The following is a 56,932-nucleotide window of genomic DNA, read 5'->3' on the forward strand; positions in this document are numbered from 1 at the left end:
AGCCCACCGAACTCGACCTGCGCGAGTTCAACGGCCGGCACCCGGTCGAACTGATCGGCGGCGTGCGATTCCCGGCCATCGGCGAACTGCCGTACCTGCTGACCCTCGCCGGTCACGGCTTCTACTGGTTCAGGTTGCGCCCCGCGGTCGGGCCCGGCACCACGAGGCGATCGTGACTCCGTGCCCCTCGACAGCCCGCCCGCCTCTGAAAGGACGTGTCGTCATGGCGAACACCGCTCTGCAGCGTCCGAGCGGCCTCGACACCGCTCCGCTGCTGACCTCACTGGCCGAGCTGCTGCGCGCCTGGCTGCCACGGCAGCGCTGGTTCGCGGGCAAGGGCAGGCCCGTGACGGATCTGACGCTGCTCTCGACGACCGAGCTGTACCCGGGGTGTCTGCATCTGCTGGTCCGCACCGAGCACCTCGGCCCGCCCGCCCACGCCGGAACCGGCACTCCCGCGGCCGAGGACTGCTACCAACTGCTCCTCGGTGTACGGGAGGTCCTGCCGCCGCGGCTCGCCCACGCCTTCATCGGCCGGGCGAGCGCCGGCCCGCTGGCCGAGCTGACCGTGTACGACGCCTTTCACGACCCCAAGGCGGCGGGACTCCTGCTGGAGCGGCTGCGCCGTTCGGGCAAGGCGGGACCGCTGCGTTTCGAGCGTGATCCGCGCTTCGCGGTGCCGCCCGGTCTCGCGCCGCGGCTCCTCGACGCCGAGCAGTCCAACTCCTCCTTGGTGTACGGCGACGCGTTCATACTGAAGGTCTTCCGGCGCGTACAGCCCGGCATCAACCCTGACCTGGAGGTGCCGCGCGCGCTGGCCCGGCAGGGCTGCACCCGCGTCCCCGCGCCGGCCGCGTGGTTCCACACCTCGGAGCCGCAGGAAGCGACCCTCGGCGTCCTTCAGCCGTATCTGCGGGACGCCGCCGACGGCTGGACCCTGGCACTCGAATCCCTGGCCTCGCACAAGGACTTCACCGGCGAGGCGTACGAACTGGGCCGGGCCACCGCCGAGGTGCATCTGGCCCTGGCCACGGCCTTCCCCGTGGACGCGCCGAGTCCGTACCGGAACAAGCGGCTCGCGGACGCGATGAACGACCGTCTCGACGCCGCCGTCCGTTCAGTCCCCGAACTCCGCCCGCACGCGGCCGGGTTGCGGTCGGCCTTCGACGCGCTCGCCGCCCTGGACTCGGCGGTCCGCCCCGCCCAGCGCATCCACGGCGATCTCCACCTCGGCCAGGTCCTGCGGGCCGGGCAGCGGTGGTCGGTGATCGATTTCGAGGGTGAACCGGCCCGCCCGATCAGCGAACGTCGGCGTGTCCAGTCGCCCGTACGCGATGTCGCGGGCATGCTGCGTTCCTTCGACTACGCGGCCCGCTCCCGGCAGCCCTGGCGTCCGGAGTGGGCGGAGCGCTGCCGCGAGGCCTTCTGCGCGGGCTACGCGGTCGCGGCGGCCTGGGACCCGCGCGAGGAACCCGAACTGCTGCGCGCGTACGAGACGGACCGCGCCGTGTACGAAGTGCTCTACGAGGCACGGCACCGTCCCGACTGGCTGCCCGTGCCCATGGCGGCGGTCGGACGACTCGCCGACCATCCCTGACCACCGACCACTTCCCTCCGCCCCACCAACCACTCCCCATCACCCCCACCGACCACTCCCCACCACTCCCACCGACCACCCTCAACACCCCCACTTCGAGAGGCCCAAGCCGTGACCCGCACCGCATCCACCCGCGTACGACGGGCCAAGCCCGCCGCCCCGTCGGCGCAGCACACCGCGCTGGACCCCACGGATCGGGGGCGCCTGCTGTCCGGCGCCCATCACGATCCGCACGCGTTGCTGGGTGCCCATCCGGTGCCGGGCGGGGTCGTGTTCCGGGCGCTGCGGCCGTACGCCCAGGGTGTGGCGGTGATGGTGGACGGGCAGCGTACCGAGCTGGACGACCTGGGCGACGGGCTCTTCGGGGCCGTCCTGCCGCTCGACGCGATTCCCGCGTACACACTCCTGGTCACCTATGACGGCACCGAGTCCGAGACGCAGGACCCGTACCGCTTCCTTCCCGCGCTCGGCGAGCTGGACCTGCATCTGATCGGTGAGGGCCGGCACGAGGAGCTGTGGCGGGCGCTCGGCGCGGAACCGATGACCCACGAGGATGTCGTGGGAACGCGCTTCACGGTGTGGGCCCCGAACGCCCAAGGGGTACGGGTCTGCGGGGACTTCTGCCACTGGGACGGCGCCGCCGGATATCCGATGCGCTCGCTCGGATCGTCCGGCGTGTGGGAGGTGTTCCTGCCCGGCTTCGGTGAGGGAACGCGCTACAAGTTCGACATCACGCGCCCCGACGGTTCCCGCACCCTGCGCGCTGACCCGATGGCCCGCGGCGCCGAGGTACCTCCGGCGACCGCCTCGGTCGTGACGCGGTCGTCCCACACGTGGAAGGACTCCGCGTGGATGAAGCAGCGGGCGAAGCGCCGTCCGCTGCACGAGGCGCCGTTCTCGGTGTACGAAGTGCATCTGCCGTCCTGGCGACCGGGTCTGACCTATCGTCAGCTCGCCGACCAGCTCCCCGCCTACGTCACCGACCTCGGCTTCACCCACGTCCAGTTGATGCCCGTCGCCGAACACCCCTTCGGCGGCTCCTGGGGCTACCAGATCACCGGCTTCTACGCCCCCACCGCACGCCTGGGCACCCCCGACGACTTCAAGCACCTCGTCGACGCCCTCCACCGCGCCGGCATCGGCGTCCTCATGGACTGGGTCCCCGCCCACTTCCCCCGCGACGACTGGGCCCTCGCCCAGTTCGACGGACGCCCCCTCTACGAACACGCCGACCCCCAGCGCGCCGACCACCCCGACTGGGGCACCCTCGAATTCGACTACGGCCGCCGCGAGGTCCGCAACTTCCTCGTCGCCAACGCCACCTACTGGTGCGAGGAGTTCCACATCGACGGCCTGCGCGTCGACGCCGTCGCCTCCATGCTCTACCTCGACTACTCCCGCGAACCCGGCCAGTGGACCCCCAACGAACACGGCGGCCGGGACAACCCCGACGCCGTCGCATTCCTCCAGGAGATGAACGCCACCCTCTACCGCCGCAACCCCGGCATCGTCACCATGGCGGAGGAATCGACCGCCTGGGACGGGGTCACGCGCCCGACCTCCGAGGGCGGGCTCGGCTTCGGGCTGAAGTGGAACATGGGCTGGATGCACGACTCGCTCGAGTACATCCAGCACGAGCCGATCCACCGGAAATACCACCACAACGAGATGACGTTCTCGATGGTGTACGCGTACAGCGAGAACTACGTCCTGCCGATCTCCCACGACGAGGTCGTGCACGGCAAGCAGTCACTCGTCTCCAAGATGCCCGGCGACTGGTGGCAGCAACGCGCCAACCTGCGTGCCTACCTCGCCTTCATGTGGGCCCACCCCGGCAAGCAACTCCTCTTCATGGGACAGGAGTTCGCCCAGGGCGGCGAATGGAAGGAAGCCCATGGTCCCGACTGGTGGCTCCTCGACCCCGCCTACGGCGCCGAAGCCGATCACCGCGGTGTCCAGGACCTGGTCCGCGACCTGAACACCCTCTACCGCGCCGAAGCCGCGCTGTGGGAACGCGACACCGATCCTTCCGGCTTCACCTGGGTCGCCGGGGACGCCGCCGACGACAACGTGTTCGCCTTCCTGCGCCACGCCACCGACGGCACCCCGCTCCTGGCCGTCTCCCACTTCTCCCCCGCCGTCCGCCACAACTACCGCCTCGGCGTCCCCGAGGACATCCCCGCCTGGCGCGAAGTCCTCAACACCGACACCCTCCGCTACGGCGGCAGCGACATCACCAACCCCGAGCCGGTGAAGGCCGAGGCGATCGGTATGCACGGCCGTCCGACGAGCATCGAGCTGACGCTGCCGCCGCTCGCGACGGTGTGGCTGCGGCCGGCCTGAGCCGACCCGCAGCCACACCGGGCAAGCCCGCCTCAGGGAGAGGCGGGCTTGCCCGCCGTGAAGAGCCAGGTGTGGAAGAGGCCGGAGAGGTCCTTGCCTGACTCCCGCTCGGAGAGCTGGATGAACTGGGCCGTCGTGCCGTGCCCGCCACGGTGGCCGGCGGTCCAGGAACGCAGGACGCGGAAGAAAGCGGGATCGCCGACGGCCGTGCGCAGCTTGTGCAGGACCATGGCCCCGCGGGCGTAGACCGGCGTCTCGAAGATGTGCTCGCCGCTGCCGGGATCACCGGGCGGGAACGCCCAGAGGTCCTTGCCGGCGGGGGTGGCGTACAGCGCGTCGAAGGTCTTCTGCGCGCTCTTGCCGCCGTGCTGCTCGGTGTAGAGCCACTCGGCATACGTGGCGAAGCCCTCGTTGAGCCAGATGTCCTTCCATCTGGTGAGGGTGACGGAGTCGCCGAACCACTGGTGGGCGCTTTCGTGCACGAGGGTGCCCAGGTCGGGCGCGGAGTCGTACACGGGCCGGGTCTGGGTCTCCAGGGCGTAGCCGACCTGCGGGGCCCGGTCGACGATGGCTCCGGCCGCCCGGAAGGGGTAGGGGCCGAAGATCTTGCTCTCCCAGGCCAGCACGGAAGGCAGCTTCTTCACGACCGGCGCCGCGGCGGCCGCTTCGCGCGGGTCGATCGCGTTGTAGACCTTGAGGCCGTCGCGGGTGGTGTACTGCTCGACCTTGAACGTGCCGACGGTCGCCGTGGCGAGGTAGGCGGCCATCGGCTCGGACTGCCGCCAGCGGAAGGTGGTCCGGCCGTCGGCGGTCCGCTGCCCGAGCAGGACACCGTTCGCGACGGCGGTGCGCCCCTTGGGGACGGTCAGCGTGAAGTCGTAGGACGCCTTGTCCGTGGGGTGGCTGTTGGCGGGGAACCACGTCATCGCGCCCTGGGGCTCACCGGCCACGAACGCGCCGTCGTCGGTGGGAATCCATCCGTCGAGGGAACCGTCGGGGTCGGTGACGGGCTTCGGAGTGCCGGAGTAGGTGACGGTGACGCGGAACTCCTGGCCCTTGCCCAGAGCCTTGTGCGGGGTGACGACGAGTTCCTGGCCGTCGCGACGGAAGGCCGCCTTGGCGTGGTCGACGGTGACGCCGGTGACCTTCAGCCCGCTGAGGTCGAGGTCGAAGCGGGTCAGCCGCTGGGTGGCTCTGGCGGTGATGACCGCCTTGCCGTCGACGTGGCGGCTGTGCGGGTCGTAGCCGAGCGTCAGATCGTAGTGGTGGACGTCGTAGCCGCCGTTGCCCGAGAGAGGGAAGTACGGGTCTCCCGCGCCGGCGGAGCCCACGGTCCCGGCCGCCGTGGCCGGTCCGGCCGCGGTGAGAAGCGCGGCAAGCGCGACGGGGACGGCCGCGACAACAGCTTCGCGGCGAAGGACAGTCGTGCGTCGTGCGGCCTCTTGCGGGCGTGGTGTCACGTTCGCTCCTCCGGTTCGACGGTGATCACTCGCGCACAGCCTATGAGTCACCTCGCCCGCAAACCCTCACGATCAGGTCAAGTTGCGCCCGTGCGGGCCCGAGTGGCGCTCCGTCAGCGGGGAGCCGGTTCGAGGACGGGTCCGGGTTCGCCCGGCCACTGTGCCCGGACCCGTCCTGGTCCGTGCGTCCGGGCCCGTACCGGCGGGTGGACGTGTGGCACTCACACCCAGGGCGGCGGTCCGTCGGGGATGAGCTGGTGGACGTCGAGGAGGACGGCGGATTCGACCCCGAGCGCCGCTCCGCCCATGCCGGCCGCCCAGGTGAGGAACGGCCGCGGTTCGAAGGCGCCCGCGCCCAGGGCCTTGGTGTACTCGGCGTGCGCCTCCAGCGAGGCGATGCCGCGTTCCAGGGGTTCGCCGGTGACGTCGACGCCGTGGGTGGGCTGTTCCGGTCCGGCGAAGCACACCATCCGGATGCCGCCCCAGGGCTCCAGACCCTCGTCGGCGAGTTCGGGGAAGATCCAGCGGTTTCCCGCGTCGCGGGCCGCGTCGAGGGCGGCCAGGCCCACCGCCCGGTGGTCCGCCTGGTTGGTGATGCCACCGATCATCCGCACGCTGAACGCGCCGGACACCACGACCTCGGGCCGGTGGCGCCGCAACGCGCGCACGATCTCCCGGCGCAGCCCGAGCCCGTACTCGACGACGCCGTCGCGGTGGTCGAGGAACTCGACGGTCTCGACACCGACCTGCCGGGCACCGGCCCGCTCCTCGGCCTCGCGCAGCGGTGCCGCCCGGTCCGGGTGCAGGCCGTCGATACCGGCCTCTCCCCTGGTCACCAGCAGATAGCTCACCCGCTTGCCCTGTGCCGTCCAGCGCGCGACGGCGCAGGCGGTGCCGTACTCGATGTCGTCCGGGTGAGCGGCCACGGCGAGACATCGCTCCCAGTCCTCCGGCAGCGCGGGCAGACCCGAACCGCCCGCGAAGACTGCTTTGTCCTGTGTGGGATCCATGCTCCGCATGATGGCCCGTGGCAGGTCGGGACCGACAGAGGCGCGCGTTCCGAGTTCGTACGCCGGATTCCCGCGCTGCCCGTACGCCCGACTGCCGCTCCCCGTGTGCCCGGCGGGCGGGGAGGCACACCCAGGAGATCCACCGGCTGGCCGAACACCGGGACGCCGTGGTGAAGTCTGTCCACACGTCCGAAGATCCGACGCCCGGTCGCCGCCCCCCTCCCCCTCGTCGGCCCCGCCGCCGGGGCGACGGCGCGTCAGGCCCCGTACACCACAGAGGAGATGCCCGTGACCAGCACCTCGCCCACCTGGACTCACGCCCCCGTCAGGGTGGGGCTCGTCGGCGCGGGGCCCTGGGCGCGGGCCGTGCACGCCCGGGTGCTCGCCGCCGGACCCGAGACGCTGCTGACGTCGGTTTGGGCGCGCCGTCCGGAGGCCGCCCGCGAAACGGCGGCGCCGCACGGCTCCGCCGTCGCCGCGACGTTCGAGGAACTGCTCGACGACTGCGAGGCGGTCGCCTTCTCGGTGCCGCCCGCCGTGCAGGCGGAACTCGCCGTTCGGGCAGCCGAGGCGGGCAAGGCCCTGCTCCTGGAGAAGCCGCTCGCGCTCGATCTGCCCTCGGCGCGGCGGCTCGTGGACGCCATCGACGCCTCGGGCGTTGTCTCCCAGCTCGTGCTGACGAACCGTTATCACCCGGCCACCCGGCAGTTCCTCGTCGAGGCACGGGCCCTGGACGTCTCGGGGGCGCGCTCCTGCTGTCTCGGCGGAGCCTTCCTGGGCGGCGACTTCGCGACCCCGTGGCGTCTTGAGCACGGGGCGCTGCTGGACCTCGGGCCGCACCTTCTCGATCTGCTGGACGCGGCTCTGGGGCCGATCGTCCGGGTGCGCGGCGCCGGGGACCCGCGCCGCTGGCTCGAACTCACCTGTGAACACGAGAGTGGCGCCGTGAGCCAGGCCTCCCTGTCGGGCTCGGTCGACGTCGAGCGCGGTATCACCCGCATCGAGCTGTTCGGCCGCCATCCCGAGCTGGTCTTCGACGGCGGAGCCCTCGACCACGAGGAGTCCTGGCCCGTACTGCGCCGCGAGTTCGCCACGGCCGTCCGGTCGGGCCGTTCCGGAGAGCTCGACGCCCACCGCGGACTGCACCTGCAGACACTCATCGCCCAGGCCCTAGGACCTGTCTGACCTGCACGGCGCGGCCGATCAGGGGAAACAGGCTTCGGTGAAGCGTGTGCGGGCGGCGGCGGGTCGACACAACAGCTGTGAACCTGCCGAACCTGCCGCTGATCGCGCCCATGCTCGCGACCCCCGGAACCCTGCCGGCCTCCGGGCAGGACATGCGCTGGGCGTACGAGACGAAACAGGACGGTCAGCGGGCCGTGGTCTATCTACCCGGGGACGGCAGCGTGCTGCTGCGGGCCCGTTCGGGCGAGGACATCACCGCCGCGTACCCGGAACTGGGGGCCCTCGGCGGCGTTCTCGGTACCACCGCGGCGGTCCTGGACGGCGAGGTGCTGGTTCTGGACGACCAGGGCCGGGGCGACTTCCAGCTGCTGCAGTCCCGGATGGGCCTCGCCCGGTCGCCGGGCAGGGCCGCCCGGCGCGCGGACGAAGCACCCGCTCATCTCGTCCTGTTCGACGTGATGCGTCTGGGGGGCGATCTCACGGGCCAGCACTATGCGCGGCGGCGGCAGACGTTGGAGAGTCTCGCCCTCGACGGCCCGTTCTGGTCGACGCCGGCGGCACTCGTGGGCCACGGAGAAGCGGCACTGCGGGCGACGCGGGAGAGCGGTCTCGAGGGGCTGGTCTGCAAACGGCTGGACTCGGTGTACGAGCCCGGCGTGCGCTCACGGTCCTGGATCAAGATCCGCAACATGAGGACCGCGGACGTCCTCGTCGGCGGCTGGGTCCCTGGGAAGGGGCGCCTGTCGGGACTGCCCGGCGCCGTGCTCCTGGGCCAGCGCGAGGCCGGGAGGCTGCGCTATGTCGGAAGCGTGGGCACCGGCTGGAGCGAGGCCGAGCGCGCCGAACTCGCCGGGCTGCTGCGGGCCGCCGAGACCGGCCGCTGCCCTTTCGACAGTCTTCCGCGTGCGGCCGAGGCGCGTTGGGTGCTGCCCCGGCTGGTGGGCGAGGTCCGCTACAGCACCCGTACCCGGGCCGGACTGCTGCGCCAGCCGTCATGGCTGCGGCTGCGTCCCGACCTCGCTCCCGAGGACTCGGCGGCCGATCTCCCGGAAGCGTGACGTGAGGCCCGGCCCGCGTGTGCCCTGCTGCGTCAGGAACAGGCTTCCTGCACGTGCGTCAGGAACAGGCTTCCTGCACGCCGTGCGCAGAGCGCCGGCCTCCCGTGTGACCTTTGCAGGGCGCTGACCTGCCATGAGTCATCCGCAGGGCGTCGGCCTCCCCCGTGCCGTCCGCAGGGCGCCGACCTTCCGTGCGGAACGTGAAGGAGCCGGCCGCTCGCGGCGGTCGGCTCCTTCGCGTCCCGGTCAGGTTCTGCCGGGTCCGCCGCTGCCGAAGGACCCGCTGGATCCCGGTTGCCAGCGCTTGCGATGCTGGTCGTCGGCGTGTTTGGTGCTCGCGGAGTGCATGTTGTACGGCATCAGCCGCTCGCTCTCGTCCGCGGCGTGCGGAACCTCGTCGGGTTCCCGCATCTCCCGTTCCTCGTGCACCGCCCCGCCGTCGGGCAGCCTGGGCTGCTCTTCGGGAGTGGGCGGGCGCGATTCCAGGTTCCGCACCCTGATGCCCATCCGGACGGCCCAGACGAGCGCACCGGCGATGATGAGGCCGCCGATGAAGGCGGCGCCCGCGTTCAGCGTCGAACTTGCTGCGATCAGATCGTGGCTCGCGGTGTACATGGTGTTCGCGTACCCCCAATACCAGGGGAAATCTGCGTACTAGTCCGTCAGCGACGGCCATTCCATTGTATTCCGGATCATTCGGAACGGTACGCCGCGAACCCGAACAGGATCATTCCGGGCGGTGCGCCACGGCTCCGAACATCGTCACGGACATGTGCAGGCCGCCCTGTCGCGCGGCCTCCGTGAGTTCCTCGTACAGGCGGTCGCGCTGCGTCTCGCCGATGAGTCCACGGCGCAGCGCCGAATCGCCCAGCATGCGGATGAGCGGCCAGGCGACCGATCTGTGATCCTGGAGCAGGGCCTGCGATCCACGGTCGTCGACCACCATCCCGGCGGCCGTCAGCCGTCCCACCAGCTTGCGTCCGGAGTACGGGTCGGCGGCCGCGGACAGCGCGCCGGTGGTGAGCGCGGCGATCGTCTCGGGGTCACCGGGGTGCAGGATCGTGGTCGCCCAGTCGGTGTCCAGCAGGGCGACCCGCCCGCCGGGGCGCAGCACGCGCGCTATCTCGAAGACGGCCTTCTCCGGCTCGACGAGGTGCTGGAGCACCCGCTCGCACCACACCACGTCGACGGTGGCGTCGGGCAGCGGCAGGGCGAGGGCGTCACCGTCGGCGAAGCGGGCGGCACTGCGCTCCTCGGTCCCGCGCTGTTCCGCCATGGCGCGCAGGCCGGGGTTCGGTTCGATGCCGAGCACCCTGCCCCGGGGACCCACGGCGGCCGCGAGACGCCGGGTCTGCGAGCCGGTGCCCGCGCCGATGTCGAGCGCCCGCTCTCCGGGCCGTACGGCCAGTGCCGCGTGTGCCCAGGAACGCAGGCGTTGTACGCCGTCGTTGACGTCCTGAGCATCCAGGGCGCCCACCAGACGGGCGGTGCTGTCCGCGCTGATGTTCTGCGCGTGGAATTCCGAGGTAGGTCGCGTGTCCCCCATGGCGGTCACTTTAGAACCACCAAGGTCCATTCCGCTTCAGATGACCATTCAGATTGTGTAACGCCTCAGGGCCGGTGTGACAAAAGCGAGCGCAAGCACCGCGACGACCACCAGAAGTCCGCCGGCGGCGACCGCGGCGGGTGCTCCGAACGCCGAGCCGGCCGTGCCGTGCAGGACGTCGGCGACTCGCGGGCCGCCCACGACGACGACCGTGAACACACCCTGGAGCCGCCCGCGCATCTCGTCGGTGGCGGCGGACAGCAGGATCGCGCCGCGGAAGACCATGGAGACCATGTCGGCGACGCCGGCCACGGCCAGGAAGGCCACGGCGACCCACAGGCTGTCGCTGAGCCCGAACCCGGTGATGGCCGCGCCCCAGGCCGCGACGGAGACGATGACCATCAGGCCGTGCCGGCGGGCGCGGGAGAAGGTGCCCGACATCAGTCCGCCGACGACCGCGCCGACGGGGATCGCCGCGAACAGCAGTCCGAGCGCGAGTCCCTCTCCGTACGGGGCGTACGTCTCGGCGGCGAGCTGCGGGAACAGGGCGCGCGGCATGCCGAAGACCATGGCGATGATGTCGGCGAGGAAGGACAGCAGCAGCACCTTGTGCAGGGCGATGTAGCGGAAGCCGGCCACCACTTCGCGCAGGCCCGCCCGCCGGGAGGCCGCTCCCGCGAGGGGTGGCAGCGCGGGAAGCCGCAGGACGGCCCACACGGTGACGCACAGGGCGAGGGCGTCGATCAGATAGAGCTCGGGCAGCCCGATGAGGGGAATGAGCGCACCGGCGAGCATCGGCCCGGCCACGGAGCCGGTCTGCATGACGGTCGCGCCGAGCGCGTTGGCCGCGGGCAGCTCGTCCGCCGGGACGAGCCGGGCGATGGACGCACTGCGGGCCGGGGAGTTGAGGCCGAAGAACGCCTGCTGGACGGCGAGCAGGACCATCAGGACGAGCACCGAATCCAGTCCGGTGGCGGCCTGGACCCAGAAGAGCAGCGAGGTGACGGCTATGCCGGTGTTGGTGACGAGCAGCAGCTTGCGGCGGTCCATGCTGTCGGCGATCGCGCCGCCCCACAGGGCGAAGACCACCAGGGGCAGCAGGCCGGCGAGGCTCGCGTAGCCGACCCAGGCCGAGGAGCCGGTGATGTCGTAGATCTGCTTGGGCACGGCGACTGCGGTGAGCTGGCTGCCCACGGACGTGACGGCGGTCGACGACCACAGCCGACGGTAGGCGGGACGGCGCAGCGGCCGGGTGTCCATGGCCCAGCGGCGCCATCCCGAACGGTCGGGCCGCTCGGCTGCCGCGCTCCCGTCGGGCGCCGCCGCGGTGCCGCTGTCCGTACTGCTCTTGCTCGTGTCCACGCTCACCCTGGTTGCTCGATACATCTTTCGATTCGAGGATCACTATGGCCGAGCGTGAGCGGCTCCGGTCCCCCGGGGGACCGGATTGGTACGCCGGACGTCCCGCGCCGAGCGCTCGCGGGCCGGCCGGACGTACGACCCGGGCATGGCGGCGCGGGGCGGTGTACGGCGGCTCAGGCGCCGGCGATCAGCGTGGCGCCCATCGCGATCATCGTCGTGGCCACCAGGCCGTCCAGCACGCGCCAGGACGCCGGCCGGGCCAGGAGGCGGCCGAGCAGCCGGGCACCGAACCCGAGAGCCGCGAACCAGCACAGACTGGCGAGCGCCGCGCCGAGCCCGAACGTCCAGCGCAGCGATCCGCGGTCGGCCGCGAGCGAGCCGAGCAGGAACACGGTGTCGAGGTAGACGTGCGGGTTGAGCCACGTAAGGGCGAGGCAGGTGAGGACGGCGCGGCGCCAGGAGCCGGGGGACACGGTCGCCGCCCGGAGAGCCGAGGGCTTCAGCACCCGCCGGGCGGCGAGGACCCCGTAGACGACGAGGAAACAGCCGCCGACCAGCCCGACCGCGGTGAGCGCGGCGGGCCAGGCCACCACCACCGCGCCGACCCCGCCGACCCCGAGCGCGATGAGCAGCGCGTCGGACAGGGCGCAGATGCCCACCACGGCGAGGACGGCGTCCCGGCGGATGCCCTGGCGCAGCACGAAGGCGTTCTGGGCGCCGATGGCGACGATGAGGGAGAGGCCGGTGCCGAATCCGGCGACCGCGGTGGTGAGGGCGTCTGTCATGGCTTCGACGCTAGAAAGCGGATCGCCAGGAGTACAGCTAAAGATTCTTACGTAACATTAGCGCTCGTGATGGCGGAACTTCCCCTCGACCAGGTGCGCACCCTGCTCGCCGTGGTCGACGAGGGCACCTTCGACGCGGCGGCCACGGCGCTCCATGTGACGCCGTCGGCGGTGAGCCAGCGGGTCAAGTCACTCGAACAGCGCACCGGCCGGGTCCTGCTGAGGCGGACGAAGCCGGTGCGGGCGACCGAGTCCGGCGAGATCGTGGTGCGTTTCGCGCGCCGGCTCGCCCGGCTGGAGCGGGACGCGCACGCCGAACTCGGCATGTCCGGATCCGGGGAGCCCACTCGGCTGTCGATCGCGGTGAACGCCGACTCGCTGGCGACCTGGTTCCTGCCGGCTCTCGCCCGCGTCCCGCCAGAACTGCGGCTCTGTTTCGAACTGCGCCGCGAGGACGAGGACCACACCGCCGCCCTGCTGCGCGAGGGAACGGTGATGGCGGCGGTGACGTCGTCGCCCGACCCGGTGGCCGGCTGCTCCGTCCGCGCCCTCGGGCGGATGCGCTATCTGCCGGTGGCGAGCCCCGGCTGCGCCGAACAGTGGCTCGGCACCACGACCGGCACACCCCTGCACGAGGTGATCGGCTCCGCCCCGGTGGTGGACTTCGACCGCAACGACGACTTCCAGGACGATTTCGTCCGCGCCCTCGCCGGCGGTCCGGGAGCGAGCGCGCTGCGCCACTTCGTCCCGACGTCGGAAGGGTTCGTCGATGCCGTGGTGGCCGGAATGGGCTGGGGCATGGTGCCCGAGGTCCAGGCCGAACCGCTGCTGCGCGCCGGACGGCTGGTCCACCTCGGACCGGGCCGTGAGGTCGATGTTCCGCTGTTCTGGCAGCAGTGGAAGCTCGACTTCCCCGCGCTCGGCGCGATGACCGAGGCCGTGGTGGCCGTCGCCGCCGAGACGCTGGTGCCTGGACCGGCTTCCTGAATCGCTCGCTTCCGGACAGCTCCCGAACCACGCCCGAGCCGGTATGTTCACGCTGGGCACATCCCGGCGCGGCCGGGAAGAATGGCCTCACGTCCTGGTGCCGCGGAGGACGTCGAGGTGCGGTCAGCGACCTGAGAGGCGCATTCTTGCTGTGTTACCCCCTTGGCGGCGGGCGGACGAGGGCAGACCGATGACAGGGAGCGCCGAGCGTGAGGGCCAGGCGCTGGACAGCCTGGCCGTCCTGCTCAGTGACGCGGTGACGGACGCGATCCGGGCCGCCCGCGGCTTCGCGGGAGGTGTGTATCTGCGTTCCGGCACGCCCGGTCTGCTGCGTCTCGCGGTGCTCGCGGGGCTACCGGGACCCCTCTTCCGTCCCTGGTGGCGCATGCACATGGACAGGCCGTTTCCGGCCGCGGACGCCCATCGGCTCGGGGTGGAGGTGCTGCTCGCCGATCCGGCGGAGACGATGCGCCGCTATCCGCAGCTCGCGGCCGGGCTGCCGTTCCAGTTCGGTTCGCTCTACGTGCCGGTCGTGGGCGACTCCACCTCGTACGGCGTCCTCACCGTGCTGCGTCCGCCGGCCTCGGACGCCACCGAGGTCCTGCCGGACCGCGACCGGATGACGGCGGTGGCGGAGGAACTCGGAGCCGCCCTGGCGTTGCTGGAGAAGGACGGGTCCTCGGTCCTGTGGGACAGCGAACCGCTGGGAACGCGCCCGCCCGCCGACGGCCCGTCCACCCGCTGCGTCGGGGGCTTCACCTGGGATCCGGGCGACAACACGCTGATCGCGGACGACGCCCTGTGGGCCCTGCTCGGGATCCCTCAGGAGGACTTCGAGGGCACCCCCGAGGCCTTCGCGGACGCGCTGGCCCACGACGAACCCCGGCTGCTGCTCGCCGCCCTGCGCGAGACCGCCGCCGGCCGCCCGCCGCCGCATCCGATGCCGGTACGCACCGGCGGTGGCGGGCTGCGGCTCCTTGAGCTGTGGACCGCGGGAGGAGCGGGCGAACCCCCGTACCGGGTCAGCGGCGCGCTCGTCGACCCGGGGTCGGGGCCGGCGGCGGACGGAGCGGCCGACCAGCTCCCGGAGGGCGTCTTCGCGATCGACCGGCTCGGGCAGATCACCTACGCCAATCCCCGCGCCGCCGCACTGCTCGGCCGGCCGCGCGGCGAGCTGCTGGGACGCCTGCTGTGGGATGTGGTGCCCTGGATGGACCACCCGGCGTACGAGGATCATCTGCGCAGTGCGCTGCTCTCGCCGGACCCGGTGCACTTCCGGGCCCGGAGCCCGCTGGGGAGCGGAACCGAGGCGTCTCCGGGAAACGGGACGGGAACCTGGCTGAGTTTCTCCGTCTATCCCGGTCCCAGGGGGGTGACCTGCAAGATCATGCCGCTGGGCCGGGCCGCGGACGCCACCGGGAACTCTCCGTTCGAAGCCGAGACGACGCAGGCCGTACGGGCCGACCTCGAGGAACCCGACACCGGTGTCACGGGCACGGCACCGCAGTACCGGCCCATCGTCCTCGCGATCGCGCTGACCGAGGCCGTGACGGCGCGGCAGGTGTCCGAGGTGGTGATGCGCGAGCTGCTGCCCGCGTTCGGCAGCCGCCGCCTCGCCATCTATCTGCTCCAGGACCGCCGGCTCTATCTGGCCTGGGAGACCGGCTTCCCGCAGGGATTCCTCGCCCCTTTCGACGGCGTGGGCCTGGACGCCAAACTGCCCGGGGTCGAGACGCTCACCAGCGGCCGGCCGCTCTTCTTCGAGTCGATGCAACAACTGGCCGCCGCCTATCCGGGCATCGACCTGGACGCCACGGTCGGGGCCCGCGCCTTCCTTCCGCTGATCGCCTCCGGGCGCCCGGTCGGCTCCTGCATCCTCGGGTTCGACCGGCCCCGCACCTTCACCACCGAGGAACGTACGGTCCTCACCGCGCTCGCCGGCCTGATCGCGCAGTCCCTGGAACGGGCGCGGCGCTACGACAACGAGTCCGCGCTCGCCCGCGGGCTCCAGGAGGCCCTGCTGCCGCACCGCCTGTCGGCGCACCCTCTGGTGCAGACGGCGGGCCGCTATCTGCCGGGCACCGTCGGCATGGACGTGGGCGGCGACTGGTACGACGTCGTCGAGGCCGGCGACGGACTCGCCCTCGTCATCGGCGACGTACAGGGGCACGGTGTCCAGGCCGCCGCCACCATGGGGCAACTGCGCAGCGCGGTCCGGGCGTTCGCTCTCGGGGATCATCCTCCGGACGAGGTGATGAGCGGCACCAACCGGCTGCTCATCGACCTCGACCCGGGCCAGTTCGCGAGCTGCTGCTATGTCCGGCTGGACCCGCTGACCGGTGTCGCGCAGGCCGCGCGGGCCGGCCATCCGCAGCCGCTGCTGCGCCATCCCGACGGCCGTGCGGAGGTCCTGGACCTGCCCGGCGGCGTGGTGCTCGGTGTGGACCCGCAGGCCGACTATCCCGTGACGGACCTGATGCTGGAGCCCGGGGCCGTGCTGGCCCTCTACACCGACGGACTGGTCGAGCGGCCCGGCACGGACATCGACGAGGGGGTCGAGGCACTGCGCGCGACGCTGGCCGAGGCCGGTCCCTCACGGCGCCTCAGATCGGGCGGACCCTCCTTGTCCCGCGCGGCCGATCTGCTCACCGCGGAGGCACGGCAGGCCAACGAGCGCCCCGACGACATCGCCCTGCTGCTCACCACCCGCCGGACGCCCCGTGGCGGTGAACACCAGTAGCGGGTGTCGTCCGGATCGCCCGCGGGCCGTGCCGGCTCGAAGGATGTCAGTGGGCCGCGTCCAGGCGGGCCCGCTGGTCCGGGGTCAGTTCCAGGTCCACCGCCGCCAGGTTCTCCTCCAACTGGGCCACCGAGGAGGCACCGGCCAGCGGGATCACCGGCAGCTCGCCGCCGATCTGCCACGCCAGCACGACCTGGTTGAGGGTCGCCCCCGCCTCCTTCGCCACCTCCTGGAGCACGGAGAGGCGGGCGGCGTTTCCCGCGTGGTCGTAGTCGGACGGCAGCGGCCTGTCGCGCCGTCCGTACCCGCCGCCCAGCAGCGGCGAGTAGGCGACCAGGGTCAGGCCGGGCTCGGCCCCCAGGTAACTGACGAGTTCCCCGGTCGCCGCGCCGAGACCGCCCTCCGGGAAGAGGCCGCTCGGGATGTCGGAGCGGGGGCGCAGAAGGCTGTGGTGGTACTGGAGGACCTCGTAGCCGGGCAGTCCGGCCGCGGCGGCCAGGGCGCGGGCCCGCTCCACGCGCCAGACGGCGTGGTTGCTCACCCCGAGCAGTCCGACGACGCCTTCCGCAACGAGTTCGGCGAACGCCCCGACGGTCTCGCCGGGGGCGACGGTGCGGTCCTCGATGTGCGCGTACAGAAGATCGATCTTGCCCACGCCGAGGCGTTCCCGGCTCCGCTCGGACGCCTCGCGGATCACCTTGGCGGACAGGCCCTCGGGGTTGTCGACGTAGTCGGTGCCGGGGGCCAGCGGCCGTGCGCCGAGTTTGGTGGCGAGGACGATCTCGTCGCCGATGCCCCGGCTGCGCCGCCAGCGTCCGAGCAGTTCCTCGCTCTGGCCGCCCTGGCCGCCGTCGGTCCAGAAGGCGTAGTTGTCGGACGTGTCGATGAAGTTGCCGCCGGCCTCGACATAGCGGTCGAGTACGGCGAAGGAGGTCTTCTCGTCGGTCAGTGAGCCGAACCGCATCGCGCCGAGCGCGAGCACGCTCACCTCACGGCGGGTCCCCGGGTCCGTGCCGATCATGCGGTAGCGCATGGTGTCCCTCCCGTTCGGGCCCGAAGTCCCCGGGCCTGAACGGGAGTCTGGAACCTGAAGTGCTCTCCAAGTCAAGCCTTCTTGAACGGGCCCTCCAGAGCGGCCCACTGCAACAGCATGATGGTCTTGGCGTCGGCGATCTCCCCGGTGCGCACCATCGCCAGGGCGTCGCGGAAGGGCAGTTCGACCATTTCGATGTCCTCGCCCTCCTCGTCGAGTCCGCCGCCCTCATGGGTGCGGGTGGACGGGCCGTACGAGGCGGCGTAGAAGCTCACCCGCTCGGTGACCGAACCCGGACTCATGTAGACGTCGAAGACGTGCTCGACCGCGCCGACGGTGTGCCCGGTCTCTTCGATCACCTCACGCCGTACGGCGACCTCGGGGTGCTCGTCCGCCTCGTCGAGAAGGCCGCCCGGTGTCTCGATCAGCATGCCGTCCGGGTGCCCGTTGACGTACACGGGATAGCGGAACTGCCTGGTCAGCAGGACGGTTTCGCGCTCGGCGTCGTACAGCAGGAGCGTCGCTCCGTTGCCGCGGTCATGGGTCTCGCGCTCCTGCGTGCTCCAGGATCCGTCGGCGAGCTGAAGGTCGAAGGTGGTGGTGCGCTCCACATACCAGTGGCAGGACAGGAGTTGGACGTCGCGGATCTTGACCCGTGGGTTGCCGGTGAGGTCACGGCCCACCTGATCGAGTCCGGTGCGGCCACGGCGGTCGGGGGTGTCGATGCCAGCGGTCATCGCTCGGCGGCCCGGCGGGCGCGGGAGATGTCGTTCATGGGCACTGTCTACCATCCCGAGACCAAGATCCCGGTCACAGCGGGGCTTCGCCCGTTTAGGCTCACGGCATGGAACAGACGGAGATCATCCTGCGCGCCATCGGCGTGCTCACCGAGACCAACGCCATGGTGCGCAGGATCGCCCAGGACGAGGAGGACGGGGTCGAGTCGGCCGAGAACAACCTGGGCGCGCTCGTCACCGAGGTGTTCCCGCGCGTCGAGGTGCCCGGCGACGCCGGCCCGGCGGAGGCCGGGCAGGCGGTCGCGGACGCCTATCTGCCCGCCGCCATCTCGCTGGTGGGCGCCTTCGCGTTCCTCTTCTCCGAACTCGCCGACCTCCACGACTCCGGACGGACCGACGTCACGACGGCCGATCTCCTCCAGGACCTCGCCCTGCGGATGTCCCGGGCCGACAACACGTAGGCGCCAGGTCGGGCCCGGGTGAGGGAGTACCCGACTGCCCGCGCCCGGCCTCGACGCCGGGCGTGCCTTCGGGGATCGAAGACGGCCGGCAGCGAACCGGCCGCGTTCCGACGGGCCTTCAGGAGTGCGGAACCACCGCCACCGGGCAGGGCGCGTGGTGCATCACCGCGTGGGCCACCGAACCGATCCGCGCGCCCACCGCGGATCGGGATGCCCGGCGCCCGACGACCATCAGCTGGGCCCGGTCGGACAGTGACAGCAGCACCTGGCCCGCGCTGCCCATCTCGATGTGCTGGGTGACGGGCACCTCGGGAAAGCGTTCGCGCCACGGCTGGAGCGCCTCGGCCAGCGCCTTCCTCTCGTACGGCTCCAGGCCGCCGACCTCGTCCAGCATCTTCAGCGAGCCGGGGCTGTAGGCGAACACCGGCGGCAGACTCCAGGCCCGTACGGCCCGCACCGCCGCGCCACGGGCCGCCGCGGTCTCGAACGCGAAGCGGAGCGTGGCCTCACCGTCCTCAGGACCGCCCTGGTGGCCCACGACGATCTCCCGGCCGCCCGCTTCCCCTTCGGGACGGTCCTCCGAACGCACCAGCACGACCGGACAGGGCGCCTCGGAGATCACCCGCTGTCCCACGGAACCGAGCAGGAAGCCGACGAACGCGCCGTATCCGCGCGAGCCGAGGACCAGTGTCCCGGTCTCGGCGGCGACGCCCAGCAGCGCCTCGACCACGTCGCCTCCCACGGAGTCGATCACTTCGACCGTCACCGGCAGGTCGCTGTGCCGGTCGACGACCGTGCGCGCCGCGTCCTCGATCATGCCGCGCACCCAGCGTGCCTGGTCCTCCCGGTCACCACCGCCGACCATGTCGTGCGGCGGCCAGTGCCAGGCGTACACCACCCGCAGGGGCACACCCCGGCGGACGGCCTCCCGGCCCGCCCAGCCCAGCGCCGCCCTGCTCTCGGGTGATCCGTCCACGCCCACGGCGATCGGGTGGGTCATGCGCCTGCCTTCCGTCGCCGGCCCGTCCGTCCGGCCGGGTGCTCGTCCATCCTGACCGGTCCAGTGTCCGCCACCGGCACCGGTGAACCCGCAGACCGGAGGGCGCGTGGTGCGCGGAGGCACGCGCCGCCGCCCCGGCCGGGGGCGGGGCCGGGCAACGCGGTCCGACGGCAGCGGGTCGTGGCGAACGGGCGGCACCCGGCTACGCCGACGCTCGCACCACGAGTTCCGGGTCGAAGATCAGCGACGTGGGTTCGGTGCGTACGCCCCGGATGTGCTCGTCGAGGAGAGCGGCCATCGCCGCGGCCATCTCCTCCACCGGCTGCCGCACGGTGGTCAGCGGAGGCCGGCACGTGACCGCCACACTGGAGTCGTCGAAGCCGACGACCGCGACATCGTCCGGCACCTGTCTGCCCCGCTCCCGCAGCACCTGGCACACGCCCTGGGCCATCAGGTCGTTGGCGGCGAACACCCCGTCCACGTCCGGGTGTTCGGACAGCAGACCCGACATCGCCGCCATACCGCTGTCCAGCGTGAACCCGCCCTCGGCCACAGGGACGTACGGATGTCCCCTGCGGGCCATGGTGTCGCGGAACCCGGCGAGCCGGTCCTGGCTCGCGGCCACGCCGAGCGGCCCGGTGACGGTGACGATCCGCCGGCACCCCCGGTCCAGCAGGTGCTCGGCCGCCAGTCGCGCCCCCTCACGGTGGGCGAGATCGACGTAGCTGAGCCGCACGGGACGGGAGGGCCGGGCGAAGAGGACGGCGGGCAGACCCGCGTCGGCGAGCAGCGCGGGCAGTGGGTCGTCGGCATGGGTGGAGACGACCAGCGCGCCGTCCGCGCTGCCCTGCCGGAGGTCCGCCAACACCTGGCTGCGGGTCTCCGCGGACTCGGCGAACATCAGGAGCGGATGCATCGAGCGCGGACGCAGGTACCCCACCACGCCGCTGACGACCCGTCCGAAGAAGGGGTCCGCGAACACCCTCGCGGCGAAGGCGTTCTGCTCCTCCCCCGGGGAGTCGCCCGCGCCGGAGACGATGAGCGCCACGGTCTGGCTGCGCCGGGTCACCAGCGATCTGGCGGCCCGGTTGGGCGCGTATCCGGTCCGCTCGATGGCCTGGCGCACCACCTCCCGAATCCCGGGGTCGACGTTGCGGACACCGTTGACGACCCGGGACACGGTCGCGCGGGAGACTCCGGCCACCCGCGCGACATCCTCCAGCGTGGGGGCCTGTCTGCTCATGGCGGCACCCTAACGGCACGGCACCGCCTCGGGATAGAGCGCTCTCCCCGGCCACCCCGGCACTCATCCGGGGCCCGGACCAGCACGGTGGCCGTCAGCGGCAGAGCGCCCGCGGAGCGGCCGGAGAGCACGCGGTAGGGGCCGGGCTGTGTACGCCACGCGTGCTCGTCCTGTGCCCGGTGGCGCAGCGCGCGGTCCGGTATCCGCACCGACGCCGCTGCCCGCTCGCCCGGTTCGGCGTTCACCGCGGTGTATCCGGCGAGCCGTCGTTCCGAACGCTCCAGGGGCCGGGAGGCCCGGCGAGATACACCTGGACGACCTCGCGTCTGCGTCGCGGGCCGCCCGCACACATCCTGCCTCATTCCTGGGAGAGCGCTCTCTCCCGGCTTCGCGATTCAGTTGTAGAGCCCGAACTCGTACAGCGAGTAACCCCATCCGGTTCCTCGGACCGTGCCGTTGACCCGTACGTAGCGGCCGGTGCCCGACACGTCGAGGTCGTCGACGCCGCCGTTGCCGTCGGTGACCGTGCGGACGGTGGTCCAGTTCTGCCCGTCGTCCGAGGTCTGCAGCGTGTAGGCCTTGGCGTACGAGGTCTCCCAGACCAGTTGCGCATGCCGGAACGAGGTGCGGGTGCCGAGGTCGACCCGCAGCCACTGGGGATCGCTCCAGTCGCTGGCCCAGCGGGTGGTGAGGTTGCCGTCGACGGCGCCCGCCGCGGTGCAGGGGCAGTCGCCGCCGCCCGCCTGGGACGAGGAGGCGGTGGCCGGCTTGCCGAGGGCGACGTTCGTGCCGCTCGGGGTGGGCGGCACCACCCGCACGGAGCGGGTCTCGACACCGACGTTGCCCTTGCCGTCCTTGACCTTGACATAGAACTTCCAGACACCGGGCCGGTCCGGCGCGGTCACCCGGAGCCGGCCGCCGCCGAGGTCGGTGAAGGGCAGCGAGTTCAGCTGTTTGCCCTGGTCGATGTACATGCTGTTGTCCAGCACCTCGTACGTGATCGGATCGCCTTCGGGGTCCGTGGCCTTGACGGCGAGCGTGAGGTCACGTCCGGCGGGCACCTTGCCCGCGTCCCCCTCTACGGCCAGGTCGGTGATGACCGGCGGGGTGTTGTCCCGGGAGGTGTCCGCGCCGTAGGCCTTCTTCACCGCGTAGTACGACAGCCGCTTCTCCCCGGCGGGCAGCAGGTTGAACCAGATGCCGCCGAAGTCGTACTCGGTCCCGTAGTGGAACATCGTCGCGCCGAGCGCGACACCCTTGTGCCCGGTGACGCAGTTCCACGCCCGGGTGTAGCCGTCGGCCTTCGCCCGGTCGGTGGGTTCGGCGGGCACGCCGTTGGCGTCGTCCGGGACCTCCCACTCACCCGCGGGCCCGGTTTCGGTGACGATGTAGGGCTTGGTGTAACCACCTTGCTCCCAGGCCGACTTGACGTCGCAGACGGCGTTGTAGGCGTTCACCGCGTACAGGTCAAGGTCGGGCGCGTTCCGCTTGTAGTAGGGCCAGGCGCCGGTCCACGCGTCGGTGGAGGTGACGGGGTGGTTGGGGTCGACGGCGTGGATCTTCTTGGCGATGTCGTTGACGAGCGTGGTGTAGGCGTCGCGCTGGCGCTCCAACTCGGCGCCGCTGTAGCAGTTCTGGAGTCCGAGCACGGACTCGTTACCGACATTCCACATCAGGACACCGGGGTTGTCCTTGTAGGTGGCGGCCCATTGGGGGAACTCGGTGAGCACCTGGTTCTTGTAGGCGGTGTCCGTCAGGTAGTTCACACAGCCGCCGCTGCCGGGACCGCCGCCGGGTTGCAGCCAGAAACCGCCGATCACTCTGAGGCCCTGGGCCGCCGCCGCGTCGAAGAGGGGTTTGCTGGAGGCGTCGGTGCCCCAGGTGCGGACGGTGTTGACGCCCATCGACTTCAGGTCGGGCATAAAGCGCGCGGCGTCGGCGACGGCAGGCCCCCAGGTGAGGCCCTTGATCTGGTACGGGCTTCCGTCGACGGTCAGTTGCCAGTTGCCCTGCGAGCCGGTGACCTTGACGACGCCGCCGGCCGCCTGCGCGGGCTGGGACGGCAGGACGAGCGCTCCCGCGGCGAGCAGGCCCGCGGTGAGGGGCGCCGCGATACGGCGCCGGGTGGTACGGGATCCGGTCATGAGTGTCCGTCCGGTGTACGGGTGAGGGGTGCGGGTGGGGGGTGCAGGTGAGGGGTGAGGTGTGCGGTGGGGGGGGACGGGCGGTCCCGCCGGCCCGGGGGTGCGCACCGGGCCGGCGGAACTCCTCCTCGTCAGGGAAGCCGGTAGTTCTCGTCCAGTGCCGCGCCCGCTTCGGGGTGCGTCTGGTCGTAACCGCGGGCGTCGCACTGGAGTCCGCCGACGACGCAGTGGTCGACGAGCGCCTTGAGTGTCGGCGGGTCCCACACGTTGAAGAAGTCGTAGTGGAAGGAGTAGCCCGCGCCGCTCGAAAGCCTGACCTGGGACATGTCGCCGTTGACCGGGAAGGCCATCTTGAACTCGATCATCGGCAGGGCGACCGGGTGGTCGTCCGGGCAGATGTTGTTGTTGGTGCCGGGATTGACCACCGGATACGCCATGTGACTCTGGTGGTTGGGTGTGTCCAGGTACTTGCCGTCCCAGCAACTGGGCGCCTGGAAGCGGATGTTGAGCTGCACGTCGGCGGTGTTCGGGCACTGCTGCGGGAAGTCCACGTTGAAGTAGCTGTTGCCGCACTCCCATCCCTCCACGAACCCCCGGTGGTTGCGGAAGTCGGCGGCGGACTGCATGGGGCTGCCGACGACGAACCGCAGCCCCTTCGGGAAGGGCCGGACGCTGGTGTAGTCGGTGACGCCGGCCTTGTAGTAGATGACCTGCGGGCCCACCGGCAGGACGGGCGCACTGCCCTTGAGCAGGGTCGGCATCCAGTACGCCGACTTGTCGCCGGGGGCCTTGCAGCTGGTCGAACCGGCGTCGAGCGAGGCGGTGGTGCTGGCCGCCTCGGTGGTGGTGTTGCCCAGGAAGGTGTGGTCGTGGGACTTGCCCGGCTGACCGGGGTAGACGATCGGGTCGTCCGGCCTGGTGCGGGTCACCGAGCAGTTCGCCTGGAACTCGTGGAAGTAGCGGTGCGTCGGATCCGCCTTGGACGGGACGACCCCGGTCACCTGCGGATTCGCCGGGATGTAGCCGTCGCCGTCCGGGTCCTCGGGCGAGGCGAGCGTCGAGGCGGCCATCGCGTGAGCCGCGTGGACGGCCGTCGAACCGGATACGGACGACGCCGGACCGGACGCGGGGCCGGCGCTCATCGCCACTCCGGTCAGGCCGAGCGAGGTCAGCACCAGCGCGCTGGACATCAGTAATCCTGAGACGATCTTCGATCTCCGTGCCATGGAGACCTCCTGCCACGTCGATGGGGACGGTGGGGGTCGGGCGACCACGGGCGGCGATGAGCACAGTGCCGCCGGGGCCGCCCGCGTGACGGTCCATCACATGTGCCGAGGGAACGGGAGAGCGCTCTCCCGTCGAGGAGTGTTGTGGCGGTTGCGCGGGAGTGTCAAGGGAGTTGACTAAGGATCACGACGTCGGCGATGTGCGCACCTCTTGAACACAATCCCAGAGCCCTCGCCGATCTCCGTTTGAGCCCATAGAGACCTGAACTGCCGCAAATCCATGCCGAGTTGACGCCCCACCGGGCAACAACATCCGGGACTCCGGTCACAACTCTTGACGTGTCGTTCACCTGGATGAAGCATGCAACGGCGAGAGAGCGCTCCCCCATACCTCCCATCGTTCACTTCCTGAACCAGGAGAGTCGCCCCCCATGTCTCGAACCCCCACAGACGTCCCGGAGCCCGGCCGTTCCACCGTCGCGCGACGCACCCTCCTCGGTGCGATGGCGGCCGGCGCGGCGGCGCCCGGACTGCTCGCGCTGTCCTCACCGGCGTCCGCCTCGCCCGCAGTTCCCGCCGTATCCGCCCTGCCCGCCCAGCAGCCGTCGGCCCTTCCCGGCGGCGGTGATCTCGGCCCGAACGTCATCGTCTTCGACCCTTCGACTCCGGGCATCCAGGCCAGGCTCGACCAGGTCTTCCACCAGCAGGAGTCGGCGCAGTTCGGCACGGGCCGCTACGCGTTCCTGTTCAAGCCGGGTACGTACAGCGGCCTCAACGCCCAGCTCGGCTTCTACACCTCGATCGCGGGCCTCGGTCTGTCACCGGACGACACGGCGATCAACGGTGACGTGACCGTCGACGCCGGCTGGTTCAACGGCAACGCCACCCAGAACTTCTGGCGTTCGGCGGAGAACCTCGCCCTCACTCCGGTCAGCGGCACCAACCGGTGGGCGGTCGCCCAGGCAGCCCCGTTCCGTCGTATGCACATCAAGGGCGGCCTCAACCTCGCCCCCGACGGCTACGGCTGGGCCAGTGGCGGCTACATCGCCGACAGCCGGATCGACGGCTCGGTCGGACCGTACTCGCAGCAGCAGTGGTACACCCGCGACAGTTCGGTGGGCGGCTGGGTCAACGCCGTCTGGAACATGGTGTTCTCCGGCGTCCAGGGCGCACCCGCGCAGTCCTTCCCCAACCCGCCGTACACCACGCTCGACACCACACCGGTCTCCCGCGAGAAGCCGTTCCTGTACCTCAACGGCAGCGAGTACCGGGTGTTCCTGCCGGAGAAGCGCACCAACGCGCGCGGCGTCACCTGGGGCAACGGCACCCCGCGCGGCACGTCGCTGCCGCTCAGCCAGTTCTACGTGGCCAAGCCAGGTGTCACCGCCGCCACCCTGAACGCCGCGCTCACCCAGGGCCTCCACCTGTTGCTGACACCGGGGATCTACCACCTCGACCAGCCGATCCAGGTGAACCGCGCGGGCACCGTGGTCCTCGGTCTCGGCTATGCCACGCTGATCCCGGACAACGGCGTCACCGTGCTCAGGACGGCCGACGTCGACGGGGTCCGGCTCGCCGGCTTCCTGATCGACGCCGGGCCCGTCAACTCCACGACCCTCCTGGAGGTCGGTCCGGCCGGGGCCTCGGCGGACCACTCGGCCAATCCGACCACCGTGCAGGACGTCTTCGTCCGCATCGGCGGAGCCGGCGCCGGCAAGGCGACGACCAGCATGGTCATCAACAGCCGGCACACGATCGTCGACCACACCTGGGTCTGGCGGGCCGACCACGGCACCGGCGTCGGCTGGGAGACCAACCGGGCCGACTACGGCATCCGCGTCAACGGCGACGACGTCCTGGCCACGGGGCTGTTCGTCGAGCACTTCAACAAGTACGACGTGCAGTGGTACGGCCAGCGGGGCCGCACCATCTTCTTCCAGAACGAGAAGGCGTACGACGCGCCGAACCAGGCCGCCATCCAGAACGGGAGCGTCAAGGGGTACGCGGCCTACAAGGTCGCCGACTCCGTGACCACCCACGAGGGTTGGGGCCTGGGCAGCTACTGCTACTACAACGTCGACCCGACGATCGTCCAGCACAGCGGATTCGCGGCGCCGAACAAACCGGGCGTGAAGTTCCACGATCTGCTGGTCGTCTCGCTGGGCGGCCAGGGTCAGTACGAGCGGGTCATCAACGACACGGGCACACCCACCTCGGGCACCTCGACGGTGCCGTCCACCGTGGTCTCGTACCCCTGACCGCCCCGCGCGGAGCCTGACGTCAGCAGGACGCCAGGCTCTCGAGGTCCACCGCGTCAGCCATCGCCTGCATCCCCTTGTCGTTGGGGTGCAGGTGATCGCCGCCGTCGAAGAACGGCAGGATCAGCTGCGGGTCGTACGGATTGCGCGTGATCCTGTCGAAATCCGTCACGGCGTCGAGCGCGCCGCTGTTCCTGATCCAGTCGTTGACGCCCTGGCGCACGGCCTCGGAGGCGGCGTCGTACTCGGACCAGCCCTTGAACGGCATGACGGTCGCGCCGACGACGCATTTGCCCGCCGCGTGGGCCCGGTCGATGATCTGCCGATAGCCGGCGATCATGTCGTCCACCGTGACACCGGAATGGGCCTTGATGTCGTTGATGCCTTCGAAGAGGAAGACCGTGCGGACCCCGGGCTGGGAGAGGACGTCACGCCGGAGTCTGTTCAGGGCGGCCTGCCCGGCGCCGTCCGCGAGGACCTTGTTGCCCGAGATCCCCTCGTTCGCCACTCCCTTCACGGTGAGCCCGGACGCGGCCTGGAGCCGCCGCGACAGATAGTCGGGCCAGCGGCGGTTCTCGTCCGTGGTCGAGGCCCATCCGTCGGTGATGGAGTCGCCGAGGGTCACCACCGAGCCGACCGCCGCGGACGTCTCCACGTCGACGGCGTCAAGCCAGTACCAGGAGCCCATCGGATCGGTCCAGTCGGCCGCGCCTTCTTCGGCCGCGTGGTCGCCCGCGGCCGCGTAGTTGGTCTGCATGGCCATGCCGTGGCCGGTCGTCGGTCCCTGGGCGCCGGTCACGTACAGGCTGATGACCAGGTCGCTCCGGTCGGCCAGCTTTCCGGGCAGCGGATCGCTGAGCACGGTCTCGCCTGCCGGGACGGTGACGGACTCGGCCCCTCCGAACGACAGCTGCCGGTTGGAGCCATGGACCAGTTCCGCACCCTGCTTCCGCCGCCCGGCGTACGCGCTCGCGAAGGTCACCGGGTGCTCGCCGAAGGCGTTGGACAGCCGGATCCGCATGTTCGTGCCGCCGACGCTGGTACGCACGATCAGCCGGTAGCTGCGGTCGGCGGGTCCCGCGCCCTGCCGGTCGGCGCTGGCGCCCCAGGTGACCACGGAGTGCTTCGCCCGTGACGCGTCGGCGGGCGTCACCGGCGTGCCCGACGAAGCCTGCGGCTGCGCCGCCGCCGAGGCGGTCGGGGGGCCGCAGACCGCGAGGAGCAGCGCCGATACGACGCCCACGGCGCGGCGGCGGAACCGGGCGCCGCTCATCCGAGGCCCCTCAGGGTGACGGATTCACCGGGCTTGAGGCTGACCTCGCGCGAGGCGCCACCCGCGACGACGGTCGTCTCGCGGCCGCCGACGCTCTTCAGCGTGGCCCGGGTCACCTTGCCGTTCTTCCAGCCGATGTCGGCGACGAAGCCGCCGCGGACACCCACGCCGGATATCGAGCCGGATGCCGCCCAGGCGGCGGGCAGGGCGGGCAGCAGCTCGATGTGTCCGGGCCGTGAGTAGACCAGCATCTCGACGATCGCCGCGGGGGTGCCGAAGTTCGCCTCGATCTGGAAGATTCCGCGGCCCGTCTCCACCTCGTAGATGTCGAAGAGGTTCATCGCGCTGCCGTTGCTGCCGTTGACCGACGGCTTCAGGTTGTTGACGACCAGTTGGTAGGCGTTCTCCGCGTTCTTCAGCCGCGCCCAGCACAGGCTGCGCCAGGCGTTGGCCCAGCCGAAGCTGTGCATGCCGCGCGCGGTGAGCAGGGCGGTCGCGCCGTCGAGGATGTCCTTCGGCGTGGAGTCGTCGGGTCGGATCCGGTCGCCGGGGAACAGGCCGATGAGCGGGGAGAGGTGCCGGTGGGTGGTCTCGCCGAGGTTGTCGGGCGACATCCATTCCTCGAGCCAGCCGGTCTTGGGGCTGACGACGGGCAGGTACAGGCGTCCCCGCAGGCCGTCGACGGTCTTGCGGTAGGCGGCGTCCTTGGCGAGCACCTCGGTCGCGGTGCGGTAGTTGCCGAAGAGGTTCCACACCAGTTCCTGGGCGTACGTGATGCCCTTGGCGTCGAGCGGGCCCTGCTCGGGCGACCAGTCGCTGTCGGCGATCAGGACCTCGCGCTCGGTCCCCGACGCGTCGGTGACCGTCGTGGTGATGAGGCGGGCCTCCCAGAACTGCACGGCGCCCTTGAGGAGGGGGTAGATCTTCTTGAGGTAGGCGCGGTCCTGCGTGTACTCGTAGTGCTCGAACAGGCTCTGGCAGATCCAGGCGTTGCCGGCCGGGTGCCACCACCAGCCGCCCCCGCCATAGGGGTTGGTGGAGATCGCCACGGTCCAGCCGGCGATCTTTCCGCTGGAGTTGCGGTACCGGTTGGTGGACTCGTTGAACAGCCGCTGGGTGACCTCCGTCCAGTCGGGCAGCTGGACGAGGCAGTAGTCGGTGAAGGCGTCGAAGCAGTCGGACAGGCCCGCCCGGTCGGCCATCCAGTAGTTCATCTGGAGATTGATGTCGGTGTGGTAGTCGGCCATCCAGTCCGGGTCGTTGCCGTCCAGCCAGGGGCCCTGGAGGCCCATCGGCAGGCTGCCCCGCGATCCGGAGATCATGAGGTAGCGGCCGAACTGCAGGTAGGCGGCCTCGAGTTCCGGGTCGGGGATGTCGTCCCGGTGGCGTGCCCGCAGCCGCTCCGAGGTGTCCAGCTCGCGCTGCGCGGCGGAAGACGTACCGAGGTTGATGTCCAGCTGTCCGAACACGGCCCGGAAGTCGGCGACATGGGTGTGCAGCAGGGTGCTCGCCGAGTGACCGGCCGCGTTCAGGACCTTGGTCCTGGCGAGGCGCTCCGGGGCCAGGGACGGGTCGCGGAACTTCGTCGCCGCGTCGGGCACGTAGTTGGTACCGCCGCTGACGACGACGGTGAGCTCCTTGCAGCCGCTGAACGCGATCGACGTGCCGTCGACGCGGACCCTGCCCGTGCCGCTGTACGCGGTGACGGCGGCGCCGTACTTCAGGCCGTTGGCCAAGGAGGCGCCGAACGACGTGTAGCGGCCCGCGCTGTTGGCGGTGGTTGACTCGCCGTGGGTGCCCGCGAGGGAGACGGTACCGGTGTAGGAGCCGCCGCCCTGCTGGGAGAAGTACAGGACGATGGCGTCGTCGGGTCGGCTCGCGAAGATCTGCCGCCGGTAGGTGATGCCGGAGATGTCGTACGAGGTGCTGATCAGGCCCTGGGCCAGGTCGAGGGAGCGACGGTAGTTGTTGACGTTGCCCAGGTCGTGGTCGGGAAGGTCGACGGTGAGCTCGGCCAGCATCGTCAGGGAGCCGAAGTCGTCGCGGCCGTACGGGAACTGGCCGTCGCTCTGCAGCCTGTCGTTGAGACCTCCGGTCCACAGGGTGGCGTCGGTGATCATCAGGAGTTCGTTGGAGGGGTCGTTGCTCGCGAGCGCGGCGAGGCGCCCGTTCCCGATCGGCAGCCCCTGCTCGATCATCGACTTGGCGGAGCCGGGAGCCTGCCACCACAGCTGGTTCTTCGCGGCGTCGGCCGCGGACAGCATGGGCGATGCGGTGGGGCGCAGTGGGGCCGCCGAGGCGGTGAAGGCGGGCAGACCGCCCAGTGCGGTGGCCGCGCCGGCTGCGGCGGCGAGTGCGAGGAAGCCTCTGCGGCTGGGGGTGTTGTCGTGTGATGCGGTGTGCTGAACGTCCACGGTTGTGCACTCCATATCCGGGAGCGGCTCATGCGGGAACGACGGCTGCGGGCCGTCGGCTGGTGCAGGTCCCCGCGGGGCCCGGGTGGTGTCACCGGGCCCCGCGGGAAGCGGGTCGGGCGGGAAGCGGGTCGGGCGGGAAGCGGGTCGGGCGGACTGCTGAACTGGAACCGACTACGTGACTCAGACCGACTGCGGAACGACGATCTGGTCGATGTCGGGGGCGTATCCGCTGCCGCTGTCGAAGGTGATCGTGTTAAAGCCCGCCTTCAGCGCCAGTTGGACGCCGACCGTCTCGGCCGTGCTCCAGTCGCCCGTGGAGGGGAACTTCTCGCTGGTGCCGTTGCCGCTGTTGGAGGAGACGGTCACCGAGCGGGCGTCGCCGCTGACATAGGCGACCTGGACGGTGTAGATGCCGTCCTTCTTCACCGTGACGTCGTTGAACCGCAGCTTGCCGCCGGTGTAGAGGTTGCCGACCTTCTTGCCGCCGGAACAGGCGTCGCAGCCGGCGACCGAGGCGTTGCCCGACAGGGTGTTGGCGCCGGACTCGGCCTCGTAGCTCGTGGTCGTCAGCGTGCTGCCGCCGGGCTTGACGGTGAACAGCCGCGAGCCGTGGGCGGGCAGCGCCTCGGTGATCTTGTTCTTGTACGTCCCGAGGTTCGCCTTGTTCCACAGGTCGCGCACGGCGGCGTTTCCGGTGAATCCGAGGGAGGCCCACTGAGCGGTGACGGAGGCCGGGGAGTCGGCGAGGTTGAACAGGGCGACGGTGTAGGTGCCGTCGGCGTTCTTGGTGCCCCAGACCTGCTGGTCGCCGACGGTGGTGACCGGACGCGCGACGGGCGAGTCGTTCTGGTCGACGGCGATGACTTCCTTGTCGGTCAGCAGGGAGACGCCGTAGCTGTCCAGCTTGGTGAGGTCGTCACCCGTGAACAGCGGCGACTTGTTGATGGCCCACAGGGTCATGTAGCTCTGTCGCTCGGCCTTGGTGAGGCCGTCCATCTCTCCGTTGCCGACGTCGAGGCTGTCCAGGTCGTTCCAGCCGCCCGGGCCCGCCTTGCGGCTCCACGCGGGGGCGTCGTCCCACCGGTCGTCGACCGAGTTCTCCCAGGTGACGAGGGTGTTGCAGTAGCACTCGACGTCGGTGTCGATGCGCCAGCCGTTGGAGTACTTCTTCCAGTCGGCGGCGTGGCCGATGTCGAGCGACCAGGAGAGTTCGAGGTGGATCGGGCGCCCGGCGGTGGCGATGGCCTTCTGCCAGGCGGCGACGTCGGGGACGTTGTCGTAGTTGTCACCGGACTTGAAGGAGCCCGGCCCCACGCCGTCCAGCTTGAGGAAGTCGTAGCCCCAGTCGGCGAACTGGTGCGCCTGCGAGTCGATGTACTTCTGCGCGCAGGGGTTGTCGTAGTTCAGCTTGTAGGCGTTGTCCCAGCCGTTGGTGGTGCGCAGGTCCGAGTAGACGACGTCGGCGGTGGTGCAGCCGGGGGCGTTCCAGATCGGCGTCCTGCCTTCGCCGTATGCCCCCTTCTCCAGGCCGACGGGCAGGTAGATGCCGGCCTTGAGGCCCTTGGAATGGATGTGGTCGGCGACCGACTTCATGCCGTGCGGGAAACGGACCGGGTCGGGCGTCTGGCGTCCGTACTGGTCGAAGCTCGTCTTCCAGGTCTTGTCCATCCACCAGCCGGCGTCGATGTTGACCTGGTCGTAGCCGTAGTTCTTCAGCTTGGCGGCGAGGGCGTCCGTCTGCTTCAGGACGTTCGCCTCGGTGAGGTAGCTGTAGTCGCCGTCCGGGTTGAGGCCCGGGTACTTCGACGACTGCATGCTCCAACTCGACCAGCCCATGTACGGCTTGGCCGCGACGGGAGTGGTGGCGGGGGTCTCGCGCGGCACCGGGGTCTTGGCCTGTGCCGCCGGGACGGTCGCCGCGAGGCCTGCCGTGAGGGCCAGCACCACCACGGCTCTCAGGGTGCGTGCGGGCAGGACGGAATACGAGGATGACCGCATGGGTCGCGCCTCCTGTGGGGGGGGGCAGGGTTGGGGCGGCTCAGCCCTTGCCGGAGCCGATGGTGAGTCCGCTGATGAACTGGCGCTGGAGCGCGAAGTACACCAGGAGGGTGGGGATCGCGGTCATCAGGGCACCGGCCGCGATGAGGTTGGGATTGGTGAAGTAGGCACCCTGGAGGTTGGCCAGGGCGGAGGTGACGGGGCGCTTGTCGCCGGACTCGATCAGCGCGAGCGGCCAGAAGAAGTCGTTGTAGATCCAGATCGATTCGAGGGCCGCGAGGGCCGCGAACGCGGGGCGGCACAGCGGCAGGATGATCTGGAAGAACTGGCGCCAGACGGGGGCGCCGTCCACGAGCGCCGCCTCGGAGATCTCTTTCGGGATCGTCTTCATGTAGTTGCTGAGGACGAAGGTGCAGAACCCGGACTGGTAGGCGATGTGGATCGCGATGATGCCCCAGGCCGAGTTGTAGAGGAGGAGGGAGTCGCTCATCCACTGCGGCAGCGGGACGAGGAGGTAGAGGCGGTACAGGGGGGTGACGAGGACCTGTGCCGGGAGCAGGTTGCCCGCGGTGAACAGCATCAGCAGGACGATGTTCCAGCGGAAGTCGAAGCGGGAGACGAAGAAGGCGACCGCGGCCGAGAACAGCAGGGTGCACAGGACGGACGGCACCGTGATGAGGACGGAGTTCCAGAAGAAGTGCGGCATCCCGGACTGGTTCCAGGCGTCGCTGAAGTTGCCGAGGCCGATGCTGTGGGGCCAGGAGAGATAGCCGTGCTTCGCGGTGTCCGAGTAGGGCCGCAGCGAGGTGTACACGGCCCACAGCAGCGGGACGAGCCAGAGCAGGGCGATGCCGGCCAGCATCAGATGACGGCCGGTCTGGCGACGGGGTCCCTTGGCGGTCCTGGGCTGATCGCGCCGGGGTCTCGTGCGGGCTCCCGGTCGCATCATGGTCGTGGTCACTGGCCCTCCCTCCGGAAGTTCTGGACGAGGAAGGTGCCGATGGCGGCAAGGGAGACCACGAGCAGGACGACCGCGAGGGCGGACCCGTAACCGATGTGACTGGACTCGCCGATGATGTTGTCGGTGATGAGGAGGGACAGGAGCTCCATGCCCGGCTTGCTTCCGACGCCGCCGCCCAGGACGTAGACGACGTCGAAGGACCGCAGGGACTCCATGACCGTGATGACCAGGATGATGACATTGACCGGTCTCAGGGCCGGGAAGACCACCCGCAGGAAGGTCTGGCGTCCGTTGGCGCCGTCGAGCGCGGCGGCCTCCTTGAGTGCCGGGTCGAAGCCCTTCAGGCCGGCCAGGTAGAGGATCATGATGTATCCGGTGTGCCGCCAGCTGGAGGCGACCAGGACGGCCCACAGGTTGAGGTCGGGGTTGCCGAGCCAGTCGATGTGGTGGCTGGATCCGGCGACGCCCAGGATGCCGTTGAGGAGCCCGGTGTCGGGGTTGTAGATGATCTCCCAGATGAAGCCGACGACGGCCAAAGAGAGCACCATCGGCAGGAAGACGGCGGTCTGGTAGATCCTCGTGAAGCGGATCTTCCGGTCGAGCTGGTAGGCGAGGAAGATGCCGAACGGGGTCGGCAGCAGGGCCGTGAACAGCAGCCAGATCACGTTGTGCCGCACCGCGGGCCAGAACGGCGGGTAGTTGGTGAAGATCTCCTTGTAGTTGTCCAGGCCGATCCAGTGGATGTCGGCCAGGTCGATGCCGTCCCAGGTGGTGAAGGACAGCCCCAGGGAGGCCAGTGCGGGCAGCCAGACGAAGAAGAGCAGGGCCGCCAGCGGGATACCGATGATGACGGTGAGGAAGATCCGGTCGCCGGTGCCGAGCCGGCGGGGGCGGGCGCGTCGCGAGGCGGGGGACGTGGTGGGCGCGGAGGACACGGTGCGTGCGACCTTTCCGGTCCTGGTCAGGCCGTGAAGAAGCGCGAGCGCTGGGACTCGATCTTCGTCAGCGTTCCCGAGCCGTCGTCGGGGTGGCTGAGCCACTCGGTCAGGCCGGGAAGTACGACGGTGGAGATGAAGCCGGGGTCGCTGTCGCGGTCCGCGAACTGGCTGATGTGCTTGGCGGAGGCGATGAGGTCGGCGGACTTCTTCTGGAGCGCGTTGTACGAGCCGGTGCTCGCCTTCTCGTTGACGGCGAGGTTGCTCGGGTCGACGCCCATGTACAACTCCTCGGCGTGGGCGCCGCCGAGGAACTCCAGGAACTTCTTGGCACCGGCCTCGTTCTTGGGCCGGCGGCTGAGCATGAAGCCGTCGGTGGGGGCCTCGACGGCGTCCTGACCGTGCGCGGCGTCGATCTCGGGGAAGGGGAAGAAGTCGATGTCGGCGCGTATCTTCTCGTCGGTGATCTGCTGTCCGAGGAAGAGGCCGATGACGGCCATCCCGGACTTCTTGTCGAGCAGCGACTGGGCGGCGTCCTGCCAGGAGCGGCCGGCGGCGCCCTGCTGGTAGTAGGGGGCGAGTTCACGCCAGTGATCAAGAGTGGCGAGGGCGCGCTTGTCGGTCCAGGAGACCTTGCCGCGCATCAGGGACATGTGGAAGTCGTAGCCGTTGGTCCGCAGGTTGAGGTAGTCGAAGGCGCCGAGGATGCTCCAGGCGTCGCCGCCGCCGTAGCCGGAGGCGATCGGCGAGAGCCCGTCCTTCTGCATCTGCTTCGTGAGCGCGATGAACTCGCTCCACTTCTGCGGGACTTGGTAGCCGCGCTCCTTGAAGAGGCTCTTGCGGTAGAAGACGGCCCACGGGTAGTTGTACAGCGGCACGAAGTAGTACTTGCCGTCCTCGCCGCGGGAGAGCTGCTTGGTGGCGTCGCTGAAGTCGGCGCCTATCTTGTCCCACACGTCGTCGAGGGGGCTGCAGAGCTTCTTCTTGGCGAAGTACTGCATGCGGTAGCCGGCGAACCAGGTGAAGACGTCGTCGGGGGTGCCCTGCAGATAGCTGGTGATGCTCTTCTGGAAGGTGTCGTGGTCGACGGTGTTCGTCTTCACCGTCAGACCGCTGTCCTTGGCGAACGCTCCGGTGACGGAGGCGTAGGCCTTCTTGGGCGTGGCGTCGCCGCCGTTGGATCCGAAGGTGACCGTCTTCGGGTCGGCCCCCGCTCCCCCGCCGCAGGCGGTCAGGACGGGCGCGGCCAGTGCGGCGGCGCCGAGTCCGAACAGTCCGCCGACCACTCTGCGGCGGCCCGGGTCACGCGCAGCCAGGGGATTGCGGCTCTGCTGCGTCATAGTTGCTCCTCACGCGTGTCCGTACAGGTCTGATCTTCAGTACGCGGCTGTTCTTCAGTACGTGCTGGTCGGTGCGTGTGCGCTGTTCGGCGCGCGCTCGCCCCTCAGGGCGTGGTGCTCCTCAGCGCGCGTCCGAGGTGATGAAGGACTGGATGGCGGTGGCCGCCGCCCCGCGCGCCCACTCCTCGAAGGGCAGCGGCCGGGTCTGTACGTCGCAGTCCGCGGCCGAGCCGAAGGCGGCCGCGGCGAACGCGTCACGGATCTGCTCGGCGAACAGGTCGTAGGCGGCCAGGCCCTCGCCGGAGATGATCACGCGCTCGGGGCCGAGGAGGTTGGCCACGGTCGCGATGCCCCGGCCGATCGCCGCTCCCGCCCGGGCGTACACCTCCCGGGCGCCGGGGTCGCCGTCGTGGGCGAGGGCCAGGGCCTCGGTGGCGTCGGCGACGTTCGCGCCGGTGACCTCCCGGATCCGGCCGACGATCGCGGGGTCCGAGGCGATCGCCTCGACGCAGCCCCGGTTGCCGCAGTGGCAGCGGGGACCGGCCGGGTCGATCGCCACGTGCCCGATCTCGCCTGCCACACCGTGCGCTCCCGCCACCACCTGTCCGTGCACCACCAGACCGCAGCCGATGCCCGCGCCGACGGTCACCAGCGCGAAGTCGGACAGCCCCACCCCGGCCCCGAACCACTGCTCGGCCACTGTCAGCGCCCGGACGTCGTTGTCGAGGGTGACCGGCAGTCCGGTCGTGGTCGCGGCCAGTTCGGCCAGAGGAACGTCGCGCCACTCCAGGAACGGCGAGTAGCGCACCACCCCGGCCGCCCGGTCCACGTCACCCGAGACGGCGATGCCGAGCCCTCGGACCTGCACCCCGAAGCCGTCCGCCTCCGTCAGCAGTTCCTGTACGAGCCCCGCGACGGAGGTCAGTACCGCCTTGGGTTCGCGGGAGGTGAGCGGAACGCGCCGGGCGACCCGGATGCGGCAGCACAGATCGGTGAGTACGGCGATGAGCTCGTCGCCCGTCACCTTGATGCCCAGGAACAGGGCCCTCCCGCCGTCGACCCGCACCGGGTTGGCGGGCCGCCCGAGGACGGGCTGCCGTGCGTCCTCGGCGACGTCCTCCACTAGGTAGCCGGCCTCGATCAGCGGCCGGACCGCCTTGGTGACCGCCGCCGCCGACAGCTGGGTCCGCCCCGCTATCTCCGACCGCGTGAGCGGGCCGTGGGACAGCACGGTGGTGAAGATCTGGGAAGCGGCCGGCGTGTGGGCCGGGAACGCCTCGGTGAGAGAGGTCGAGCGCATGGCCGGAACCTAAGGCTCTTATTTTCCGCTGTCAATGAAAGAAACAGGATTCTCTCAGGGATGTTCCATGAGGCACCCGCTACCTGTGAAATCCAGAATGGGAGCAGCCATTGACACATGATCCAAGGCCAAGGTTGGCTTTCCCTTGTCTCGTACGTGAGCGCCACCCGAACGCGAGGATCCATGTCGCCGATCTCCTTCGCCCCGGACACCGGGGTCTGGCTGCTGTCCACACCGCGCACCTCGTACGCACTGCGGATCGACGGGACCGGAGCGCCCTGCCATGTCGCGTGGGGCCCACGGCTGACGCCGACGGAGGCCGCCGAGCTCTCCGTGCCACCCGCGCCCGAGGCCAGCAGCTTCGAGGGCAGACCGCCCGTCGGGGAGGAGCTGCCCGTCGACGGCGGTACACGCTACGGACCGCCGTCACTGCAGGTGCGGTTCGCGGACGGCTCCCGCGCCTTCGAGTGGCAGCCGACCGGCCACCGTGCCGACGAGGGCGAGCTGACCCTGTCGTTCCGCGACCGCCGCTACCCGTTGCGGCTGGCGCTCCACTACCGGGTGCACGAGGACACGGACGTCATCGAGCGCTGGACCGTCGTCCGCAACGACGGCGACGAGCCCGTCACCCTGCTCCGTGCCGACTCCGCCGCCTGGACCCTGCCGTCGCTGCGGGACTACCGGCTCAGCCATGTCACGGGCCAGTGGTCCGCCGAGAGCCGGTTGCGCCGCGACCGACTTCCGTACGGCGAGACCGTGTTGACCAGCCGTCGCGGGATCACCAGCCACCACGCGAACCCGTGGCTGATGCTCGACGCGGGTGAGGCGACGGAGGACCACGGACGGGTGTGGAGCGCCGCCCTCGCGTGGAGCGGGAGTTGGCGCCTCACCGTGCAGCGCACCCCCGACGGGCGGGCCGGATTCACCGGCGGCCCCGGCCAGGACGGCACGACCGTGCCGCTCGCGCCGGGCGAGGAGTTCACCACTCCCCCGTTCGCGGGACTGTGCACCGACGGCGGCTTCGGCGCGGCCAGCCGCGCCTGGCACGCGTACGTCATGGCCCATGTCCTGCCCCACGCCGACGAGTTCGCCCCGGTGCTCTACAACTCCTGGGAGGCGACCGGCTTCGACGTCGACGAGGTCGGGCAGAAGGCGCTCGCCGAGCGGGCGGCAGCGCTCGGGGTGGAGCTCTACGTCGTCGACGACGGCTGGTTCGGGGCGCGCCGCAGCGACCGGGCGGGCCTCGGCGACTGGACACCGGCGTCCGACCGCTTCCCGGACGGGCTGGCCCCGCTGGTTCGCGCGGTGCACGGGCTCGGGATGCGCTTCGGCCTCTGGGTGGAGCCCGAGATGGTGAACCCGGACAGCGACCTGTACCGCGAACACCCCGACTGGGTACTGCACTTCCCCTGCCGGCCCCGCTCCGAGCTGCGCAATCAGCTGGTCCTCAACTTCGCCCGCCGCGAGGTCGCCGACTGGGCCCACGGCTGGCTGACCCGGCTGGTCGGCGGCCACGGCATCGACTTCCTCAAGTGGGACATGAACCGCGCGTTCAGCGAGGCCGGCTGGCCCGACCGGCAGGACGGCGCCGACCGCCTCGGCCCCGCGTACGTGCGCAATCTCTACGGCGTCCTCGACCGTCTGCGAGCGGACCATCCGGCGCTGCGGATCGAGACGTGCAGCGGTGGCGGCGGCCGGGTCGACCTGGGCATTCTGGCCCGCACGGACCAGGCGTGGGCATCGGACAACACCGACGCCGCCGACCGGATGGGGATCCAGCAGGGCTACGGCCAGATCTACCCCGCCCGCACGATGGGCGCCTGGGTGACCGACGTACCCAACGAGCTCACCGGCCGCACGGTCCCGTTGCGCTTCCGCTTCCATGTCGCGATGGCCGGGGCGCTCGGCATCGGAGGCGATCTCACCCGCTGGTCCGAGGAGGAACGACGCGAGGCGGCCGACCTGGTCGGCACGTACAAGAAGGTCCGCCATCTCGTCCAGCACGGCAGGCTGGACCGGCTGTCGCCGCCCGCCGAGGACTCGGTCTGCGTGGTGCAGTACACCGCCGCGGACGCCTCGGAGACCCTGCTGCTCGCCTACCGGCGCGTCTCCCGCCACGGCGCGCCGAGGCTGCCGGTCCGGCCGCGCGGTCTGACCCCGGGGACCCGCTACCGCGACGCCCGCACCGGCGCCGCGCACCACTCCACGGTGCTCGGCGAGTACGGGCTCGACCTCGACCTACCTGCGGGCGACTGGTCCAGCACGGCGGTGCACCTTGTCCGGGAGAACTGACACTTCGTCAGCAAGCTGGCGATCGCCCGATGCCGCTCTCGCCCGTCGGGCGCCCGTCAGTACCGCTGGGCCTTGACCAGGACGGGTGTGAGCTGGGGCTCCGCGGGCTGTCTGCTGATCACGACCGGCTGCGCCTTCTTGCCCGGCTCGAGGTTCTCCTTCCCGACGAACGAAGTCTGCACGACCTTCCCGTCGGGGTTCTTGAAGTCGACCTGCACGGCGTACGACGCCGTCTTGCCGGAGTTGTTGGTGATGGTGACGACCACGGCGCGCAGCCCGCCGGTCTCCGACGTGGGCAGGCCGGTCATGCTCACGTCGGACGTCGCGTTGCCGCTGCCCTTGACGTTCTTGAGCTGCTTCTCGGCGGTGGCGGCGGCGCGGGCGGTGTCGGCGGAGACCGAGGCCGCGAACTCCGACGCTCTGGCGGAGGCGGAGGCGGCCGCCGACGACGCCCGCCCGGTCGCGGACTCGATGATCGAGGAGGCGGCCGAGGCGATGGCGGACGGCGGCGTCCCCGTGAAGTTGGACGCGTTCGGCGGCGTGGGCCGGGGGGTGATGGAGGCCGTACTACTGCTGCCGCCGCCGTTGTCCGAGCTGCAGGAGACCAGAACGGAGCCGCACGCGATCGCGGACACCAGGGCAGCGATACGCCGTGATCCGCTCCGGCCGCGGGGAACACGTCTGCTCATGGGGGCTCGCCTCTTCCTGCCGTACGGGGCACGGGGGCTCGTCCTTTTCCTGCCGTACGGACTCCCTCATGCTCCGTGCCGCGCCGGGCGACGGCGAACCACGGGGGCCCATTGGGGTGGCGTACGACCGATCAGCGCCGGTGCCGTGATCCGTCGAGCCACGCGTCCGAGATCACCAGGGCCGCCGCCATGATGCTCAGCTGCGGGTTGACCTCCGGGCAGCCCGGCAGGACCGAGCCGTCCGCGACGAGGACTCCGTGGACACCGCGGAGCCTGCCTTCGGGGTCGGCGGGCGCCCGCTGCGGATCGGCGCCCGCGGCCACCGTGCCGGTCGGGTGGAACGCCGACACGTGCAGATCGCGGGCATCCACCGAGGCGAGCAGTTCGTCCAGCGCGTCGAGCGACCGGGCCCGGGGCGCGCCCGGGACTCCGGTGAGGACCTCCTCCGCCCCGGCGGCGAAGAGCAGGCGGCCCATGGCACGTACGGCGGTCATCAGACGGTCGCCGTCGCGGCGGTCGAGGTCGTAGCGGACGAGCGTCCGTTCCCGGCCCCTGACCTGCCCGGAGGGGCGGTCGGCGATCATGGCGCCGAGGGTCGCCAGCTGGTCCACGTCCTCCAGTTCGCGCCGCAGTTCCCGGCCGAGGCCCGGCAGGACGAAGCTGCTCATGCCGGGTGGGCTCGCGGTCGCCTCGACGAGGATTCCGTGTCCGTGCAGTTCTTCGACGCCGACGCTCTGCAGCACACCCCGCCAGGCCGTCACCGGCTCGGCGAAGCGTCCGGCGACGCTGGTGGCCGGGTGCACGCTGAGGTTGCGGCCGAGGCGGGGGTGTCCGCCGAGGCCCGAGCGTCGCAGCAGGGGCGGAGTCTCGAGGGTCCCGGCCGCCGTCACGACGAGGGGGCTGAGTATCTCCAGTTCGCTGCCGTCGGTGCGGCGTACCCGGACTCCGGCGGCGCGGGGCGGGCCCGGCACGTCGTGGTCCAGCAGGATGCGGCGGACCCGCGCGCCGGTGACGATCCGGGCACCGGCGGCGCAGGCGTCGGGCAGGACGGACAACTGCACGCTCTGTTTGGCGCCGGTGGGGCAGCCCACCACGCACTGGCACGAGCCCTTGCAGCCGGGGGCGTTGCGGCGCAGCGGGGCGGCCCGCCAGCCGAGGCGTTCGGCGCCGGTGAGGGTGAGCAGTCCGTTGTTGCCGAGGACGTCGAGGGGCTGGGGCGCCACGCGCAGGGTTCGCTCGGCCTCGTCGAGGCAGGGCCCGAAGCGGTCGGCGAGCCCGAACCCGAACGCGCTGCTCCAGCGTGCGAGTACGTGGTCCGGAGTGCGGTAGCAGGTACCGGAGTTGACCACGGTGGTGCCGCCGACGGCACGGCCGACCGGCAGCAGGATCGGCGGGCTGCCGACGGCCACCGTGGCGCCGCCGTCGCGGTACAGCTCGGCGAACCGGTCGAGCGGTGCCCGGCGGCCGAAGGACGCCGTCGAGTGGTGCCGGCCCTCCTCCAGGACCACCACGTTCAGTCCGGCGAGCGCGAAGGTCCGTGCGGCCATCGCGCCGCCGGCGCCGGAGCCGACGACGACCACGTCCGCGGTGCTGCGGGCCGGCCATTCCTCTGCCGGAGTGCAGTCGAGGGGCGGATCCACCGGCGCTGTCGCGGGGGCGGGCGCGACCGGCATCCGTTCCGTGCCCGCGGCCAACAGCACGGGAACCTTGAGGAGGTCCAGCAGCGGGGCGAGCCGGGGTCGTGCGGCCAGGGAGCGGAGCACGTCCTCGCGTTCGTCGGGGCCGAGGGCCGACAGGCGTCTGCCGGTGCGCATCACGGCGTACGACTCCAGGGCGGCGACGGCGGTGTGCACCGCGGCGCGGGCGGGCCGGGGCAGTGCGGCGAGCACCGAGTCGAGGCGGTGCGGCACACGGGCGGCCCACTCGGTGTCGCCGTCGTCGGCGAGCAGCGCGGCGACGAACCCGTCGGCGGTCATCGTTCGCCCGCCTCGGCGTGCGCGGTGCCGTCCAGCACCCAGGTGGCTTCCGGGCGCCAGTGGCCCCACCAGCGCTCCAGGACGATTCGGGCGTCGGCGGACTCGCTGTTGCGGCACACCGCGCGGGCGCCGTCCGGGTCGCGGTACTCCAGGGTGAGGGTCCGCTCGGCGGGCTGGTTCACCTCGACGCGGATGCGGCGCAGTGCCGTCCGGCCGGTGACCGTCCACTCGGGCAGGCCGAACGCGGCCCGGAAGCGTCCGAGTCCCAGCCGGCCGATCGCGGAACGCTCCGGTCGCCGCGGCCAGGTGCGGCCGCGTCGGCGCAGGCGCAGGAAGACGAGTGGGGGCAGCCGTCGCAGCGCGGGCCGGGTGGACACGGCGGCGACGATCTCCAGGACGTCGCCGTCGCCGAGATCCGCGTGCAGCCAGGTCCACCGGTGCGCGTTGCCGTGCCCGTAGATCCGGGCCGAGGCGCCGGGTGCGCCGCGCAGGTTCAAGGTCGTTTCTCCGTACGAGAATTCACCTTCGTACGCTGCTCGGGCGGCCGGGAGCATCTGGGCGGCGGGCAGCACGGGGCGGCGCCAGGACCAGCGGGGGAAGGTGAACAGCGGTGTTCCCTGCGGTCGTTCGGCGATCTTCCAGCTGAAGTCACCCGCGCTGCCGGTCAGTTGTCCGGCGGCGCAGGTCACTGCCTCGGTCGCGAATCCGTCCGTCGGCCGGGTCCAGGGGACGGGTCCGAAACGGGCGTGCCGTACCTCGCCCTCGCGGGGGAACACCGCGGCCCAGCCATGGGCGAACGGCTCGGATCCGTCGGAGGGTGCGATGAGTTCATGGTGCAGCCAGATCCCGGTGCCGCTCGCCGGGTCGGTGAGGGTGGTGTACCAGACCTCGGTGCGGCCCGGGGCGCCGTTCCATCGCGGGGCCAGGTGTTCCGCGGGGTTCTCGCGGCGCGGGAAGCGGAAGCCGAGCAGGAAGGGGGCGAGGCTGGTGGCCACGGGGAAGCGCAGAACGCCCTCGCCCACCCGCGCGTCGCCCTCGTACACGGTGAACGGCAGCACGGTCATCGACGCGACCGGCCGACGCGGGGTCACCGACTTCCAGCCGTCCAGGCTGAGGCGGCGCCCGTCGGCGGTGAACGTGAGCCGGTAGCGGATGCGCCGCCGGGCGATCGGCGACACCTCCAACTCGCCCTCGGCACAGAGGTCGTCGGCGCGACCGGTGATCCGCGCCCGGCCGGTCAGACGGGCCTGTGTCGTCCGGTGCGGGAGGAGGACCCGGTCGGCGGTGGCGCGCAGGTCGAGCCGGATGCGCCGCTCCTCCGGCTCGCCGTCGAGGCGGACCGTGCCGAGCATCGTCTCGGTGAACACCGTGCCCCTCATGCGAGGCCCTCCAGCATGATGCGCTCGGTGGCCCGGAGATAGATGTCGGCCGCCGCGTGCGCTCGCCGGGCGTCCCCCGCGGTCACGGCCTCCACGACCGGCGCCAGCCTCTCGTGGGCGGCCTCCGGATCGGTGAAGGGTCCCTTCAGCAGGGAGCGGACCGGCAGGTAGGCGTTGAAGAGCGTGTTGGTCAGCAGGACGTAGACGCGGTTGCCGGTGGCGCGGGCCAGCGCGCGGTGGACCTCCACATCGGCCAGTTGCACCGCGTCGGCGCCCTCGGACCGCCGTACGGCCGCGAGCAGCGCGGTCAACTCGGCCCGCTGTACGCGGGTGCCGCGCTCGGCGGCCCGCTCGGCGATCAACGCGCCCACCCCGCGCCGCACTTCGAACACCTCGTGCACCCAGCCCGCGTCGTGCCGCACGAGCATGGGCAGGAGATCCGCCCCACCGAGCCGGGCGTAGTCCCGCACCCGGGTCCCGACTCCGTGCCGGGTCTCCAGCAGCCCGGCCTGCACGAGCCGCCCGAAGGCGTGCTTGAGCGTGGTGCGCGTGACGCCGTACCCGTCGGCCAGCCGCCGCTCCGGAGGAAGGTAACTCCCCGCCGGATGACGGCCGTCGAGTATGTCCGTACGCAGCCGGTCCTCCAGGACGTCCACGATGGTCTCGCGGGGCAGAGCCTCCATGTTTCCCCCTCCGGGCAAGTGGCTGAGTGGATGAGCCACTGAACCAGTGAGTGCTTCTCACGGTCAACCCCTCTTACGACAAGGGGTTGTTGAGGCCGACCGCGAACGAACCGCCTTCGCCGTGTTCGCGAAGGTCGAGTTGCCGCGAAAGGCGGTCGGGCCGGACTGCCGGATGCGGGGAAGGCCGGGTCCGGACCCACGCCCCGCCCGAACCGGCCCCAGCCCCAGCCCCAAGCAAGTTGGACCAGACCAACTTTGCGTGAATCGTTGACATGTACGCCACGCGCGCGTAATTCTGAGAGCGCTCTCAAGAGGAAGCGGACGATCCCCGTCCGCGGGATTCCACCTCGCTGAACCCCCACATCAAGGAGGCAGAGAGTGCGCGTACACACCAGATGGCCGGCTTGGGCGTTGGCCTCGGCCACGCTCTCCGCGGCATTGCTCACCTTCGGCGCGCCCTCCCGTGCCGAAGCCGCCGTCCCGGCGACCATCCCCCTCACGTTCACGAACAACTCCGGCCGCAGCGAACAGGTCTACGTATACGACCTCGGCACCCAGCTCTCGACGGGAAAGCAGGGATGGGCCGACGCGAACGGCACCTTCCACGCGTGGCCCGTGGGCGGCAATCCGCCGACGCCCGCACCCGACGCGTCGATCGCGGGACCGGCCAACGGCCAGTCGAAGACGATCCAGCTCCCCAAGTTCTCCGGACGGATCTACTTCTCGTTCGGGCAGAAGCTCGACTTCCGGGTGACCACCGGCGGGCTCGTGCAGCCGGCCGTGCAGAATCCGAGCGACCCGAACCACAACATCCTCTTCAACTGGTCCGAGTACACGCTCAACGACTCCGGTCTGTGGCTCAACAGCACCCAGGTCGACATGTTCTCGGCCCCGTACGCCGTCGGAGTCAAGCTCGCCGACGGGACCACGAAGAGCACCGGTCACCTCAAGTCCGGTGGCTACAACGGTTTCTACAACGCGCTGCGGAGTCAGCCGGGCGGTTGGGCGAACCTCATCCAGACCCGGTCCGACGGCACGGTTCTGCGGGCGCTCGCCCCGGGGCACGGCATCGAGGCCGGCGCGCTTCCGGCCACCGTCATGGACGACTACATCAACCGCGTCTGGCAGAAGTACGGTTCGTCGACCCTGACGGTGACGCCGTTCGGCGACCAGCCGAACACCAAGTACTTCGGCCGGGTCTCCGGCAACGTCATGAACTTCACCAACAGCTCCGGAGCGGTCGTCACCAGCTTCCAGAAGCCCGACGCGGACAGCATCTTCGGCTGCTACAAGCTGCTCGACGCGCCCAACGACCTGGTGCGCGGCCCCATTTCACGCACCCTGTGCGCGGGCTTCAACCGCACCACGCTGCTGACCAACCCCAATCAGCCGGACACCACTTCCGCGAACTTCTACGCGGACGCGGTGACCAACCAGTACGCCCGCAACCTCCACGCGCAGATGGCCGACGGCAAGGCCTACGCGTTCGCTTTCGACGACGTCGGCAACCACGAGTCCCTCGTCAACGACGGCAATCCGCAGCAGGCGTTCGTCACGCTGGATCCGTTCAACTGACGGGAGTTGCGTGGGGGACGGAATGGGGGCAGGTCCTGAGGGGCCTGCCCCCGTTCCGGTGGCGTCACAACCACCGCGTCATCGATGTCCCATGTCGTCGCCGGAGTCCAGGCAGAGCACGGGGACCCGCTGGACGAGGTTGTTCTCGAAGCCACCCCTGTTCCAGGGCTGGTCGAGCGGCTGGGTGTGGCCCTCGGCGTCGGTGGCGCGGGCACTGAGGACATGACGGCCGGGGGTCGCCGTCCAGGTGAAGTGCCAGGCGCGCCAGGCCCAGCGGTGAGCGGTCGCCCGGTCCAGTTCGGCCGGGCACCAGGAGCGCCCCTCGTCCGTGCTGACCTCGACCCCGGTCACCGGCGCACGCCCGGACCAGGCCCGTCCCGTCAAGGTGACGGCGCCCGGCGGGACCGCCCGCGCCCGTGACATGAAGTCGGGGAAGCCCGGCGGGACCAGCAGGGCGCGCGGGGCGATCCGGGTGACCGGTTCACCCTCGTCGCCGGCGTCCTGCCGGAGCCGGTACGCCACAGCCTGCTGGAACCCCCGGAACGGGGTCTCCGTCACCGTGATCTCGCGGAGCCACTTCACATGCGCCATGCCGTACCAGCCCGGCACCACGAGTCGCAGGGGGTGTCCGTGCTGCGGCGGCAGCGGGGCACCGTTCATCGCGTACGCCACCAGGACCTCGGGCTCGTCGCCGCGCGCCACGTCCAGCGGAAGGGCACGCTGGTAGTCCTGCTCGACCCCGCGCTCGACGCCGTGATCCGCGCCGGTGAACACCACGTCCACGGCGTCCTGTTCGACCCCCGCCTCGGCGAGCAGCACCCGCAGCGGCACGCCCGTCCACTCGGCGGTCCCGACCGCCTCGACCAGCCACGGCTGGCTCACCGGCCGGGGCGTCAGCAGGGCACGACCGTTGCCCGCGCATTCCATGGTCACCCGCTGCCTGACCGCGGGATACGTCTTCAGCTCGTCGACTCCGAGCAGCAACGGGCGCCGCACCCGTCCGCCGAGAACGAGCTGCCAGGAGGTCTCTTCGGCGTACGGGATGTCGTAGTGCGTCAGCACGTAGTGCAGCCCCGGCGGTGTGACCTCGTACCGCAGGGCCTCCAGCGGCAGTCCGTGGTTCCGGGCGGCGAGAGCCAGCTCATGGGCGCTGATGCCCTCGTCCGGGCCGGCCAGCCGGGCGGGTGCGCTCATGTCCTCCAGGCGATGCCCCATGCATCCATTGTCCGCCCGCCCGGGGACAGGGCGCTAGACGATGCGCGGGCCGACGCTCCGGTCCACCAGGTCGCGCCAGCCGGTCTCCAGGCGCTCCGGCGACATACCGCGCTGGCGGGTGAGATGACCGATCAGGGCGGGATCCAGGTATCCCATCAGGGTCTGGGCGACGAGCTCGGTGTCCATGCCCGGGCCCGAGTCCGTCTGCCGCAGCAGCATGCACACATGCATGAAGCGGACCCGGTACGGCGCGGAGGTGAAGCGGCGGGTGGCCTCGGGCTCGGCGGCGAGGTACAGGTCGAGCTGTTCGGAGGTCTGGCGCAGGGCGTGACATCCGAAGGCGTGCAGGCGCTCCACCGGTGACGCGCCGGGGCCGAGTGGAGCCGGACCGCTGATGAAGGCGGTCTGGAAGCGCTGCTCGGTGTGGTCGAGCAGCGCCATCAGCAGGCCGGTGCGGTCGCCGAAGCGCCGGAAGACGGTCCCCTTGCCCACCGCCGCCGCGCAGGCGACACCTTCCATCGTGAGTCTGGCCACTCCCTGCTCCTCGACCAGCCGGGCGGCCGCCTCCAGCAGGCGCGCGCGGTTGCGGGCCGCGTCGGCGCGCAGCGGGGCGTCCTCAGGGGCGGTGAGCTCCATGAGGACGGGCTCGTCGGACGGTTCCGGTCGCTTCGGAAACGGCGGAAGTGGATGGGACATGACGCCAGCGTAACGGCATCAGGGCCAACTGGACTGCGGTCCGCTTAGGTGGTACACCTTTAAGCGGACCTCGGTCCGTTTTGTTGCGGCAGTGTTTCAGCGATTCCAGCTTCGGGAGATATCCATGTCCGTACGCATCCTCGCGCTCGTCGGCAGCCTGCGCGCCGGTTCCCACAACCGTCAGCTCGCCGAGGCGGCCGTCAAGCTCGCCCCGGAGGGTGCCGAGGTCGAGCTCTACGAGGGCCTCGCCGAGATCCCCTTCTACAACGAGGACATCGACGTCGAGGGCAGCGTGCCCGCCCCCGCCGCCCGGCTGCGCGCGGCGGCCAACGGCGCCGACGCCTTCCTGCTCTTCTCGCCCGAGTACAACGGCACCATCCCGGCCGTCCTCAAGAACGCCATCGACTGGCTGTCCCGTCCGTTCGGCGCCGGCGCCTTCAGCGGCAAGCCGGTCGTCGTGGTCGGCACCGCGTACGGCCAGTTCGGCGGCGTCTGGGCGCAGGACGAGGCCCGCAAGGCCGTGGGCATCGCCGGCGGCACCGTGCTGGAGGACGTCAAGCTCTCCGTCCCCGGCTCCGTGGTCCGCTTCGCGGAGACGCACCCGGTCGACGACGCCGAGGTCGCCGCCCAGATCGCCGAGGTCGTGAACCGGCTGCACAGCCACGTCGGCGCGTCCGAAGCCGCCTGACAACTCCCTTGTGGGCCGGTCCGGTCGACCCGGGCCGGCCTTCGGCATGTCGCGACTCGGTCACCGCGTGTCCCAAGATCGCCACGCCTCTGGCGGAGCCCCACCCTCCGCGACAGGATGCCCGCATGCAGAGTGACCTCTTCTCCAGTGACCACATGGTGCAGCCCGCGATCGCGGCCGGCATGACCGTCCAGAACGCCAAGTCCATCAAGTACGCCGTCCAGGGCGAGATGTTCGCGCGTCAGGGCGCGATGGTCGCCTACCGGGGCAGTCTCCAGTTCGAGCGCAAGGGCCAGGGCGTGGGCGGCATGCTCAAGCGGGCGGTCACCGGTGAGGGGCTTCCGCTGATGACCGTCCGCGGGCAGGGCGAGGCCTGGTTCGCGCACGAGGCACAGAACTGTTTCATCGTGGGCATCGAACCCGGCGATGTGTTCACGGTCAACGGCCGCAACGTCCTGTGCTTCGACGCCTCGTTGTCGTACGAGATAAAGACCGTGAAGGGCGCGGGCATCACCGGCGGCGGTCTGTTCAACAGCGTCTTCACCGGTCACGGCAGTCTGGGCCTGATCTGCGAGGGCAACCCGCTGGTCATTCCCGTCTCCCAGCAGCAGCCGGTGTTCGTCGACACCGACGCGGTCGTCGGCTGGACGGCGCATCTGCGCACCTCGCTGCACCGCTCGCAGTCGATCGGCTCGATGATCCGAGGAGGATCGGGCGAGGCCGTGCAGCTGAAGCTGGAGGGCGAGGGCTACGTCGTCGTACGTCCCAGCGAGGCGACACCGCAGAAGACGCAGCAGCACTGATCCGGGGAACGGCGAAGGGTGCCCCGCCGGACGGCGGGGCACCCTTCGGTCGTTCGTCGGGGTGTCCGTCAGTGCTCCGCGGCCGGGGTGTTGGCGACCGTGACGTTGACGGCGCCCCAGGCCGTGTCCACCGCCTTGTACTCGGTGCTGTTCGCCCCGTACATGTCGGCGGCGGCCTTGAGCGTGGCCGTGCGCGCGTCATGGAAGTCGGTCGTGGAGACCATGTAACGGGTGAGCGCCCGGTAGAAGATGGCGGTGGCCTTGGTGCGGCCGATCCCGGTCACCTGCGAACCGTCGTACGTCGGCGAGTCGTACGTCACGCCGCCGACCGTCTTGCGGCCACTGCCCTCGGCGAGCAGGTAGTACGCGTGCGAGGACACACCTGAGCCGGCGTGCACCTCGGTGTCGTAGGCGGCGGGCGACCAGTAGTCGATCGTCTGCTCGAGCAGGTCGAGGGACGGGTGGTCGAGGCGGCGCAGGAACTTCTGGGCGAGTCCCAGCTTCTCCCCCACCAGGTAGTTCGGCGGGTTCTTCGGGTTGTTCGCCGAGAACTCGACGTTCGAGCCGAAGACATCGGCGAGCGACTCGTTCAGGGCGCCGGGCTCGCCGTACTGGTTGCCGTCCTGGTCCACGCGGGTGGGTTCGAGGGCGGCCGTGGCGTCGACCACGCCATGGGTCAGTTCGTGACCGGTGACGTCGAGGACGACCAGCGGCTTCTTGAACAGATCGCCGTCGCCGTCGCCGTACAGCATGCAGCCGCACGTCGAGTCCCAGAAGGCGTTGCCGACCTTGTTGCCGAAGTGCACCATTCCCCGGGCACCGGCGCTGTTGTTCTTGATGCCCTTGCGGCCGAAGGCCTTCTTGTAGAAGTCCAGGGTCTGGGTGATGCCGTACTGGGCGTCGACCGCGGCGGTGGTCCGGGCGGCCGTGGTGCCGGTGCCCCACTTGTTGTCGCCGTCGGTGAACGTCCTGCCCCGCGCGAAGGACTCCAGCTCCTGGCCCTTGGCGTCCCGGGTCTCGGTGTTCCACCGGGTCGGGTCCTTGAGGAGATAGCTGGTCCGCGCGGTCCGGGTGGTGGTCAGCGCCACCTTGCCGGCGAAGAGGGAGGCCCCGCTGCCGGTGGCCTTGACCGGGTAGTGGCCGGCCGCGGCCGCACTCGTGAGACCGGACGGCCCGGACAGCCCGGCGGCCGTCCCGATCCGCGGGGTCGCGCTCTCGCCCCGCTTGCGCAGGGTGTCCGCCAGGGACGGGGATATGAACTCGTCGGTGTTCGGGGTGTTGCTGCGGATCCGGCCGGTGTGGGCATCCACGACGACCGTGCTGGACCCGCCGGCCTCCGTGGTGTCGCTGTCCGTGACGAGCACCTGGTAGGCGAGGGCGGCGGCGCCGTCGCGGGCGTCCACGACGAGCTGGGCGCTGCCCGCGTCACCCTTCGCGACGGCCTCGGCCTTCCGCTCCGCCTGCTCGGGCGTCAGCTTCGCCTCGACGGTGGACGGCTTCACCACGTGGTCGGCGGCCCGGGTCACACCCAGGTAATCCCCCCGCTTGCCGAGGTGGACGACCATGTCGCCGCCGAGGACCGGAAGGCCCCGGTGGGTACGGACGAACCGGACGTGCTGCTTTCCGTCCGGGTCCGTCATCACGTCCTTGACCTGGAGGGTGTCGCCCTGGGTGACACCGGTGGCCGAGGCGTGCGCGAACGCCGCCGCCCTGGCGGCGGCCACCGGCGAGGAGACCGAAGTCGCCACGCGGGCGGGCCCGTCGGGGGCCGACGCGAAGGCGGGGCCGGGGAGCGTGGCGGCCGTCGTCACCGCAACGGCGATGGCCACGCGGCGTATGTGGGGTCTACGCACTGAGTTCCTTTGCACAGGGGCGGTCGGGATCGCCAACCGCCCTACGGCGCGGCGCTGTTGGGCGCCGCGGGGGCTGTCGGGCCCCGATTCGCCACCCTCACCGATTTCTCATGTACATGTAAAGAAGAAAGATCCCTTTTCTTGCTTTTAGGGGCATCTCTTTACAAATGTTTGCTTCTCGGTGATCAATGAGTGACCAACAGTGCGCCGACCGGACAGATGTGAGGGGGAATGAGGCGGTTGCCTGGCGAGGCCGATTGGCGCGCGTATGTGACCCATGTCGCATAGTGCGGAGGTGTCAGATCGTGCGGTCGGCGAGGGCGGAGAGCACCGTGCGCAGTTCCGCCGCGGGCCCCGGGGCGAGGGGCACGCCCGCCAGGAGCGTGTCCGCCGCGGCGAGCCGGCGGCGCGCCTCGCGCACGGCCGCCGTGCGACCGCCGGCCCGCTCGACGAGGGCCGCGGCGCGGCGGACACCCGGGCCATCCAAAGAGCCGGAGGCCCCGAGGAGTTCGGCGAGGTCGGCGTTCCCCGGCGCGTTGAGCGCGGCGAGGACCGGCAGGGTCTTCTTCCCCTGCCGCAGGTCGCCGTGGACCGGCTTGCCGGTGACCGACGGATCACCCCAGATGCCGAGTACGTCGTCGGCGATCTGGAAGGCGACACCGAGATGGCGTCCGGCGCGGTCCAGCACGGTCACGGTCCGGTCCGGCGCTCCCGCCAGCCGGGCGCCGAGCGCCAGCGCGCAGCCGAGCAGCGCACCGGTCTTTCCCTCGGCCATCGTCTCGTACTCCCCGACACTCACCGCCCCGGGCCCGGTCCAGGGCCGGTCGGCGAACAGCAGGTCGTCGGCCTGGCCGCGGACCAGGTCACCGAGGGCCGTGGTCAACTGCCGTACGGCGAGACCGGCTCGGGGAGTCGTGGCCGCGGTCTCCACGGCCAGCGCGAACAACGCGTCGCCCGCCAGGACGGCGGGACCGGTGCCGTACGCCTTCCACACGGCGGGGCGCCCCCGGCGCAGCGCGTCACCGTCCATGATGTCGTCGTGGAGCAGCGAGAAGACGTGGACGAGCTCCACCGCGACGGCCCCCGGCACACCCGCCTCGGCCGGGCCCGAGACGACCTCCGCCCCGAGGACGGCCAGCGCCTGCCGTACGCCCTTGCCCTGGCTGTGGTCGGCGGGGGCGCCGCCGACCTCGCAGCGGCCGAGCGCGTACCGGGCCATCTCGGCGACCCAGGGGTGCAGCGTGTCGATCGCCTCCGACAGGGCGGGGGCGGCGAGTTCGCGGCAGCGGCGCAACACCTGCGGGGCGGTGGGCGACGGCCGGGCGCCCGAGGCCGGCGAAACCGGTGAGGCCGGCGGAGGTGTCGAGACCGTCGGGACTGCCGGTCGGTGCAGGGCGGTCGAGGTCATCACGCGGCCTCCGTCTCACCGGTCTCGGGCGTCAACCCCAGTTCCGTGCGCGCCCGTTCGACCATCTGCCGGGCGTGCCGCAGTCCGATGCCCTCCAGCACCTTGGCCAACTCGTCCAGTTCGGCGGCGGTTTCGGCGCTGCCGCGGCCGAGGCGGGCGAGGGACTTGACCAGTCCGAGCCGGGACAGGGCCCGGCCGCGCGGCTCGCTCATCGCCTCGAACTCGGCGAGGGCCCCCGTGTAGACGTCGCGGGCCTGCTCGTAACGCCCGGCGCGGTAGAGGACGTTGCCACGCATCTTGTGGTTGTAGGCCAGTGCGCCGGACAGCTTCATCGCGCGGCAGGACACCTCCGCCTCGCTCAGCAGCTCCAGCGCGCGGTCCGCGTCCCCGTCGCGCACGGAGACGATGTCCGCGAGTCCTCGCAGCGCCCAGGCGTAGCCACGCCGGTCCTCGGCACGGGCGGCTATCCCGGCCGCCTCCTCGAACATCGCGTAAGCACGCTCGTACGCGCCGGTGTTGCGGTGGATCTGGGCGATGCCCTCCAGGGCCCACACGGTGTGCCGGGCCTCGCCGCGCTTACGGGCCTCGGCCAGCAGCTGCTCGTGCAGGGCGGTCACGGCCGCGTAGTCGCCCTGGATGCGGCCGGTCTCCGCCATTCCGGCCAGCGAGTAGCCGCGCACGACGACATCCCCGGCTTGTCCGCCGAGTTCGGCGGCGAGCCGCAGCAACCGCCAGGCCAGCGGGAACGCCCCTCGCTGACGGGCCAGCGTGCCGCCGCTCCACAGCGCCCATGCCATCGCGGCGCCGTCACCGGCCTCCCGGGCGGTGCGGTAACTCGCCTTCCACGCCCGGTCGGCGTCCGCCACCTGCCCGAGCCGGCGGTGCGCCTCGGCGACCGCGAGGCCCGAGCGGGCGGCCTCGGCGTGTGCGCCGGTGCGTTCGGCGGCGCGCAGCTGCTCGGTGCCCGCCGCGAGGACGTCGGTCAGCGAGGAGTTCACCGACAGGGTGGTCAAAGCGCCCTGGTACTCCGGGGCGAAGGCTTTGCCGTACATGAATGCCTTTCCGTCCGCCACCGCCCGTTCACATACGGTCATGGCCCGGTGGTGATGCTGTAGCTGTCTCTTTCAGGGCGTTGACGTGTACCGACTCCGCTATGCACTCGGCGTATACACGGCATGTATACGCAAGGGGTATAGTGCTTACGATTTCCGTCCGTGAATTTCCGCTTCATGGAGGACGACGCGCCACCCGCCCGTTGCCGATCAAGACGACGATCGCGTCCGCGGGGTTGCCTGGCAGCAGGAAACACGTTGCGAGGCGGCCCGAACAGGACGCAGGATGGCGGAAGTCGACCCTCTCCCCACGGAAGGCAGGCCGTCGTGTCAGCAGCCCCGATGCACGTCGGCGAGGCGCGGATCGATGGGTCGGTCGTACGAAGCCTGCTGGCCGGGCAGTTCCCGCAGTGGGCCGAACTGCCCCTGAAGCGCGTGGAGTCGGCCGGAACCGTCAACGCCGTCTACCGTCTCGGCGACGACCTGGCCGTCCGTCTCCCGCGTATCGCGGACGGCGCCGACGACGTGGTCAAGGAGCACGCGTGGCTGCCGCGGCTCGCCCCGATGCTCCCGTTCCCGGTCCCCGAGATCCTCGGCCTCGGCACCCCCGCGGCGGGCTGTCCGTGGCACTGGGCCGTACTGCGCTGGCTCGACGGCGAGCTGCCGGTGCCCGGCGCCCTCACCGACGCGCACACGCTGGCCGCCGACCTCGGCTCGTTCGTCGCCGCCCTGCGCGGGATCGACCTGCCTGGTGGGCCGACCGCCTACCGCGGCACACCGCTGGCCACGGTGGACGCCGAGACGCGGGCGGCGATCACCGACCTGCGCGGCGTGATCGACACGGGGGCCGCGACGGCGGCCTGGGAGGAAGCGCTCGCGGCGCCGTTGTGGACGGGCCCGCCGCGGTGGCTCCACTCCGACCTGATGCCGATGAACCTCCTGATCCGCGGAGGCCGCCTCGCGGCCGTACTCGACTTCGGCACCCTGGGCACCGGCGATCCGGCCTGCGACTTCATCCCGGCCTGGAACCTCCTGCCGGCCGAAGCGCGGTCCGTCTTCCGGGAGTCGGCGGGAGCCGACGACGCCGGCTGGGCGCGCGGCCGTGGCTGGGCCCTGTCCATGGCCCTGATCCAACTCCCGTACTACCGCACCACGAACCCGGTGATCGCGGCCAACGCAGGGCACGTGATCCGCGAAGTGCTGGCCGACCGGCGGGTGCTGTAGACGGCGTCACTCCACGAGGGCCTGGGTGCCGAGAACGCCGAGGAGAGCGACGCGTTCGGCGTCCTCCGTGCCGGCCTCGGCCGTGTAGACCATGATCCGCAGGTCGCTGCCCGCGACGCTGAGCACGTCGCAGTCCAGGGTCACCGCACCGACCTGGGGATGGTCGACGGTCTTGCGGGACGCGTCGTGGCGGGCGACGGCTCCGGACTCCCACAGTTCCGCGAACCGCACGCTGTTCGCGCACAGGTCGTCGATGAGCTGGGTCAGACGCCGGTCCGTCGGATACCGGCTCGCGGTCGCGCGCAGGTCGGCGGCGAGCGTCGCCTCGAAGGCGCGCCGCTCCCGCGGTGTGTGCCGCACCCGGCCGGCGGGGCCGACGAAGTTGCGCCAGACACCGTTGCGTTCGTTGCCGCGCCAACCGGAGGGATCCCCCAGCAGGGCCGCGTACAGCGGGTTGGCCAGCAGCAGGGTCCACGCGGCGTCGTACACCGCCACGGGCGTCCCGTTCAGCCGGTCGAGCAGCCGGTGGACGCCCGGGGTGATGTGGGCGGGCACCATGCCCCGCCCCGGCGGCACCAGTCCGGCCACCTGGAAAAGGTGCTCGCGTTCGGCCCCGGACAGCCGCAGCGCCCGGCCCAGTGCCTCGACGACCTGCTCCGAGGGGTGGGCCGCCCGGCCCTGTTCGAGGCGGGTGATGTAGTCGACCGAGATGCCGGCGAGCAGGGCCAGCTCCTCACGGCGCAGTCCGGCCGCGCGCCGGTTCCCGCCGCCGGGCAGCCCGGCGGCCTCCGGCGTGACCCGGTCGCGCCAGCGTCGCACCGTCCGCCCGAACTCCGTGTTCGCCATGCCACCAACTGTGCACCTCCGCGCCCGGACCTGCCTGGTACCGGCAGTCCCAGGAAGACCGGACTCCTGGCTGTCCGCGCCGCGCTGCCGGACTCTGGACGCATGACCACAACACTCATCACCGGAGCGAACAAGGGCCTCGGCTTCGAGACCGCGCGTCAGCTCGTCGCGGCGGGCCACACCGTCCATATCGGCAGCAGGGACCCGGAGCGCGGCCGGCGCGCGGCCGAGGCGCTCGGGGCGCGCGCGGTCGTCATCGACGTCACCGACGACGCGTCGGTCACCGCCGCGGCGAAGACCATCGAGGCCGAGGGAGGCCTGGACGTCCTGGTCAACAACGCCGGAATCGAGGGACGCGGGGAGGGAAACAGCGTGATCGGCGCGGCGGAGGTGACCGCCGGGATGATGCGCGAGCTGTTCGAGACGAACGTCTTCGGTCTCGTCCGGGTCACCCACGCCTTCCTGCCGCTGCTCCAGCGGTCGGCCGCCCCGGTCGTGGTGAACGTCAGCAGCGGCCTGGCCTCGCTGACCCGGATCACCGACCCCGCGAGCCCGACCCACGCCTACCCGGGCGTCGCCTATCCGGCGTCCAAGACCACCGTCAACATGATCACCGTGCAGTACGCGAAGGCGTTCCCCGGCATCCGCGTCAACGCGGTGGAGCCGGGCTACACGGCCACCGATCTGAACGGCAACACCGGGACACAGACCGTGGAGGAGGGCGCCGAGATCATCGTGCGCATGGCGCGGATCGGCCCGGACGGACCGACCGGCGGTTACTTCGACGCGGCGGGCCCCCTCCCCTGGTGACCGGGACACACCTACTCGATGGAACATGCATTCGATTACGGGGTAGGCTGGCCGTATGGCCATGCACCTCCAGGGCTCGCTCTTCGACCAGACCGACGAGCTCCGACTCGGTCCGCTCAACGGGCTGCACCGCACCGCGCTGGGCGACGGGGCCTGGATCGACCTGTTGCCCGGCTGGCTGAGCGGGGCCGACGAGCTCTTCGCCCGCCTCGCCGCCGAGGTGCCGTGGCGGGCCGAACGGCGCCAGATGTACGAGCACGTGGTGGACGTACCCCGGCTGCTCGCCTATTTCCGCGCGGACGACCCGCTGCCGCATCCGATCCTGGACGAGGCCCGGGACGCGCTGTCCGCGCAGTACGCCGAGGAGCTGGGCGAGCCGTTCAGCACGGCCGGGCTCTGCTACTACCGGGACGGCCGGGACAGTGTGGCCTGGCACGGGGACAGGATCGGCCGGGGCGCCCGCGAGGACACGATGGTCGCCATCGTGTCCGTGGGCGCCCCGCGCGATCTCCTGCTGCGGCCTCGCGGGGGCGGGGAGACCGTGCGGCGCCCGCTGGGCCACGGCGACCTCATCGTGATGGGCGGCTCCTGCCAGCGCACCTGGGAGCACGCGATCCCCAAGACGGCACGGGCGGCGGGGCCCCGGATCAGCGTCCAGTTCCGCCCCGACGGGGTGAACTGACGCGCGCGGCCGATCGCGCCGGGGCCACCCGGCTCATGGTGCCAGCTGGGCCTGCACCGCCGGCGCGTACCGGTCGACGATGTCGTCGATGGTCGTGGCCCGCAGGTGCGAGCCCCGGGCGATGCCGTACATCACGCCGAGGCCGAGCAGCGTGCTCACGGCGAGTTCGGCGCGCAGGCCCGCGTCCTCTCCGCTCAGCCGCCGGGCGAGGCGGTCGCTCACCTGGGCGCGGAAGTTGGCGCGCAGTATCTCGCCCTGTTCCCCCTGCAGTGGGGCGAAGACGATCCGCAGCACGGGGTCGGCGCCGCGCTGGGTCTGTCCTTCGAGCAAGTGGCGGACCATGTGCCGGCCGAGATCCTCCAGCGGGGCGTCCAGCAGGGCGTCGGCGTCGGACTCGAAGGACATGACGCGGGCGAACAGCGCGTCCTTGTTGCCGAAGTACTTGAGGACCAGCGGCGCGCTCACCCCCGCCCGGTCGGCGACCGCCTTGAGGGTGATGTCCGCGTGGGCGTGCCGGGCCAGCAGATACCGGGCCGCGCGCAGGATCTCCGCCTTGCTCGCCTCTGCGTCGCGCCGGGGCGCGGCGGGCGTCGTGGTGGTGGCGGGCGCGGCCTTCCCCCCGCCGTGCGGTGGGGCGGCGGCGGACGGCTGCTCACCCGGCC

At 71.1% G+C, this 56,932-nt stretch carries 47 protein-coding genes; 16 read left to right on the plus strand and 31 right to left on the minus strand.

The window, feature by feature from the left end; genetic code table 11:
• The 3 genes from ACFYR3_RS25880 to glgB all read left to right on the plus strand — a co-directional run.
• Nucleotides 1-176 (plus strand): alpha-glucosidase C-terminal domain-containing protein (locus tag ACFYR3_RS25880; RefSeq protein WP_355857853.1); only part of this gene is annotated, 176 nt, incomplete at its 5' end.
• 47 nt (nt 177-223) lie between these two features.
• The gene (locus ACFYR3_RS25885) at nt 224-1,597 is read left to right on the plus strand and encodes a maltokinase (RefSeq protein ID WP_355857806.1); all 1,374 of its coding nucleotides are present in this window, start codon (nt 224-226) and stop codon (nt 1,595-1,597) included.
• Between the two features lie 111 nt (nt 1,598-1,708).
• Entirely contained in the window at nt 1,709-3,940 is a 2,232-nt protein-coding gene (gene glgB / locus ACFYR3_RS25890) for a 1,4-alpha-glucan branching enzyme (RefSeq protein WP_389284821.1), read from the plus strand.
• Nucleotides 3,941-3,972: 32 nt separating this feature from the next.
• On the opposite strand, the gene ACFYR3_RS25895 is transcribed toward glgB, so the two are convergent.
• Together ACFYR3_RS25895 and ACFYR3_RS25900 are read right to left on the minus strand one after the other, a co-directional pair.
• Complete coding sequence (locus ACFYR3_RS25895; protein ID WP_389284822.1) at nt 3,973-5,400, minus strand: M1 family metallopeptidase; 1,428 nt, start codon at nt 5,398-5,400, stop codon at nt 3,973-3,975.
• Between the two features lie 221 nt (nt 5,401-5,621).
• A complete protein-coding gene (locus ACFYR3_RS25900) occupies nt 5,622-6,410 on the minus strand; it encodes a PIG-L deacetylase family protein (RefSeq protein WP_389284823.1) in 789 nt (262 codons plus the stop codon).
• A gap of 282 nt (nt 6,411-6,692) precedes the next feature.
• Between ACFYR3_RS25900 and ACFYR3_RS25905 the strand changes: the two genes are divergently transcribed.
• On the plus strand, nt 6,693-7,595 hold the full coding sequence (locus ACFYR3_RS25905; RefSeq protein WP_389284824.1) for a Gfo/Idh/MocA family protein: 903 nt from the start codon (nt 6,693-6,695) through the stop codon (nt 7,593-7,595).
• A gap of 110 nt (nt 7,596-7,705) precedes the next feature.
• On the plus strand, nt 7,706-8,653 hold the full coding sequence (locus ACFYR3_RS25910) for an ATP-dependent DNA ligase (protein WP_355857859.1): 948 nt from the start codon (nt 7,706-7,708) through the stop codon (nt 8,651-8,653).
• Between the two features lie 246 nt (nt 8,654-8,899).
• Here the strand turns inward: ACFYR3_RS25910 and ACFYR3_RS25915 are convergent, their stop codons facing one another.
• The 4 genes from ACFYR3_RS25915 to ACFYR3_RS25930 form a co-directional block, all read right to left on the minus strand.
• A complete protein-coding gene (locus ACFYR3_RS25915; RefSeq protein WP_355857818.1) occupies nt 8,900-9,268 on the minus strand; it encodes a DUF6479 family protein in 369 nt (122 codons plus the stop codon).
• A 112-nt stretch (nt 9,269-9,380) separates the two neighbouring features.
• Nucleotides 9,381-10,199 (minus strand): methyltransferase domain-containing protein, encoded by an 819-nt coding sequence (locus ACFYR3_RS25920; RefSeq protein WP_355857821.1) that lies wholly within the window; start codon nt 10,197-10,199, stop codon nt 9,381-9,383.
• Nucleotides 10,200-10,247: 48 nt separating this feature from the next.
• Nucleotides 10,248-11,585, minus strand: a complete 1,338-nt coding sequence (locus ACFYR3_RS25925) for an MFS transporter (RefSeq protein WP_389284825.1) — start codon at nt 11,583-11,585, stop codon at nt 10,248-10,250.
• A gap of 149 nt (nt 11,586-11,734) precedes the next feature.
• A complete protein-coding gene (locus tag ACFYR3_RS25930) occupies nt 11,735-12,346 on the minus strand; it encodes a LysE/ArgO family amino acid transporter (RefSeq protein ID WP_389284826.1) in 612 nt (203 codons plus the stop codon).
• 66 nt (nt 12,347-12,412) lie between these two features.
• On the opposite strand from ACFYR3_RS25930, the gene ACFYR3_RS25935 reads away from it, so the two are divergent.
• Nucleotides 12,413-13,333 carry a LysR family transcriptional regulator ArgP gene (locus ACFYR3_RS25935; RefSeq protein ID WP_389284827.1) on the plus strand — a complete coding sequence of 307 codons (921 nt, stop codon included), beginning with the start codon at nt 12,413-12,415 and terminating at the stop codon, nt 13,331-13,333.
• Between the two features lie 190 nt (nt 13,334-13,523).
• Nucleotides 13,524-16,073, plus strand: coding sequence for a SpoIIE family protein phosphatase (locus tag ACFYR3_RS25940; protein ID WP_356784396.1), 2,550 nt, complete (start codon nt 13,524-13,526; stop codon nt 16,071-16,073).
• A gap of 46 nt (nt 16,074-16,119) precedes the next feature.
• On the opposite strand, the gene ACFYR3_RS25945 is transcribed toward ACFYR3_RS25940, so the two are convergent.
• The gene (locus ACFYR3_RS25945; RefSeq protein WP_355857835.1) at nt 16,120-17,106 is read right to left on the minus strand and encodes an aldo/keto reductase; all 987 of its coding nucleotides are present in this window, start codon (nt 17,104-17,106) and stop codon (nt 16,120-16,122) included.
• A 71-nt stretch (nt 17,107-17,177) separates the two neighbouring features.
• A complete protein-coding gene (locus tag ACFYR3_RS25950; RefSeq protein ID WP_355857838.1) occupies nt 17,178-17,843 on the minus strand; it encodes an NUDIX domain-containing protein in 666 nt (221 codons plus the stop codon).
• A gap of 107 nt (nt 17,844-17,950) precedes the next feature.
• Here ACFYR3_RS25950 and ACFYR3_RS25955 point away from each other — a divergent pair, with 107 nt between their 5' ends.
• Nucleotides 17,951-18,304 (plus strand): hypothetical protein, encoded by a 354-nt coding sequence (locus ACFYR3_RS25955; RefSeq protein ID WP_261707414.1) that lies wholly within the window; start codon nt 17,951-17,953, stop codon nt 18,302-18,304.
• A gap of 118 nt (nt 18,305-18,422) precedes the next feature.
• Here the strand turns inward: ACFYR3_RS25955 and ACFYR3_RS25960 are convergent, their stop codons facing one another.
• The 5 genes from ACFYR3_RS25960 to ACFYR3_RS25980 all read right to left on the minus strand — a co-directional run bounded on the left by ACFYR3_RS25960 (nt 18,423) and on the right by ACFYR3_RS25980 (nt 23,917).
• Nucleotides 18,423-19,304, minus strand: a complete 882-nt coding sequence (locus ACFYR3_RS25960) for a universal stress protein (RefSeq protein WP_355857841.1) — start codon at nt 19,302-19,304, stop codon at nt 18,423-18,425.
• A 202-nt stretch (nt 19,305-19,506) separates the two neighbouring features.
• Entirely contained in the window at nt 19,507-20,547 is a 1,041-nt protein-coding gene (locus ACFYR3_RS25965) for a LacI family DNA-binding transcriptional regulator (protein WP_355857844.1), read from the minus strand.
• Nucleotides 20,544-20,909, minus strand: coding sequence for a fibronectin type III-like domain-contianing protein (locus tag ACFYR3_RS25970; RefSeq protein ID WP_355857847.1), 366 nt, complete (start codon nt 20,907-20,909; stop codon nt 20,544-20,546). The genes ACFYR3_RS25965 and ACFYR3_RS25970 overlap by 4 nt, the downstream gene beginning before the upstream one ends.
• Nucleotides 20,910-20,942: 33 nt before the next feature.
• Nucleotides 20,943-22,691, minus strand: a complete 1,749-nt coding sequence (locus ACFYR3_RS25975) for a discoidin domain-containing protein (protein WP_355857850.1) — start codon at nt 22,689-22,691, stop codon at nt 20,943-20,945.
• Between the two features lie 131 nt (nt 22,692-22,822).
• Nucleotides 22,823-23,917: a DUF1996 domain-containing protein gene (locus ACFYR3_RS25980; RefSeq protein ID WP_355852816.1), complete on the minus strand. Its 1,095-nt coding sequence runs from the start codon at nt 23,915-23,917 to the stop codon at nt 22,823-22,825.
• A gap of 431 nt (nt 23,918-24,348) precedes the next feature.
• On the opposite strand from ACFYR3_RS25980, the gene ACFYR3_RS25985 reads away from it, so the two are divergent.
• Nucleotides 24,349-26,175 (plus strand): coagulation factor 5/8 type domain-containing protein, encoded by a 1,827-nt coding sequence (locus ACFYR3_RS25985; protein WP_355852813.1) that lies wholly within the window; start codon nt 24,349-24,351, stop codon nt 26,173-26,175.
• 22 nt (nt 26,176-26,197) lie between these two features.
• On the opposite strand, the gene ACFYR3_RS25990 is transcribed toward ACFYR3_RS25985, so the two are convergent.
• The 7 genes from ACFYR3_RS25990 to ACFYR3_RS26020 all read right to left on the minus strand — a co-directional run bounded on the left by ACFYR3_RS25990 (nt 26,198) and on the right by ACFYR3_RS26020 (nt 36,399).
• Nucleotides 26,198-27,448, minus strand: a complete 1,251-nt coding sequence (locus tag ACFYR3_RS25990; RefSeq protein WP_355852810.1) for an SGNH/GDSL hydrolase family protein — start codon at nt 27,446-27,448, stop codon at nt 26,198-26,200.
• The gene (locus ACFYR3_RS25995; protein WP_389284828.1) at nt 27,445-29,862 is read right to left on the minus strand and encodes a glycoside hydrolase N-terminal domain-containing protein; all 2,418 of its coding nucleotides are present in this window, start codon (nt 29,860-29,862) and stop codon (nt 27,445-27,447) included. Before ACFYR3_RS25995 ends, ACFYR3_RS25990 begins: the two co-directional genes overlap by 4 nt.
• 183 nt (nt 29,863-30,045) lie before the next feature.
• Nucleotides 30,046-31,863, minus strand: a complete 1,818-nt coding sequence (locus ACFYR3_RS26000) for a carbohydrate-binding protein (protein ID WP_355852804.1) — start codon at nt 31,861-31,863, stop codon at nt 30,046-30,048.
• A gap of 40 nt (nt 31,864-31,903) precedes the next feature.
• Nucleotides 31,904-32,809, minus strand: a complete 906-nt coding sequence (locus ACFYR3_RS26005) for a carbohydrate ABC transporter permease (RefSeq protein WP_389284871.1) — start codon at nt 32,807-32,809, stop codon at nt 31,904-31,906.
• Between the two features lie 11 nt (nt 32,810-32,820).
• Complete coding sequence (locus ACFYR3_RS26010) at nt 32,821-33,759, minus strand: sugar ABC transporter permease (RefSeq protein ID WP_355852802.1); 939 nt, start codon at nt 33,757-33,759, stop codon at nt 32,821-32,823.
• 26 nt (nt 33,760-33,785) lie between these two features.
• The gene (locus tag ACFYR3_RS26015) at nt 33,786-35,099 is read right to left on the minus strand and encodes an ABC transporter substrate-binding protein (RefSeq protein ID WP_389284829.1); all 1,314 of its coding nucleotides are present in this window, start codon (nt 35,097-35,099) and stop codon (nt 33,786-33,788) included.
• 121 nt (nt 35,100-35,220) lie between these two features.
• A complete protein-coding gene (locus ACFYR3_RS26020) occupies nt 35,221-36,399 on the minus strand; it encodes an ROK family transcriptional regulator (protein WP_355852796.1) in 1,179 nt (392 codons plus the stop codon).
• A 183-nt stretch (nt 36,400-36,582) separates the two neighbouring features.
• Here ACFYR3_RS26020 and ACFYR3_RS26025 point away from each other — a divergent pair, with 183 nt between their 5' ends.
• Nucleotides 36,583-38,691: an alpha-galactosidase gene (locus ACFYR3_RS26025; protein ID WP_389284830.1), complete on the plus strand. Its 2,109-nt coding sequence runs from the start codon at nt 36,583-36,585 to the stop codon at nt 38,689-38,691.
• Nucleotides 38,692-38,747: 56 nt separating this feature from the next.
• Here the strand turns inward: ACFYR3_RS26025 and ACFYR3_RS26030 are convergent, their stop codons facing one another.
• The 4 genes from ACFYR3_RS26030 to ACFYR3_RS26045 all read right to left on the minus strand — a co-directional run bounded on the left by ACFYR3_RS26030 (nt 38,748) and on the right by ACFYR3_RS26045 (nt 43,418).
• Nucleotides 38,748-39,380 (minus strand): hypothetical protein, encoded by a 633-nt coding sequence (locus tag ACFYR3_RS26030; RefSeq protein WP_355852790.1) that lies wholly within the window; start codon nt 39,378-39,380, stop codon nt 38,748-38,750.
• A gap of 131 nt (nt 39,381-39,511) precedes the next feature.
• The gene (locus tag ACFYR3_RS26035) at nt 39,512-41,356 is read right to left on the minus strand and encodes a GMC family oxidoreductase N-terminal domain-containing protein (protein ID WP_389284831.1); all 1,845 of its coding nucleotides are present in this window, start codon (nt 41,354-41,356) and stop codon (nt 39,512-39,514) included.
• On the minus strand, nt 41,353-42,735 hold the full coding sequence (locus ACFYR3_RS26040) for a hypothetical protein (RefSeq protein ID WP_389284832.1): 1,383 nt from the start codon (nt 42,733-42,735) through the stop codon (nt 41,353-41,355). The genes ACFYR3_RS26035 and ACFYR3_RS26040 overlap by 4 nt, the downstream gene beginning before the upstream one ends.
• Nucleotides 42,732-43,418, minus strand: a complete 687-nt coding sequence (locus ACFYR3_RS26045) for a GntR family transcriptional regulator (RefSeq protein WP_355852781.1) — start codon at nt 43,416-43,418, stop codon at nt 42,732-42,734. Before ACFYR3_RS26045 ends, ACFYR3_RS26040 begins: the two co-directional genes overlap by 4 nt.
• A gap of 378 nt (nt 43,419-43,796) precedes the next feature.
• Here ACFYR3_RS26045 and ACFYR3_RS26050 point away from each other — a divergent pair, with 378 nt between their 5' ends.
• A complete protein-coding gene (locus ACFYR3_RS26050) occupies nt 43,797-44,993 on the plus strand; it encodes a glycoside hydrolase family 64 protein (RefSeq protein WP_389284833.1) in 1,197 nt (398 codons plus the stop codon).
• Nucleotides 44,994-45,071: 78 nt separating this feature from the next.
• Here the strand turns inward: ACFYR3_RS26050 and ACFYR3_RS26055 are convergent, their stop codons facing one another.
• Nucleotides 45,072-46,208: a sulfite oxidase gene (locus ACFYR3_RS26055; RefSeq protein WP_355852778.1), complete on the minus strand. Its 1,137-nt coding sequence runs from the start codon at nt 46,206-46,208 to the stop codon at nt 45,072-45,074.
• Between the two features lie 33 nt (nt 46,209-46,241).
• Nucleotides 46,242-46,904 carry a TetR/AcrR family transcriptional regulator gene (locus tag ACFYR3_RS26060; protein WP_355852775.1) on the minus strand — a complete coding sequence of 221 codons (663 nt, stop codon included), beginning with the start codon at nt 46,902-46,904 and terminating at the stop codon, nt 46,242-46,244.
• A gap of 124 nt (nt 46,905-47,028) precedes the next feature.
• Between ACFYR3_RS26060 and ACFYR3_RS26065 the strand changes: the two genes are divergently transcribed.
• Both ACFYR3_RS26065 and ACFYR3_RS26070 read left to right on the plus strand, forming a co-directional pair.
• On the plus strand, nt 47,029-47,592 hold the full coding sequence (locus ACFYR3_RS26065) for an NAD(P)H-dependent oxidoreductase (protein WP_355852772.1): 564 nt from the start codon (nt 47,029-47,031) through the stop codon (nt 47,590-47,592).
• Between the two features lie 125 nt (nt 47,593-47,717).
• Entirely contained in the window at nt 47,718-48,395 is a 678-nt protein-coding gene (locus tag ACFYR3_RS26070) for an AIM24 family protein (RefSeq protein ID WP_355852769.1), read from the plus strand.
• Nucleotides 48,396-48,463: 68 nt separating this feature from the next.
• Here ACFYR3_RS26070 and ACFYR3_RS26075 read toward each other — a convergent pair whose 3' ends face one another.
• From ACFYR3_RS26075 to ACFYR3_RS26085, 3 genes are all read right to left on the minus strand, one after another.
• Nucleotides 48,464-50,248: a M4 family metallopeptidase gene (locus tag ACFYR3_RS26075; protein ID WP_355852766.1), complete on the minus strand. Its 1,785-nt coding sequence runs from the start codon at nt 50,246-50,248 to the stop codon at nt 48,464-48,466.
• Nucleotides 50,249-50,546: 298 nt separating this feature from the next.
• Complete coding sequence (locus tag ACFYR3_RS26080; RefSeq protein ID WP_355852763.1) at nt 50,547-51,656, minus strand: polyprenyl synthetase family protein; 1,110 nt, start codon at nt 51,654-51,656, stop codon at nt 50,547-50,549.
• The gene (locus ACFYR3_RS26085) at nt 51,656-52,708 is read right to left on the minus strand and encodes a tetratricopeptide repeat protein (RefSeq protein ID WP_389284872.1); all 1,053 of its coding nucleotides are present in this window, start codon (nt 52,706-52,708) and stop codon (nt 51,656-51,658) included. Before ACFYR3_RS26085 ends, ACFYR3_RS26080 begins: the two co-directional genes overlap by 1 nt.
• Before the next feature lie 342 nt (nt 52,709-53,050).
• Between ACFYR3_RS26085 and ACFYR3_RS26090 the strand changes: the two genes are divergently transcribed.
• The gene (locus tag ACFYR3_RS26090; RefSeq protein ID WP_356784408.1) at nt 53,051-53,932 is read left to right on the plus strand and encodes an aminoglycoside phosphotransferase family protein; all 882 of its coding nucleotides are present in this window, start codon (nt 53,051-53,053) and stop codon (nt 53,930-53,932) included.
• A 6-nt stretch (nt 53,933-53,938) separates the two neighbouring features.
• Here ACFYR3_RS26090 and ACFYR3_RS26095 read toward each other — a convergent pair whose 3' ends face one another.
• Entirely contained in the window at nt 53,939-54,778 is an 840-nt protein-coding gene (locus ACFYR3_RS26095; RefSeq protein ID WP_389284834.1) for a helix-turn-helix transcriptional regulator, read from the minus strand.
• Nucleotides 54,779-54,880: 102 nt separating this feature from the next.
• Between ACFYR3_RS26095 and ACFYR3_RS26100 the strand changes: the two genes are divergently transcribed.
• A complete protein-coding gene (locus tag ACFYR3_RS26100) occupies nt 54,881-55,588 on the plus strand; it encodes an SDR family NAD(P)-dependent oxidoreductase (RefSeq protein WP_355852757.1) in 708 nt (235 codons plus the stop codon).
• Between the two features lie 55 nt (nt 55,589-55,643).
• On the plus strand, nt 55,644-56,270 hold the full coding sequence (locus tag ACFYR3_RS26105) for an alpha-ketoglutarate-dependent dioxygenase AlkB (RefSeq protein WP_355852754.1): 627 nt from the start codon (nt 55,644-55,646) through the stop codon (nt 56,268-56,270).
• Between the two features lie 33 nt (nt 56,271-56,303).
• Here the strand turns inward: ACFYR3_RS26105 and ACFYR3_RS26110 are convergent, their stop codons facing one another.
• Nucleotides 56,304-56,816: a TetR family transcriptional regulator gene (locus ACFYR3_RS26110; RefSeq protein ID WP_355852822.1), complete on the minus strand. Its 513-nt coding sequence runs from the start codon at nt 56,814-56,816 to the stop codon at nt 56,304-56,306.
• Nucleotides 56,817-56,932: the final 116 nt, after the last annotated feature.

The organism is Streptomyces sp. NPDC005784 (assembly GCF_042871525.1).
Classification (GTDB): Bacteria; Actinomycetota; Actinomycetes; order Streptomycetales; family Streptomycetaceae; genus Streptomyces.

Excerpts from the sequence above, each read along its gene's own strand:
- ACFYR3_RS25885 (WP_355857806.1), top strand. The coding sequence starts at position 224 with ATGGCGAACACCGCTCTGCAGCGTCCGAGCGGCCTCGACACCGCTCCG.
- ACFYR3_RS25900 (WP_389284823.1), bottom strand. The coding sequence starts at position 6,410 with ATGGATCCCACACAGGACAAAGCAGTCTTCGCGGGCGGTTCGGGTCTG.
- ACFYR3_RS25905 (WP_389284824.1), top strand. The coding sequence starts at position 6,693 with ATGCCCGTGACCAGCACCTCGCCCACCTGGACTCACGCCCCCGTCAGG.
- ACFYR3_RS25910 (WP_355857859.1), top strand. The coding sequence starts at position 7,706 with ATGCTCGCGACCCCCGGAACCCTGCCGGCCTCCGGGCAGGACATGCGC.
- ACFYR3_RS25915 (WP_355857818.1), bottom strand. The coding sequence starts at position 9,268 with ATGTACACCGCGAGCCACGATCTGATCGCAGCAAGTTCGACGCTGAAC.
- ACFYR3_RS25920 (WP_355857821.1), bottom strand. The coding sequence starts at position 10,199 with ATGGGGGACACGCGACCTACCTCGGAATTCCACGCGCAGAACATCAGC.
- ACFYR3_RS25925 (WP_389284825.1), bottom strand. The coding sequence starts at position 11,585 with ATGTATCGAGCAACCAGGGTGAGCGTGGACACGAGCAAGAGCAGTACG.
- ACFYR3_RS25930 (WP_389284826.1), bottom strand. The coding sequence starts at position 12,346 with ATGACAGACGCCCTCACCACCGCGGTCGCCGGATTCGGCACCGGCCTC.
- ACFYR3_RS25940 (WP_356784396.1), top strand. The coding sequence starts at position 13,524 with ATGACAGGGAGCGCCGAGCGTGAGGGCCAGGCGCTGGACAGCCTGGCC.
- ACFYR3_RS25945 (WP_355857835.1), bottom strand. The coding sequence starts at position 17,106 with ATGCGCTACCGCATGATCGGCACGGACCCGGGGACCCGCCGTGAGGTG.
- ACFYR3_RS25950 (WP_355857838.1), bottom strand. The coding sequence starts at position 17,843 with ATGACCGCTGGCATCGACACCCCCGACCGCCGTGGCCGCACCGGACTC.
- ACFYR3_RS25955 (WP_261707414.1), top strand. The coding sequence starts at position 17,951 with ATGGAACAGACGGAGATCATCCTGCGCGCCATCGGCGTGCTCACCGAG.
- ACFYR3_RS25960 (WP_355857841.1), bottom strand. The coding sequence starts at position 19,304 with ATGACCCACCCGATCGCCGTGGGCGTGGACGGATCACCCGAGAGCAGG.
- ACFYR3_RS25965 (WP_355857844.1), bottom strand. The coding sequence starts at position 20,547 with ATGAGCAGACAGGCCCCCACGCTGGAGGATGTCGCGCGGGTGGCCGGA.
- ACFYR3_RS25970 (WP_355857847.1), bottom strand. The coding sequence starts at position 20,909 with ATGAGGCAGGATGTGTGCGGGCGGCCCGCGACGCAGACGCGAGGTCGT.
- ACFYR3_RS25975 (WP_355857850.1), bottom strand. The coding sequence starts at position 22,691 with ATGACCGGATCCCGTACCACCCGGCGCCGTATCGCGGCGCCCCTCACC.
- ACFYR3_RS25980 (WP_355852816.1), bottom strand. The coding sequence starts at position 23,917 with ATGGCACGGAGATCGAAGATCGTCTCAGGATTACTGATGTCCAGCGCG.
- ACFYR3_RS25985 (WP_355852813.1), top strand. The coding sequence starts at position 24,349 with ATGTCTCGAACCCCCACAGACGTCCCGGAGCCCGGCCGTTCCACCGTC.
- ACFYR3_RS25990 (WP_355852810.1), bottom strand. The coding sequence starts at position 27,448 with ATGAGCGGCGCCCGGTTCCGCCGCCGCGCCGTGGGCGTCGTATCGGCG.
- ACFYR3_RS26000 (WP_355852804.1), bottom strand. The coding sequence starts at position 31,863 with ATGCGGTCATCCTCGTATTCCGTCCTGCCCGCACGCACCCTGAGAGCC.
- ACFYR3_RS26005 (WP_389284871.1), bottom strand. The coding sequence starts at position 32,809 with ATGCGACCGGGAGCCCGCACGAGACCCCGGCGCGATCAGCCCAGGACC.
- ACFYR3_RS26015 (WP_389284829.1), bottom strand. The coding sequence starts at position 35,099 with ATGACGCAGCAGAGCCGCAATCCCCTGGCTGCGCGTGACCCGGGCCGC.
- ACFYR3_RS26020 (WP_355852796.1), bottom strand. The coding sequence starts at position 36,399 with ATGCGCTCGACCTCTCTCACCGAGGCGTTCCCGGCCCACACGCCGGCC.
- ACFYR3_RS26025 (WP_389284830.1), top strand. The coding sequence starts at position 36,583 with ATGTCGCCGATCTCCTTCGCCCCGGACACCGGGGTCTGGCTGCTGTCC.
- ACFYR3_RS26030 (WP_355852790.1), bottom strand. The coding sequence starts at position 39,380 with ATGAGCAGACGTGTTCCCCGCGGCCGGAGCGGATCACGGCGTATCGCT.
- ACFYR3_RS26035 (WP_389284831.1), bottom strand. The coding sequence starts at position 41,356 with ATGACCGCCGACGGGTTCGTCGCCGCGCTGCTCGCCGACGACGGCGAC.
- ACFYR3_RS26040 (WP_389284832.1), bottom strand. The coding sequence starts at position 42,735 with ATGAGGGGCACGGTGTTCACCGAGACGATGCTCGGCACGGTCCGCCTC.
- ACFYR3_RS26045 (WP_355852781.1), bottom strand. The coding sequence starts at position 43,418 with ATGGAGGCTCTGCCCCGCGAGACCATCGTGGACGTCCTGGAGGACCGG.
- ACFYR3_RS26055 (WP_355852778.1), bottom strand. The coding sequence starts at position 46,208 with ATGGGGCATCGCCTGGAGGACATGAGCGCACCCGCCCGGCTGGCCGGC.
- ACFYR3_RS26060 (WP_355852775.1), bottom strand. The coding sequence starts at position 46,904 with ATGTCCCATCCACTTCCGCCGTTTCCGAAGCGACCGGAACCGTCCGAC.
- ACFYR3_RS26065 (WP_355852772.1), top strand. The coding sequence starts at position 47,029 with ATGTCCGTACGCATCCTCGCGCTCGTCGGCAGCCTGCGCGCCGGTTCC.
- ACFYR3_RS26070 (WP_355852769.1), top strand. The coding sequence starts at position 47,718 with ATGCAGAGTGACCTCTTCTCCAGTGACCACATGGTGCAGCCCGCGATC.
- ACFYR3_RS26080 (WP_355852763.1), bottom strand. The coding sequence starts at position 51,656 with ATGACCTCGACCGCCCTGCACCGACCGGCAGTCCCGACGGTCTCGACA.
- ACFYR3_RS26085 (WP_389284872.1), bottom strand. The coding sequence starts at position 52,708 with ATGTACGGCAAAGCCTTCGCCCCGGAGTACCAGGGCGCTTTGACCACC.
- ACFYR3_RS26090 (WP_356784408.1), top strand. The coding sequence starts at position 53,051 with ATGCACGTCGGCGAGGCGCGGATCGATGGGTCGGTCGTACGAAGCCTG.
- ACFYR3_RS26095 (WP_389284834.1), bottom strand. The coding sequence starts at position 54,778 with ATGGCGAACACGGAGTTCGGGCGGACGGTGCGACGCTGGCGCGACCGG.
- ACFYR3_RS26100 (WP_355852757.1), top strand. The coding sequence starts at position 54,881 with ATGACCACAACACTCATCACCGGAGCGAACAAGGGCCTCGGCTTCGAG.
- ACFYR3_RS26105 (WP_355852754.1), top strand. The coding sequence starts at position 55,644 with ATGGCCATGCACCTCCAGGGCTCGCTCTTCGACCAGACCGACGAGCTC.